The following is a 57191-nucleotide window of genomic DNA, read 5'->3' on the forward strand; positions in this document are numbered from 1 at the left end:
CAGCACGCCATAGGTGAAGACTGCGCCGCCGATCCTGAACGAGCCGCCGAAAAACTGCAGCAGCGGTGCCGTCGCCTCGAGATCCTGGCTGCGGATGGTCTCGTTGCCGGAATAGATGAAGTTGATGGCAGCGTAGATCGACCAGGTGCCGAGCGTCACGATGAAGGGCGGCAGTTTCACCCAGGCGATGAGAATGCCGTTGATCAAGCCGCAAATCGCGCCGACAAGCAGCCCGATGGCAACGGCGACCGGCGCTGGAACACCGTAATGCATGGCAAACTGGCCCATAACAACCGAGCTCAGCACCATGATGGCGCCGACTGACAGGTCGATGCCGGCGGTGAGCACCACCAGTGTCTGCGCGATGCCGACCATGCCGGTTATCGCCACCTGCTGGAGGATCAGGGTGAGGGTGAAGGGAGAAAAGAAGCGTCCGCCGACGACGACTGCGAACAGAACCACCGAGATGAGCAGGATGATCAGCGGCACCATGGCCGGGCTTTTATGCAAGCGGTGCTGGATGCTCTCCAACGTCGAGCGGGAATGCGTCTCGAATGATGCGACGCTGGCGTCGCTAGCGGCCAGGACCGTCTCGAATTCCTGCGGTCCCTTGCTCCTGGTTGTTTCGACGCTCAAGTCGGCCTCCCCGCCTGTGATGTGGAGCGGCCGAAACCGCTCCACATTCCCTATTGTTCTTTTGAAGTTGAGCCGATCAGGGGATCAAATCAACCCCAGCACTTGCTGAGGCCTTGCTTCGTGTCGATGGATTCGATGCCGGCGGCAGGCTTGTCGGTGATCAGCGTGACGCCGGTGTTGTAGAAGTTCAGACCGGGCGACGGCTCAGGCTTCTTGCCGGTGTCGGCAAAGGTCTTGATCGCCTCGATGCCGAGCGAGGCCATGAGCAATGGATATTGCTGTGAAGTGGCGCCGATCACGCCCTCGGCAACGTTCTTGACACCGGGGCAGCCGCCATCGACCGAGACAATCAGGACGTCCTTCTCCTTGCCGACGGCTTTCAGCGCCTGGTAGGCGCCCGCGGCCGCAGGTTCGTTGATGGTGTAGACGACGTTGATATCCGGATCCTTCTGCAGGCAATTCTCCATGGCAGTATGCCCGCCATCCTCATTGCCGCTCGACAGATCGTGACAGACGTTGCGTGCGTCGGTTTCGTCGCCGATCTTCTTGGGATCGCCGAGGTCGATGCCGAAGCCCTTCATGAAGCCTTGATCACGCTGGACGTCGACGGAGGGCTGGCTGGCGATCAGATCCATGTAGGCAATGTGCGCATCCTTGGCCTTGTCGCCCAAGGTAGCCTTTGCCCAGGAGCCGATAAGCTCGCCGGCCTTGAAATTGTCGGTCGCAAACGTCGCATCCGCGGCATCGGCAGGCTCGAGCTGCGTGTCGAGAGCGATCACCAGCACCCCTGCATCGCGCGCCTTCTTCACCGCCGGCACGATGGCCGCAGTGTCGGTGGCGGTGATCAAAATGCCCTTGGCGCCGTCGGCGATGCAGGATTCGATCGCCGCAACCTGGCCCTCATTGTCACCTTCCGCCTTGCCGGCATAGGCTTTCAGATCGACACCGATTTCCTTGGCTTTCGCGGCGGCACCTTCCTTCATCTTCACGAAGAAGGGATTGGTGTCGGTCTTGGTGATCAAGCAGGCGCCGACCCCGGCGGCCGATGCCGTCGACGCAAACGCCATCAGGCTCAGTCCGGCCGCGGCAAACACGGTGGATTTCAACAGTTTTGACGTGGTCACGATTTTCCTCCCATTGAACCATTTAGGATGCCGGCCAACCGGCATCTGCAGCGCGTCCGACGAAATCTCCCAGTGTCGACGCCGATCTCAAGAGACACCAGTCGGCCAGCACTGTCAATAATTAAATCACTCTTATTTATTATTGACAACGCAGGATTGTTCACTCACTCTAGACCAAAAGCATTGAGGGGAAACGACGGGAGGAACAGGGGTGGAGACCGGCATTACAAGGCACGGCTCGCCCGATGCGGCCGAAAGCCGCCTGCACCGCGGCACCAATCAAAGCGGCATGCGGGACCACAATGAGCGGCTGGTGCTGTCGCTGGTGCGCCAGCACGGCAGCCTGGCCAAATCCGACATCGCACGCATGACTGGCCTCTCGGCGCAGACAGTATCAGTCATCATGCGCGAGCTGGAGGAGGACGACCTGCTCGTTCGCCAGGCGCCGTTGCGCGGCAAGATTGGCCAGCCCTCGATACCCATGGCGCTCAATCCCGACGGCGCCTATTTCATCGGCCTGAAGATCGGCCGGCGCAGCGCCGAGCTCGTGCTGATCGATTTCCTCGGCAATGTGCGCTCGATGCTGCAGCATTCGTACCGCTATCCGGCGCCGCGCGAGACGGTGGAATTCGTTACGAGCGGCATGAAGAAGATGCGCGGCGAGCTCACTCCTGCGCAGGACAAGCGCATCGCCGGGCTTGGCATCGCCATGCCGTTCGAATTGTGGAACTGGGCCGATACCGCCGGCGCGCCGCGTGAAATCATGGACGAATGGCGCCATCGCGACATCCGCGCCGACATCCAGGCGCAATGCGAATTTCCGGTCTACCTGCAAAACGATGCCACCTCGGCCTGCGGCGCCGAGCTCGTGTTCGGCCAGGCGGCGGGTGCGGCGCGCGATTTCGTCTATTTCTACATCGGTGCCTTTGCCGGCGGCGGCATCGTGCTGAACGGCCGGCTGTTTGGCGGCCCAACCGGCAATGCCGGCGCGCTGGGCTCAATGCCAGTGCCCGGGCCTGACGGCAAGCCGACGCAGTTGATCGACGTTGCATCGATCGCCACGCTGGAGAAGGCGCTCAACGCACGCGGCGTCGAGGCCTCGCATCTGTGGACATCACCGGGGGACTGGGGCGAGATCGGTGCCGAGCTTGACGACTGGATCGCCAGCGCCTCGCAGGCGCTCGCCTATGCCATCGTTGCGGCGTCGTCCGTCATCGATTTCGAAGCCGCGGTGATCGACGGATGGATGCCGCTCGCCGTGCGCAGGCGGCTTGTCGATGCCGTCATCCAGGCCATCGGCAGGATCGACGGCGAAGGCCTGAGGCTGCCGGCCGTCCGCGAGGGAACGGTCGGCATCCATGCGCGGGCGCTGGGTGGCGCCAGTCTGCCGCTATCGGAGCGCTTCCTCATCGGCTCGACCACGATTTCCCGGAGCTTCTGAGCATGCTGATCGGTATCCCGGCGCTGCTCGGCCCGGAGCTTCTGGCGATGTTGCGCGCCATGGGCCATGGCGACGAGATCGCGCTGGTCGACGGCAACTACCCGGCCGAACAGCAGGCACAGCGGCTGATCCGCGCCGACGGTCATCATCTCGTCCCGGTGCTGGATGCCGTATTGAGCGTGTTGCCTGTCGACGACGCCGTGCCGCAGGCGCTGTTTCGCGCCTCGGCTAAAGGCGATCCCCTGCTCGCCGATCCGGTTCATCATGAGATTGAAGCGATCTGCGCCAGGCATGCGCCGGGCCGCAAGGTGGTTGCGCTTGCCGGCGCCGACTTCTATGCACGGGTCAAGGCCGCCCACGCGATCGTCGCGACGAGCGAGCCGCGGCTTTACGCCAACATCATCATTCGCAAGGGCGTGATCTATCCGCCGGAAAGCAAGACTTCATGATCCTCTGCTGCGGCGAAGCCCTGATCGACATGCTGCCGCGCACCACGACGGAGGGCGAAGCGGCCTTTGCCCCCTATGTCGGCGGTGCCGTCTTCAACTCGGCCATTGCGCTCGGCCGACTCGGCGCGCCGGCCGGCTTCTTCTCCGGCCTGTCGTCGGATCTGTTCGGCGGGCAGTTCAGGGAGGCGCTGGGGGCCAGCAAGGTCAGTTCCACCTATGCGCACACCTCGCCGCGGCCGACCACGCTCGCCTTCGTGCGGCTCACCAACGGCCAGGCGACCTATACATTCTATGACGAGAACACCGCCGGGCGCATGCTGACCATCGAGGACCTGCCGGAGCTCGGCAGCGAGATCGAGGCCATGCTGTTCGGCGCCATCAGCCTGATCTCGGAACCGGCCGGATCGGCCTATGAGGAGTTCATGCGACGTGAGCATGAGCGCCGCGTGATGATGCTCGACCCCAACATCCGGCCAAACTTCATTCCCGACAAGGCCAGGCATCTCAGGCGCATCCGCAACATGATGGCGATGGCCGACATCGTGAAACTGTCGGACGAGGATTTGAACTGGTTCGACGAAGCCGGCTCGCATGAGGACGTCGTCCGCAACTGGCTGGACCGCGGCCCGAAGCTGATCGTCGTCACCCACGGCAGCGAGGGCGCGGTTGGTTACAGCAGCCAGCACCGGGTCACGGTCGTGCCGGACAAGGTCGAGGTGGTCGATACGGTCGGCGCCGGCGACACGTTCAATGCCGGCATCCTTGCCTCCTTGCACGAGCAGGGCCTGCTGTCGAAGACGGCAATCGCCGGCCTGCCGAAAGAAGCCATCCATAAGGCGCTGACGCTCGGCGCCAAGGCCGCGGCGGTGACGGTCTCGCGGGCCGGCGCCAATCCGCCATGGCGGCATGAACTCGCCTGACCGGCTGGCAACCGCCTCACGGACTGCCTGCCGGCGATCACTTTATGTTTCGCCTAACCTGGCGGGCGGGATGCGCAGCCCATATCAAGCATGCCGAAGCCCGGATTTTCCCGCGTTTAAGAGGGCAGATCGGAAACCAGAGGTAACAGGCTGCGACACTTGAGCAATTCAGGGCTTTGCCCTGCGGCTTTCTCGGCCGTGCCAAGTCTGCTACCAGCGGCCGGTTATCTGGCTAAAACCGTTTGAGGCCGACATGCAGTTCATCGATCTTGGCGCACAGCGCGAACGCATCCGCGACAGGCTGAAGGCGGCAATCGACCGCGTCGTCGACGAAGGTCGTTATATTCTTGGACCGCAGGTCACCGAATTCGAAAACAAGCTCGCCGCCTATATCGGCACCAAGCACGTGGTCGCTTGCGCCAACGGCACCGACGCGCTGCTGTTGCCGCTGTTTGCCGCCGGCATCGGCCCGGGCGACGCGGTATTCGTGCCGAGCTTCACCTTCGCCGCCACGGCCGAAGTGGTGGCGCTGACCAAGGCCGAGCCGGTGTTCGTCGATGTCGATGCTGACAGCTACAATATCGACATCGCCAGCCTCGAGGCGGCAATCGCCATGATCAAGGCGGAGGGGCGGCTGAGGCCGAAGGCAATCATTCCCGTCGACCTGTTCGGCCTCGCCGCCGATTACGAAGCAATCATGGCCATCGCCAATCGCGAAGGCCTGATGGTCATCGAGGATGCGGCGCAGGCGACCGGCGGCTCGGCTGACGGCAAGATGTGCGGCTCGTTCGGCACCGTCGGCTCGACCAGCTTCTATCCGGCAAAACCGCTCGGCTGCTACGGCGACGGCGGTGCGATGTTCACCAATGACGATGCGCTGGCCGAACAGCTGCGCTCGTTCGCCTTTCACGGCAAGGGCGAAACGCAATACGACAATGTCCGCGTCGGCATCAATTCACGGCTCGATACACTGCAGGCGGCGATCCTAATCGAGAAGCTGGCCATCCTCGAGGACGAGATGGTGGCGCGGCAAGCGGTCGCTAATCGCTATGCCGAAGGTCTCGGCGATATAGTCAAGACGGCGCGCAATCTGGGCGGCGGCCGCTCGGCCTGGGCGCAATACGCCATCGAAACGCCGAAGCGCGACGGGCTCAAGGCACATCTCGGTGAAAAGGGCATTCCGTCGGTCATCTACTATGTGAAACCGCTGCACAGCCAGATTGCCTATCGCGATTATCCGCGCACGCCGACCGGCCTTGCCGTTTCGGAAGAGCTGCCGAAGCGCATCCTGTGCCTGCCGATGCATCCCTATCTGAGCGAGGCCGACCAGGACCGGATCATCGAAACGATCCGTAACTATATCGGCTCGAATTCGGCGCACGTGGCGGCGGCATAATTCGAAAGTTGCGGAACATGGTCGCGGATTACATCGACGAGTTCATCATGTTCTGCGCCGGGTTGTGGATGGCTGGCATCGGCTTCGGATTTCTCGCGGACCCGTTCCAAGCTCGCCCCGGCCAGCAAGCATGGTGGACCAACTTTGGAACCCATTTTAAATGGATGGGGCCGCTGTTGATCCTCATCGCGATAGTGCTCGCGTTCGCGGCACCTTCCTAGACGCGCTCGCGCCAGCAACAGGCTCGCCATTGACGGCATCGCTGATCAACAACGGACCGTTCACCTCAAACTGGGCCGTCGGTACCGATTTCGGGATGCTTTGCTCTGCGCCGAAGCATAGTCTGCACCTGTCTTCCCTCTAGGCTGGCTATTTCATGAAGAAGATTGGTTTCCTCTCGTTCGGGCACTGGACGCCCTCGCCGCAATCGCAGACGCGGACGGCATCCGATGCGCTTTTGCAGTCCGTCGAGCTGGCCGTCGCCGCCGAGGAGCTGGGTGCGGACGGCGCGTATTTCCGCGTGCATCACTTCGCCCGCCAGCTCGCCTCGCCCTTCCCGCTGCTGGCAGCGGTTGGGGCGAAGACCAGCCGAATCGAGATCGGCACGGCGGTGATCGACATGCGTTACGAGAACCCGCTCTACATGGCCGAGGACGCCGGCGCCGCCGATCTGATCGCCGGAGGGCGTCTGCAGCTAGGCATCAGCCGCGGCTCGCCGGAGCAGGTGATCGACGGATGGCGCTACTTCGGCTACGCCCCGCAAGAGGGCGAGAGCGATGCCGACATGGCTCGCAGACACACCGGAGTGCTGCTCGAAGTGTTGCTGGGCAAAGGCTTTGCCCAGCCCAACCCGCGGCCGATGTTTCCCAACCCGCCTGGCCTGCTTCGCGTCGAGCCACACTCGGAGGGCCTGCGCGAGCGCATCTGGTGGGGCGCCGCCACAAACGCCACCGCAGAATGGGCGGCGAAACTTGGAATGAACCTGCAGAGTTCCACGCTCAAATTCGATGAAGGCGGAAAGCCGTTTCACATCCAGCAAGCCGAACAGATCAGGGCTTTTCGCGAAGCCTGGAAGGCGGCCGACCACACGCGCGAGCCACGGGTGTCGGTGAGCCGCAGCATTTTTGCGCTGGTCGACGATCGCGACCGTGCCTATTTCGGCGGCAACCAGGGCGGAGATCAGTTCGGCTATATCGAGGCAGACAGGCTTGCCGTGTTCGGCCGCTCCTATGCCGCCGAGCCGGACGTCCTGATCGAGCAGCTAAAGGGCGACGAAGCCATCGCTGAGGCCGATACGCTGCTGCTCACAGTCCCCAACCAGCTCGGTGTCGACTACAATGTCCATGCCATCGAGGCGATCCTGACCCATGTCGCTCCGGGCTTGGGCTGGCGCTGACGACTTTGTTGGGAAGCCACGGCGGTCAATACGATGCTCGCGTTCTAGCGATCTCACGGCTGCTTCCCGTCGGCTCGTTTCAGCATCGCAAATGCGCGACTGATCCGTTGCAGGGCCGTGGCGTTGGCCAGCACCGCGTACAGCGCGAACCCCCCCGCCAGAATCCAGGGCGAATCCGCGCCCATGGCAGTCGCGACTCCGTCAGCGGCGAGCAGCACGCAAATGAACACCAGACGTTCCATCCGCTCGAAGAAATCCGGCCAACCATGGTTTTTCACAGGGATTTCCAGCGCCGTCCGCGCCTTGGCATAACTGGTGAGAATCCCGCCGGCGAACGCGAACATTGCGATCGCCCACAGATCGGCGACCCAGCCTATTGCCGCAAAGACGGCCAATTCCTGATAACGGTCGACGATAGCGTCGAAATAGCCACCGGCCTTGGTGCTCATATTTGTCCGGCGGGCGACCGCACCGTCCAGCGCGTCGAAGCTGAAGGCAAACGCCAGGCACAAGCCAAAGGCAAGACTTGAATGGTGATACGCGTAGGCGGCCGAAGACAAAGCCACGAGCACGAGCCCGCTGGCCGTAACCTGGTTCGGCGTCATGCCGATCCCGATCAGCGGAGAGGCGGCCTGCTCCCATAGCGGGTCGATGCGACTTTTCATGAGACCGGCGATCATGGCGGCTCCTCTGATGATGTCGTTTGACGGAGCTTTACCAGCAATTTGCGGGTTTGTTCCACCATCGCCACCGTTTCAGTTGGCCAATGCGGGCCGAGACCGGGCTCAGGAACGTTCTCAACTCGCCGCAAAAGCGATCTCGTTTGGCGAATGTGGCCGGCGGATTAAGATGCTCGCCAAGCTGACGGCGAAACAGAACTTCCGGTCGCAGCGACAGCTGCCCGACAGCATTTCACGGTTTGGGCGATGCCTTTTGACGGGTGTGCAAATCGAGCGGCGGTCTGGCGGCAACACCCGAACGATGTGACTATGATTGCTTGCGACCCGTCGGAAGCCGGCCGAAACTCGATGCATAAATTTCTACCCAAGTTCGCCTACCTGCTCGCGACCTCTGTCGGCGTGGGATTATCTCCAACATGGCCGGGCACGGCCGGCGCAATGGTTGGAGTGGCTGTTGCCGCGGCTCTGATACCCGCATCACCTTGGCTGACGGTGCTTGCCTATGCGGCCCTGTTCGCCGTCGGCGTATGGGCGTCATCGCATGTTATCTCCCATACCGGGACGGAGGACCCGCAGATCGTCGTCATCGATGAGACCTTCGGCGCCGCCGTGACACTTTCCATGCTGCCACTCGACCCACTCTGGTGGGCAACAGGCTTCCTTGCTTTCCGGTTTTTCGACGTCGTCAAGCCTTGGCCCATCCGTATCATGCATGACAAGGTAAGGGGTGGGGCCGGCATCATGCTGGACGATGCTGCCGCGGCTGTCGTCGCTGGGGCGTTGCTGCTCCTGCTGAACGAGTTGATTGATCATTTGCCGTAACGGCGACATTCGGCCTCCAATGCCAAAGGCCAGCACGATGGTCCATGCGAGTTTAGCGACACAAGGGGAGGACCGAAGCGGTTGGCGCGGCCCTACTCGGTGACAACGAGTAGGAAGAGGCATGACGAGACGGGCAAACGGCTGAACATCGCCGGCATTCCCGGCGACGACATCGGCAAGGAAGTCGTGCCGGAAGACCGGAGGCATCCGCCGCTCACTGATGATGTTCGCACGCCTGCGTGCGGAAACCCAAGCCGTCAAGTATTTCGATCAGCATCTGTACAGGATCAGGCACACTGTGCGTTGACCGCCACGCGACAAACCCGTCCGGCCTGACCAAGGCGGCACCGCCGCTTTCAACCCCGAGCGCGGAAGGCCACCGATGGTCCAAATCAATCAGACCCCCATTGGCAAAGGCGTGGCAGGTCAGCGGCATGCGGAGGCGCTGGCTTACGGCGTCAGCGGCCTGACACCATGCGTCGTCGGCGCAGAGGAGAAGAAGGTCGCGATCGCACAAATCGAGACTCGAAATCCGCTGGCCGGCACGCCCGACCGCGAAATGCGGTAAACGCGTGCCAGGGCGGCCCGACAACTCCGTGGATTTTTGGAATGGGTGATCGTCCCGCGTGGCTTCCTGAGCCACGACACCTGCAGCGTAGCGTTGGCCAAATACCACGTCGTAATCCTCGACCATCGCGACTGGGGGAGGCAATCGCTTCGACGGATCGTCGAACCATTTCTGAAGGCGGGCGAGCGCTTGCGCCAACGTAGCCTCGATGACCGGCCGGCGCTCCATGTCATAGCTATCCAGCAAAGAGGGACCGGCATGCCCGCGTGTTACCATCGCAAGCTTCCAGGCAAGGTTATGGGCGTCGTGGATACCTGAATTGCCACCGAAAGCGCCTGTTGGGGGCATCAAATGTGCCGCATCCCCCACAAGAAACGCGCGGCCTCGGCGGAATTGGCGCGCTGTCATCGCGGCCACTTCCCAGGAGCGCGCATCGACAAGCCTAGTCGTGATATCCGACCGGCCCGCACCTCGTATGATCAGTTCCCTGCACCTGGCTTCATCAAAATCCTGGGGTTTCTCGCCCTTTTCGGGAAAGTACTGGAGCGCCAGAAGCCATCGTCCACCCTCCCTGGGCGTGAAGGTCCCGTTGAGGTCCGTCACGAAGCACGACGTGAAACGCTTGCCGCCGATCGTCGGAGGCATGTCCGTGTCAAAGACGACATTTATCCAGTGCTGAAGGCCGCCTGCCCCGCTGCGGCTGATCTCCAGCCTCTCTCGCATCGAGCCGTTCGCACCGTCCGCGACGATCAGATAGTCGGCCGAGATGGCGTCCTTTGCGCCGGTCGCGATATCGCGAATTTCCGCGCGGACGACATTCTCATCCTGTTCGAAAGCCACCAGTTCCGTGCTGAAACGTATGTCTGCACCGTTCCGCTCGGCGTAGCGGCGCAGAATCGGTTCCAGGACGTGCTGATCACACGTCGCCGGTTGCGTGGGGCTGAGGGCACTTGCATCCGGCCACGCCGGTCCGCCCCATTGAATCTCGGGATCGGTGAGATTCCTGGCGCGCGCAATAGCGCCTGCCTGCTGGTCCCCCGTACGATTTGCACGAATCTCCTCCTCGAGCCGAGGCTTCGAAAGATCTCCATGCTGCGCGGGGAAATGCCGGCAAATTTGTACTGGATTGACGTGTCGGGATGGCGCTCGACGAGGACGCACGGAATGTCGTTGTGAGCCAAAAGGGCGGCCGCCGTCAGACCGTTCAGGCCGCCCCCGACGACGAGAACCGTGGTGTTGGTCATCTCGGATCTCCTCTCATTGCTTTGATCACCAAACATTTTGATTGATCAAATCATATGATTGGTCCAAATATGTGTCAAGACACGAAGGAGCGTGGAATGGGACCGGGCCAAGATCGCTTGCAGCACGCCACCGAGGCCTGGCGCCTGATGTTTGATTTCCTGATGCGGTCCGCGCCGGACCGGTTGGCGATCCAGCAGAAATTGGGTCTGACGCCCAACGACTCGCGCGCCCTCTTCACCCTCGATAAAGATGCGGGCAAGCCGATCGGCGCATTGGCCGCTCAATGGCACTGCGACCCTTCGACGGCGACCTGGCTGGTCGACCGGTTGGAGCAGGCGGGGCTCGCCGAACGGGTTCCGTCGCCAAGCGATCGCCGTGTCAAACGTGTCAAGCTTACGGCCAAGGGTGTTGCAACCATTGAGGAATTGACAAGGGAATATCACAAACCCCCTGCGGAGATGCTTGCGCTTACACGCGCGGACCTGGATCAGCTGATCGGCCTGGTCAGAAAGTTACAGGCTGGCAAGTCCGTGGGTTGATTACATCCCGCGCGGCGTTGCTGCTGCTAAAAGAAGATCATTTGGACGTCCCAATGGCTATCAGTCTGGTTGTGCCTCGATCTTAAGCATCACACCTCTTCCAGTCTGCGCACGCGAGCTTTGACCCCATTGCCAATGGCATCTGCGACTTGCGAAGGGAAACCCTTTGGGAGCGATGCACAAACCAGTTCGATTGCCGCTAGCGCCCGTTGGCGCAGCTCGTCAAAGATCGCTGTGACGGGTTTTGGACCAATTCCTGCCTTGGCGGCGGTCTGGATGAAATGGCGCGGCATGACGCTATCGATAAGGTAGTGGCGTGCGTCGCCTATAGCCATCGCCAACTTCATTTTGTTGCGCCTGATCTGTCCCGCATCAAGGCTGGTCTGCGCTGAGATCACATCATATAACGGCGTCATGCGGAACCGGCCGCCGGGAGAAAGAAAGACGCTAAAATTCTTGGCATGTCCATCTGTGGCGCCGAGCAGCCAAAAGGCGACCACGGCCTTCAGAACCGCAGCTTGATCTAGCTCCGGTTGGTCGCTTCCCTTCATCAGACCAAGGATAGCCGGAACCCCAGGCCCGCCATCGGATTCGTATTTCAGCGACGGAGGCACAGACAGAGCCTGGCAGCAGTCTTCCTGGGGCAAGCGCAGGAGACGGTTGTCACTCGTCCATCGGCGATCGAAACGTTCGACTACGAGCACGCGATTGCCTTCGAATTCCTCGATTGCGGCGACGGCGCACGGGAGTCCCAGGGCGGCTGTCATCTTGAGGCAGAAAAATTCGTTTTCAACACTGAAGGAAAGGTCGATGCCATTTGGCAAGCGTCCAATCTGTGGCTTGAGGATGTGCGTTGTAGCAGTCGTCGCCAGCGGCTTGTACCAACGTCCTTTCCAGAACAAGAGCGCAGTCTTTTCCTGAGCGCCAGCGATCGAGATCCGGAAATCTTCATCCTCGCCCAGCCCGAGGGGGGCCGATGCCAGATCGCGGACGAGACGAGCAATTTCGATATCGTCAACGGGTTTGCCGTCGACAATACCGGCGGGGCCCGGCTCGACATCATCCGGCAGGAATTGCAGTGCGCCGACACAATCCCGTCCGACAGCGGCAAGCAAGTCGTAGGCGTCTATCCCTCGGGCATGAACACGCTCAGCCATACGGCGGCGAATGGGGATGCTGTCGGGCAGGAGATTGTCGAACACGGCAATGACGGGTGCACCGATATAGCGATCTTCACGTAGGGGCAGAGATAGCGAGACTGGTAGCGCATGCTCCCAGGCAAGCCAGGACGGATCATACTGAAAATCGATCGCGCCGCTGGATTGTCTATTCAGCCGCCCGACGAGACGGCTGTTCAAGAAGACGTTGAGCGGGAGGTGCCGCCGCGGACGAGCCATCAAAAGACGTCCTCGATCTCGGTCGACTTTGCTCTGGTCCGAGAGCGGACAACCAATTCAAGGTCGAGCGCTGCGAGAATGTCGCAAAGCGTTCCGAGCTGTGTCCCGGGCGCTCCATTCTCGACGGCCGAGATGGTCGCTTGGCGTAGCATCGTGTGCTCCCCGACAGTGGCCTGGTTCAGGCCGAGCTTGCGGCGCCGCCGGCGGATGGCATCTCCGAGTTGCTTAGGCGTTCGGGCGATTTGGTCCACAGCGTACCTCTCCAGCTATGAGATATACGCTCAGAAGATAGATTTCAATATGCGCTAGAGCGAATAAATTGGAAGATGCGCTCCACCGTATAACCCGCCTCCCTCCCGCGTGGCCCTCACAGCCATGCCTCGATTTTCAGCTAGGCTGCTGGCCGCCGGCCAAAGCAATGCGAGAATCCATGCGGGAAGTCCTCCGAACGCCTCTCCATTACGCGCAATGCTCGAGGCAAAATTAGGCCTATTGGGTCGGCAGTGGATCGATTGTTCACACAGATCGTGCGGCACTCACCCAATCGAGGCGTGCGGCAGGTACAAGGCCGTAATTGTAGAAATTGATGCCATCGACGCCCGCCGCCAGCGCCGGTTTCACTTTGGCGGCGAGAATGTCCGGGCCTGCCATTTCCGGATGGAACAGCCGGTAACCGGTCCCAAGGAATTTCTCTGCTCCGAGCGTGGCACGGCCAGTGGCCATCAGATCTGCGACATCGCTGGCCTGCATATCGTAGGCGCACAGGATCGCGCCGTCGCAAGCCTGGCCGAGAGCCGCCAGATCGCAGCCGCCCAACCAGCCGTCCTTCAGGTCAATGATGAGGACACGTGTGCCCGGATCGGCAACGTCGCGCAGCTCGGCAACCAAGCTGGTCACCGGCTCGAACCGCCACAGCAGAAAGTCGTATAATTCTGGCCAGGGCTGGAAGGTATCGAAGCTACCGTTCGGAAAGTCCGGAAAACGCGGTGCCGGAACGGCACGATCACAGGTCTCGACGATCCACCCTCTGACCAGTTTGCGCGCCGCCTCGCCGTCAATGCCGGCACAAGCGGCGCGGGCGAGGCAGGACGGGCAAAAGCACAGCGACAGAAGGAAGTCATCTTCCGCGGTCAGCCCGACACCGTCTTTCTCGTGATGATATTCGTGGGCGAAGCTCATGAATGACGGGCTTTCGAGCTCGATTCTGTCCGGCTTGTAGGTGTGCGTAACGTCGGCGACCAGCGCGCGAACATAGGCGCGCGCATCCGGATGCGAGGGACAAAGGTTGTAATAATTGGGATCGCCGAAGGCATTTCGGGTAACCACCTGCGGATAAAGCATGCCGGCGCGGGTGTTGTGCAGGCACACCGTCCAGCACGAAACACCGAGCCCATTGGCGTCTCGTCTGCGGACGAGCTCGCCAAGCACGTCGCCTCCCTGCGAGATCACGTCCGCCACCTTGGGCTGAATTGCGAGGTCGGCCCATCGCGCGGCGGTTGGCTTGAAGTAGATCGTGCCGTCCTCCGGGAAATAGGCTTTGCGGCGCGGGCTGCGCGGCTGAAGGAAGCGTCCCGCATGATACGAGGCAGCAAGGCTGATCATGTTGAGTCCCGCGCGTTCGACCAGATCGCGTTCGACCATCTCGAAACCGAGATCCTGGACATCCCAGGGGTAGGTCCACATGGAAAGCTGCATAAGATATCCTCAGTTCTCCAGAGTGGCGCAGCAGCTAGACGCCGTGCGTTTTCCCTTTAGGTTTCTACGGGTTCGGCGACTTGCATGAGGCAGTCTCCTGCCTCGCACATTGTATGCAGCCGCCGCGAAAGCACGATGCCGTTTTCGGCAAAATGCAAGGCTTCCTCGGCAAGATCGAGCCTTTCGAGATCGTGATACCAGCCAGCCAATTGTCCGGCGTTCACGCTGTCGCCAACCCTCACGGCGGGTTCAAACCAGCCGCGGCGGGCGGCGTAGAGGCCTTGGCTATGCCGCGAAAGCGAAAGCAGTCGCGTCGGCATCGAATGCATTGACTCCGCGCCAACAACTGGCCCGTCGACCAGGCCTAGTGCAATCAGCAGATTGTCGATCGCGCGAGCGGTGATCGCCATCGTGTCGACCGTGGCGGTGCCGCCGCCCCCGAACTCACCGCTGACGCCGATGGCGCCGGCACGGCGCGCTGCACCCATGGAGGTCGGCGAGGCCTGGCCATTGTCGGCCACGAACCCATAGGGCATGCAGAGCGCCCGCATCAGCTCCACCCCGCGCCTGTGGCGCTCGGGATCGGCATTGCGCTCGACGAGTGCAGTCGGCAGATGTTCCATCGAAGTGCCCCCCGAATGGATGTCGAAGACGATGTCGTGTCGGGGGAACAGGTCTGTCTCGAGAAAGTTGGCGAGCCGGCTTGTCGGCGTGCCCGACGGATCTCCGGGAAAGGCGCGATTGAGATTGCCGCCATCGAGCGGCGAGCAGCGTTTGGCGGCCATCACCGCCGGCACATTGGCCATCGGCAGGATGGTGACGCGGCCCCTGACTCGCGCTGGATCGAGCCGGCGGACCAGCTTTGCCAAGCACAGCTCGCCTTCATATTCATCGCCGTGATTACCGGCCATAAGAAGCAGCGACGGACCCTCACCATTGCGCATGAGGCAGATCGGGACCTTGATTTGGAAATATGGCGAACGGTCTATCGAGAACGGGATGCTCAGATGGCTGAGCGTCTTGCCGTCCCGATCGAAATCGAGCGAATGGCTGATGCCGGTGTGCATGGCGGCGGTTCACACAGCCGCGACGGCGGTGACCTCAATGCGGAGGTCAGGATCAGCGAGACGCGCCTCGACGCAGGCACGCGCCGGCAGACGGGCGGAATCCACCCAGGCATCGTAGATACTGTTCATTGCGTCGAAATCGCCAATCTGCGGCAGGAAGATGTTGACCGCCACGAGCTTCGACTTGCTGCTGCCGGCCTCGACCAGGAGCGCCTCGATCTTGGAGAGTACCTCGCTCGTCTGACCCTCGATGCCGGCCTTGCGATCGTCTGCGACCTGGCCCGCTATGTGCACGAGGCCGCCATAGACGACCGCCTGCGACATGCGGGAGCCGGATTGGAAGTACTTGATCATATCGGATCCTTTCGTTCTTTTTTTGGAAAGCGCGACGATGGTCAGCCGAAATAGGTGGGAAAGGCGTGGCTGACATACCCGGCCGCGTCGACGCCAAAGATCACGCGATAGCGATCAAGGCAGGTGCAGGGATGGGAGATGCCGAATTCAACGGTGTCGCCGACGGCAATGTCGTCGCCCGACGCAATTGTCAGGAAGGCGTGCTGGTCGTTGAGCTTGAAGACCTCGGCACGCGCTATCGGCAGCTGCTTGCCGGCACGAAAGATGGTCAGGACCATTGGAAAGCCCTGGTCGAACGACACGTCGCGCATGCCCATGCCGCAGATCGCAAGGCCGGGCTCCGGCCGCGACAGTACCTCGGCCCATAGGCGCAAAGCCGGACGGAACGAATTTCGTGCGGACGCATTGAAGCCGCCGACTGCAAAACCCTCGCGGGCGTCGAGTGTGCCGAGCGAGCGGTCGTAGACGCCATGGTCGTGGAAGAAGATGGCGCCGCTGCGCAGCACCAGCGTCGCGCTGCTGTCCCTAGAAACGAGAGGCGAAAGCGCTGCGACCACTTTGTCGAAGTAGACCGAGCCGCCTGCCGTGACAATCAGCGGGGTGTCGCCGCCGACGCGGGCGCGGAGCCGCAGGAACATGTCGGCTGTCATTGTCAGCAGGGCGGATATCGCCTCATCGGTGCGGTCAGGATCGGGCTGCGCCGCGGCACCTTCATAGGTTGCGACGCCGGCGATCAGCAGCCGGCCGCCGGCTGCTACAATCGCGTCGGCAATCGCCTCGGCTTCGCCGGTGGTCCGGGCGCCTGCCCTGCCCGCACCAAGTTCGACGAGCACGCGCAATGGCGGCAGCCTCGCATTGGCCCGCCAGGCTTCGGCAAGCGCATTCACGGCGGCGATCGAGTCGGCGAAAACGTAGAACTCAGCGCTTGGCCAGGCGCTGACAAGAACCGCAAGCCGGTTCGCACCACCTGGTCCGCCGACCTCATTGGCGATGATCAGCCGACAGAGTCCGGCTCTGAGCATCACCGTGGCCTGCCTTATGTCGGCGACGGTCGTGCCCCATGCTCCGGCCTCGATCAGGGACCGGGCAAGATCAGGCGCCATCGGGGTCTTGGCATGCGGGGCGATCACGGCGCCCTGCTCTCGCGCATAGCGCAGGAACAGGTCACGATTGGCGATGAAGGCCCCCTCGTCGACGGTCAACACCGGCAACGACATACGCCCATCCGCTGGATGCCAGCGCTCAGATGCGACAAGGCTGCTGTCCAAGCCGAGGGTGCCAGGCGGCACGCCGCGGATACGGTCATCGAGCAGGAAATTTTCTCGGGTCGCCAGCAACAGTACGGGTGAGCTTTCGGTCATCCGATGCTAGTCCTTCCTTTACAGGATGAAGTCCGGATCGATTTCCGATTCCGGCCACACCATGAGAGAGATGCGTGCCAACACCTTACCGCGGACCGATCATCGATGCCCACCATCACCTTTGGGATCTCGGCCTCAGCCGGCACCCCTGGCTCGCCACAACGGCTGGCGAACGCGGCGGTCTGGGGGAGCTTGGCCGCTTGCGGCGAAACTACCTTCCTGAAGATTATTTGCGCGACGCCGGCCGGCACAATGTCGTCGCAACCGTCCATGTCGAAGCCGGCTGGACCGGGGATGAATGCGTCGGCGAAACGCGGTGGCTTGAAACGCTCGACAAGTCGCGCGGCGTGGCCGCCCGTTATGTTGTTCACATACCGCTGGCGAGCCGCCAAGCGCCGGCGCTGGTCGAGGCGCAGGCGGCATTCGACCGTGTCGTCGGTGTGCGCGACATACTGAGCTGGGATCCGGATCCTGCCCGCCGTTTTGCTGCCCGTGACGGCATCATGGACGATCAGGCCTGGCGTGCCGGCCTGTCCCTGCTTGGGCGCCGCCGGCTGGTTTTCGACCTGATGGTGTTTCCGCGCCAGCTCCCCGGTGCGGCGCGCCTCGCAGCGGCCTTTCCGGACCAACTCTTTGTTCTCAACCACTGCGGCAGCCCGATCGATCGCGATGCAGACGGCATGCGGGTGTGGCGCGAAGGGCTGCGGCTTTTGTCGGAGTGCGACAACGCTGCCATCAAGATATCGGATCTGGTCGCCTACGATCATGATTGGACACTCGACAGCCTGAAGCCGGTTGTCATGCATTGCATCGACTGTTTCGGTACGCAGCGAGCGATGTTCGGCAGTGACTTCCCAGTCGCCGGCCTGCATGCGTCATTCGATGCAGTATATGACAGCTTCAAAGCCATTGCAGGAGAGCTTTCCGCGGACGAGCAAACGGCGCTGTTCTTCGGCAACGCAAGGCGTATCTACCGGCTGCACGATATTTCATCGGCGGGCCTGCTCCCTGCCTGAGAGAAGCAGCAGCCCCAGAATCAGCGACCCGAACAGGATACTGCGCCAGCCGGGCGATGCGTTGACGACGGTGATCAGCGCCGTGATCGTGACCAGCAGGATCGCGCCGGGGATAGTACCGGCATAGGTGCCGAGCCCGCCCAGTATCGAGGTGCCGCCGAGCACCACGGCGGCAATCGACGCGAGGAGATAGGGATCTCCTATCCCGACATAGCCTTGGCCGTTCATGCCGAGGACCAACACACCGGCAAGTCCCGAACAGAAGCCGCTGATGCCGTAGACGGCGAGCGTGGTCGAGGCGACGGAAACTCCGGACAGCGCCGCGGCAAGCGGATTGGCGCCCATCGCGAAAATCCGGGCGCCGAGGGATGTCGCATGCATCGTGGTCAGAACGATCACGGAAATGACCACCCACAAAAGCACGCCTGCCGGAATACCGGCTGGCCGCGCATTGCCGAGCCAGCTGACCAGCGGGTTCTCGGCGGTCACGGCGCTGCCGCCGGCGATGATGATCAGGAGGCCCTGCAGGAATGTCGCCATCGCCAGTGTCATGATCATTGGATGAACGCGCAACAGCGCCACGCCCAGCCCGTTTACGAGACCTATCGCGGTCGTCAACGCAAGTACTGCAAGAACGGCTGTGAGCCCGGTCGGATCCGCCTGCAATGAGAGCAGCGGGAGGCTGACGGCACTGACCGTGACGATCGCCGCGACGGAAAGGTCAATGCCGCCGGCAATCACCACGAAGGTCTGGCCCGCCGCGACCAGGCCGATCACCGCGCCCAACTCGACCAAATAGCGCAAATGACCATAAGCGCCGAAGCCACGTGAAGCGAAGCTCGCCGCGATCCACACCGCGGCAACGATAGCGACCGTGAGGAAGGGCCGGCTGCGCAGGATCGTCAACGCCCGCCCGCCGCGCGCGCTCTCTTTCCGTGCTGTCATTGCTGCACCTTGCGGAATTGCGGGATGGCGACCGCCCCGATGATGATGAGGCCTTGGGCGACATACTGAGCAACTGGCGTGAAGCCGAGGAAGAACATGACACTGATCATCAGGCTGAGCAGCAGGCTGCCGGCAAGCGCGCCGCGCATCGTGCCCTGGCCGCCGAGGAAGCCGATTCCGCCGAGCACCGCGGCGGCAATGGAATTCAGCGTGAAGGCTGTGCCTATCACCGGGTCGCCCGAACCCGTTTGCGCGGCGACGAACAGGCCGGCGCCTGTGCAAAGCAGACCGCTGATCGCATAGGCCGCGATCCGCGCGCCGTCGACCGGCACGCCGGAGCGATAGGCGCCGACCGGATTCTCACCGGCGGCATAGAGGCTCAACCCAAGCGGGGTGGCGAGATAGAGTTTCCACAAAAGCACGACGAGCACCAGCAACACGAATGCCGCCGGCGTGTTGCCGGCAAGCAGGTCCGACAGCCACTCCGGAATGGCGCCGCCCGGCCTCGGCAGGATGAGCAACGCAGCACCGCCGATGATGAAGGAGCCGGCGAGCGTCACCACGATGGCCGGCAACCGAAGTTTCACGACGATGAACCCCGTCGCGGCACCGATGCCGATACCGGTCAGCGCCACCACGGCGGTGCCGCCGGCTACGCCCAGCGGCCCGATCATCGTCGTCGCGGCGATTACCGCGCCGAGACTGACCATTGCGCCGATTGCCAAGCTGATGCCGCCGGTGAGCATGAGGATCGCCTGGGCCATCGCGACCAGCGCCAGCGGAAACCAGCTCTGGGTGAATTTGGCGAAGCCGGACGCCGTCAAGAGGCCGGGGAACAACACGCCGTAGGCAACGAGGAACGCCAGAACCACGGCAAACAGGCTGCGCACGCCAACATTTCGGCGCAGCTGAACTCGCCAGTAGAGGGCGCCGGCTTGGCTTGAGGATACAACCGTGCTCATGCCGCAACTTTCTGCTGTTCGGCGCCCATTGCGGCGGAGACGATGACTTCCTCGCTCAGTGCCTCGCGCTCGAGCATGGCCTTGATGCGACCTTCTCGGACCACGGCGACGCGGTCGCAAAGGTGCACCAGTTCGGGTGTGTCGGAACTGAGCAGGACGATCGCCTTGCCGGCGGCAGCGAGATTGCGAAGCATCATGTAGATCTCACGCTTGGTCTCGACATCGACGCCGCGCGTCGGATCGTTGAGGAGAAGCACAAGCGGATCGTGTGGCATCCATTTCGCCAGCGCGACTTTCTGCTGGTTGCCACCTGAGAGTGCCTGCGCCGGGCGATCGAGGTCGCCCTTGATGGCAAGCTGGGCGGCGAGTCCCCTCGCCAAATCGCGCTCGGCACGCCGGCTGCGCAGCTTCAACGCCGGCAGCCTTGCGAAGGCTGGTAGCATCATGTTGGTGATGATGGGATGGATCAAGTGCAGGCCTTCGCGCTTGCGGTCGGCCGGGACATAGGCGAGGCCGAGCGCATTGGCTTTCGGCACGCCGCCCGGCAGACCCGAAGCAGCGTTTACGGTCGCGGATGCCGACCTAGCCGGGATCGCGCCGTAGAGGCCAAGCAGCAGATCTTCCTGCCCCTGCCCGACCAGGCCGCCGATCCCAAGCACCTCGCCTGTCCTGATGTCGAGATCGACGTCGCGCATCAGGCCGGCCGAAAAATTACGAACCGAGATGGCGTTGGCTGGCGATGGCGAAGGCTGCCATCGTGGAAAGAGATCGCCGGGGTCGCGGCCGACCATCAGCCGCACCAGCCCGGCGGCATCAGTTTCTTCCAGCGAGCGGTCCGCCGTGCAGGCGCCGTCCTTCAGTACGGTGACATGCTGGCACAGTGTCATCACTTCGTTCAGCCGGTGTGAGATGTAGAGAATGGCGATGCCCTCGGCCCGAAGCCTTTCCAGCAAGTCCGTGAGGGTTTTTGTCTCGGTTGCCGATAGCGATGAGGTGGGTTCGTCGAGAATGAGCACGCGCGGCCGCCGGTAGAGCGCCTTGGCGATCTCCACCATCTGACGCCGGCCGAGTGACAGATGCCCCACCGGCGTAGACAGCGGTTCGCGAAGGCCGACAAGATCACATGCGGCCCTGGCCCGTGCGGCAAGTTCCGTGTAATCGACCAAGCCGAATCTCTTGGGATAGGCGCCGAGCCCGATATTTTCGGCGATCGAGAGGCTGGCCGTCAGGCTGAGTTCCTGTTGGACAACGGCGATCCCGGCATGCCGCGCATGAGCGGGGCTCATGCGCGATACCGGGCGTCCATCAACCTCGATCGCCCCGCCGTCCGGGCGCAGGGCGCCGGACAAAAGGTTGATCAGCGTCGACTTCCCCGCGCCGTTCTCGCCGAGCAGCGCATGCACGCGGCCCGGCTGCAGAGCGATGGAAACGTTGCGCAGGACGGGGTTGCCGAAGAAGGACTTCGACACCCCCCGCGCGGCGAGAAGCGTAGCCGTGGTTGTCAATGTTGCAACCCTTCAGGCTTATTTCTGGGCCAGCAGCTTCTTGAACAGATCCTCATCGAACGGCGAATAGATGTAACCGTCAGCCGGGAAATCCTTAGCCCGGGCGAGATATTCGTCGACGTTGGAATTGTCGATCACCGGCAGCGGGATCTTGACGAAAGCCGGCACATCCTTGCCGTCCAGCGCCTGTACGGCGGTGTAGGTGGCGAAAGCGCCGAGCCAGTTCGGCTGCATCGTCGCCCAGCTCTTCAAGCCCTTTTCCTTCCACAGTTCGAGGAACTGGCGCGCATTCTCGCCGGTGATCGGCACCTGGTCGCGACCCTGCTTGTCGAGCGCGAGCACGGCACCCGCCGACAGAGCGCCGCCGAGCGACAGGATGCCGTCGATTTCGGGATTGGCGAAAAGCAGACTGGTGACCGCTTCCTGGGCGGGCGCGACATTGTAGGGCGTGTTCGTTTCGGCAAGCACTTTCACATCGGGATGAGCCTTAAGCTCGGCATCGGCGCCTTTGCGCCGGTCGTCACTGACCGAAACGCCGGCTGGGCCATTGAGGATCAGAATTTTGCCCTTGCCTCCGATGGCGTCGATCAGGAACTTGGCCGCCTGATCGCCCCACTGTGAGGAATCGGTGTTGACCTTGGCGGTCACCTGGTCGGTGTCGACGAGGCTGTCGAAATTGATGATCGCGATGCCTTTGGCGCAGGCGTCCGCCAGCACGCGCGCCGGCGCGGTCGACGAGCCAGCGATCAGGATGATGGCATCGACATCGGAATCGATCATCGACTGGATCTGCTGAATCTGGACGTTGGCGTCGCCTTGGGCGTCGGTCACGACGAGCTTGTCGACCAAGCCTTGCTTCTTCAAAGTTTCGACTTCGGCTTCGATCGTGCCCTGTGTCTGCTTCATCCAGGTCGGAACTGAATAGATGTTGGCCCAGCCGATCGTATACGGCGCCTTGCGGTCGCCCTTGATGCATTTAGCGGCGGCGTTGGCCTGCGAACCGGCGCCAACGCTGAGGAGAAGACCGAGGCAAAGGGCGCTGGCGGATGCGAAAAACGATGATTTGGTCATGATTGTTCCCTTCTGAGGTTATGCCTGGACGTGCGGGGTCGAGACGAGAAAACCCGCCGGTTGCCGCATCTCGGAAACCGCCCTTTTTCTCGTCAGGACTCTCTGCGCCTGGCTCTTTATTGTCCGATATTCCAGACAAGAGGCCTGTATATCGGACAGATGGGATGCTAGACTGAGCCTTGACATCTTTCAAGCGTCTTGAGACGAGGGCCGAAATGATTTTGCGCGGGGTGCGGCCCACATGAGCGATGGCGTCACTGGTTTGATCGAAAGGGAAGTCCGCGCCGAGCCGCGCAATGGCGAACGGCGCCGCGGGATTGACCGCGTCATCACGCTGCTTGAAGCGCTTCTGCGGCAGCGCGCGCCGATGCGCGTCGGCGATATCGCCAAGATGATCGGCGCGCCGCGTTCGACCACTTATGAGATCGTCAACAGCCTGCTGGAAGCCGAAATGCTCGAGAACGTCGGGACGGAAGGCTATGTCTATTTCGGAAAGGCGATGCATCTGTTCGGCTGGGCCTACTCACATCATAATGCCCATTATCGACGCATCATCGAAACCCTGGACAGACTAGGCGCGGAGACGGGCGAGACCGTCCAACTGTGTGGCCTGCGCGGGAACAAATACGTCGTCCTTGATTGCCGGGACTCGCCCGGCCCGTTCCGGATTTCAAGCGATGTCGGAGTCGAGGTGCCGATCCCGTGGACGGCGTCCGGAAGGCTGCTGCTCGGCCATATGAGCGCGCAGGAAATACAGGACTTCATTCCGCCTGGCGACTACAAGCTTCCCGACGGCCGCGTCATTGCGCCAGCCGAGTTCTTCGGCGATGTGGCTCTGGCGCGCCAGCAAGGTTTCAGCGAGACCGCCGCTCTGGCTGACCGCTTCACCTGGTGCATGGCCGCGCCCATCCGCGATGGCGACGGGGCCATCAACAAGACGCTTTGTTTCGTGTTGCCCGTCGACACGCCGGAAGCCAGGCGCAGCGAATTGCTTGCCCTGCTATGCGAGCGCGCCCGTGGATTGTCGCTGGCGGGAAGCTAGTAAAAATCGGCGCGCGAAGGTTCGGGATAGGCTCCGCTCGTTCAGCCGCAGCAGCGAGGCCGGAACCGGTATTCCGGTGGGTATGGCAAAGGCGGCAGCGCGCTCCCGCGACCACCTTTGCCCACAGTCCGCAGCGTGCCAGCACCGCAGAGTGCACGCGATGATACCGGTGCCTGGGACACCTCGTCCGGCCCGGCCACAACGCACTTACCGTCTTCATTGAGCGTCGTTGATTGCTTAGACAACGGGACGTTCCAATTCCGCCGGATCATCCATCGGCGGGAGCGGCGGCAATGGAAAGCAAAGCTCGCCTATTACCTGAACGCCCACGCCAAGCACACTTATCTGTTCGAGGTCGGACGTGCTGGATGTAGAGCCGGTTGGCGCCTGCATCAGGAAGGGACCCAGAAACGAGACGGCGTTTTGCATCGTCGTGCGGGCTTCGGCGGTCCACGAGCCGCTGAATTCCACGTTACGAACCAGAAGCAGGCCCTGAGGCAGGCAATGCGCATAGGTCTCGTCGGTCGAAGCCTTGATCATGTCGCCGCGCTTCATTCCCGGTACGTACCAATCCTCCTCGTCGACGAGGTCGGGATGCCACCATCTCGTGCCGGCGATCCGCCGGGTGATGGTGAGCATGCAATACTCGAAATGCACATGCAGTTCACTGTCCGAGGTAGTTACCTCCGTTACGACCGGGTTTTTAATGAGATCGTGAAGCTGGATTGTGGCCAATCGGTTCACGAGCGAGGTGTCCAACTGCATTTGCGTGCTGGAAGCATTTGGCTGCTCTCTGGGCGGCGAGACGTGATCTGCCTCGGCTGTGAAGTGTCGCCGGGCAGCGCGAATTCGACTGAATGTTGGCAGGGTAGCGGCCAGCGCCCGGGCGTGGAGCGGCGAAGCGGTGAGGCCACCCAGATGGTTCGCGCTGAACTGGCTCAGATTGACCGCGGTGCTTGCTGCATCCTGGATACCGAGAAACTCGACTGGCTGGGTAGCGTAGTCCGTGAGATGTGGCTGCATGCGCAGCTTTCTGACCGCTTCAACCCTTGGCACAACAGCTAATTCGGCGGCAAATGCCTTGCGCCGTTCGACCGCCTCGGAAACTGCGGTGAGGTTCGACACCACCTCTTTTGTCAACACTCGCATCTTCCATAAGTGGGGATTTGCCTTAATGGCGCCGGGTGTCTCGGTCGTGGTTGCGGTAGTGCGGGATATCCTTTGATCGAAGACATGCCAGGCCGTGCAGCTGGGCTCGGCGAAATCTGTCGGCTCGCAGCTGAATGGCAGCGCATCGGGATTGTCCCCGATATCTTTTCGTGCCTCGGCAACCATCGCGGCGATGCGCGCATAGGAAGGAGCATCAACCGGAACCCCCGGTTGCGCCCATGGGATCATCGCCAAATAGGCAGACTTGGCGGTAAGACTGCCGACAGACGAGGCGGAAACGGAGGAGGCATCGGACCGTTTCAGCCATAGCGGGTAGTCGTACTGGTCTTCCAGCCACTCCGACAGCCGCAGCGGATTGGTCACGCCATTTTGCACGATGCCATCGGCTAGCGCCTGCCCCGGATGAATGGCAAGCGCCAACGACGGGTCATTGTTGGGGTTGTAGGTCGCGATTAACGTGTCCACCACTTGCTGGCCAAGGATCGCGAGCTGATCGCTGTTCGTGCTCACAGGGACACCTCAGCCTTGCGGAGCAGCGGGCGCGTCAGCCGGTATCGCAGGCGCTCCGGCATTGGCGGCTGTCGCAGGGTTGGCCACGACTTCGGCGCTGAGTGCAGGGTCGTCCTTGCGCGGTGCGGCCGGCTGTATCTGGCCTACCCAGCCGACGATCTGCGAACCGAAAAGTTCAAGCGTTCCACCGTGTTCATTGCTGCTGAAGGAAAAACCCTGAGATGCATCGTGCTGGTTGCTGAATGCGCCGCTGCTGTCCGAATTGGAATGTTGGACCGATCCGCCGATACCGCACCAACCAACCTTGCCGCCATAGGAGGTGGAGCTGCTTTCCGTGTGTCCGCTAGCGCTGTCGACGGCGCTCTGGAATGCGCTGCCCATGCTGCCCCAGGAATTAGCGGTAATCTTCACGTTTCGAACAATCAGAAAACCCTTCGGGATCATCGGGAGCAGCTTGGGCACGTCGCCGATCTGACCTTCGATGGTCCCGTCGCTGATCGCATTCTTCTTCTGACCGGCGAGATACCAGCCGTCCATGTGGAAAAGGTCGCCAAGCAGCCATGGCCGTTCGATGCTGGCCATGAACCACTCGAATGTGACAGTTGCCGAAGAACTGCTGTCCTGATGCGACTGCCAGGAGGACTGGTCGGCATTCCAACCGTCGTTGTGGCTGGTCTCGCTGTGCGATGCATTGGCTGAGGCGCCGAAACCCAGAACGCTGTAGCCGACGCTGCCCGATGTTGATGACGACTCGTTGTTGTAGAAACTGTGTCCGAAGCTGTGTTGGCCGCCGCCACCGCTCGCCTGGTACTGTTTCGATGTGGCGGTGATTTTCATCACCCCGAAGTCATGGTTGGTGTGATCCCACCAGGAGACCGGATCGATATACGACCACGGCACCTTGATTGCCACGGCGCCACCGAGACCAACGCTATACTCGTCGTACATCTTGCGGGCCTTGGCAATCAGGGCGGCCGCGGCGCTGCCGCCGACGGACTGAAGGGTTGCAATCGCGTCGTCGATCTGTTGCCCGCCCATATCCTTGAAGTCGTTATAGGCTTGGTCGACGGCGTTCTGGTATCTGGCGCTGGTGACCGGCCATGCCTGTCCCTGGATAGGATCGGACACGGCTTGGGAGTAAGCGAGCGCGAACTCGCTGCGTGCATCTGCCAGCACCTTCTGGTTGTGTCTGTAGGCGGTGTGGCGCGGCGTATAGCCGGTAAAATTGCCGTCGGCATCCATCAGATACAATGTCTTCTGGGCATCGGCGATGCGTTTCTTGATATCGGTCGAGGGCTCAGGGATCGGTTCCGCCTGCATGCCGGCCAGGGCTGTGAAATACTCGATACTGACGGTTCGCTGGGGCCACGACACCGCAACCCCCTTGTTGGTGACCATCAACATGTCGTCAACCCGTTGAGCCGTGTTGAAGGCGCTGCTGATCGCCAATTGCAGCCTGGGATCTGGTGCCGGCATTGCCGCCAGCTGACCGGCCGGCGTCGCGGGCGTTCCGGCAGAAGGGGGAGCGGGTGGTGCTGAGAAAGCGCCCGTGGTGGAAACCGCGCCGTAGGCGCTGCCGCCGGCGGGCGTCCAGGGATTGGCATACATCTTCGGGTCGATCGGCTGGCCGACTGGAAGGTGCATGTAGACTGCCGAGCCAGACGGCGTGCCGTCGGGATTCACAAGCTGGGCCGCAACGGCGGTGTGTATCTGGTTCAGCGCGTCAAGCAGTGCTTGCGTGATGCCGCCGGTGACCTGAAGATCGTTACCAGGCATGAGAACTCTCCTTGTTTGTTGCGGCGTTGGACCATGGATCGTCACGCGGACGGGGAAAGACCAACGTCAGATTGCGGATGTGCAAGGCCCGCGCTCCGTCGATCCGGGAGCCCTGGCCCAAGAGCAAGTTACGTCTCGTTCAGACATCGGCCGAGCAGACAATCACCAGGTCAGGAATGCCCTTGCCGGGCCCAGCCGCCTCCTTGGCTGCCGAGCATCTCCCAGCCGAAGTCTGCGGCTGTGCCTTCCGGGCACGCGTCACTAGGGCGATGGCTTCCCGCGGACCTGTGCCTGTGACAAAACCCGTGAGTGTCTGAGCCGGCTAGGCATCGACAAGGTAATCGTGATACAGCGAGTGGATACTCCGGCCATTGTCGCGGGCCTGCAGAATTCTCTCCCATAGTCCGAGATGAACCTCGCCGGGAGCGCCTTGGTGGACCACTCCGTTGAGGAACCGGATATGCCGGCGAATGTTGTCGTCGAAAGAGAGGCCTGCCGTGCGAATGTCATCATCGCCAAGCCCCTCGTCGAAGCTTCCGCCTTGCAGCTCGTCCCTGACATGACCGGACACCGCTGACAGGAAGACTTCGAAGCTGACGCCTTCCGGCAGCCCGCCTGCGGTCTGCTGGACGTTGTAGAAGTCTCTGCTGATGTAGTCGTCCTGATTGTTCTCGTCGAGAACGTGGTTCATAATCTGCCAGGTCCGGTCGCCAGCTTCGTCGGCCGAACCCTCGAAAAGATTTAATATCCGGTATGCTCTATCCTGCCATGTAGACATGTTTTGATCCTCATCGGGCTGCTTGCATGCGCGGTTTCGCGAGCGGGGTAGCCCCTCGAGGGGCCGGACGAAGCGGTTGTTTGTTTTCGACGGATTGAGTTTCTCTGACCGCAGCTTACGGATGGCTTACAGATCGAAATTTTTTGGATTCATTCGCTCTGGAAGAAACCACACGCAAGTGGATTGCATCGAAAGCCCGGTTCCGCCGGTCTATCACCCGCTCGCAGCGCGAGTAGTCTTGAACGCCGCTGGGGACACGCAGGTACGCTGCCCAAGCGCAGAGTCTATCGCTCCGGTCTCTCAGTGTTTCCGATCCCGGATTGCTGGTTAGACAAAACCGCCCCGCACACGATCGACCTGGGATTGCCCGTGAAGTTATCGGGCCGTGCAAAGAAGAGGTTCGGAGCACGCTGGCAAGACGCAGCTCACGGATGGCTTACGGGTTTGGGCGTTCAAGATCTCAGATACGGACGCACCAGCGTGCGGATCACGTGTGAGGATTTGTATTCCCCGTTCGCTCCAACCGCCCTTTCGTAGCGCGAGAAGTCGTCTACAGCTGCGGCAGGATCACTGCTGGACAGACGTTCCCTGATGAGGGCTTGGTACACTCTTTCCGAATCTGGGTAGTACTCGAGTGCTCTCAGATAGGCTTCTCGCGCCCGGAAACCTTCTCCGGCATTCTCCCAATGTCTTCCGACGTTGATCGCCAGGTCGATATAGCCGTCCCGAACCTTGTCGGCCACCGGTATCGCCCAAGACGGAAGAGAACCCGGTGACAGTGGCGGGCCGGGGAATCTCGCCAGAAGCTGTTCCTTTTCGGGGGCTGTCGTATCCCCTTTCCTGGAAAGACCGCGGTTGAGACGGGCTTCCCAATCAGCAAGGTCGACCCACACCTTATCCGGGGGCAGACTGATCCGCCCCTCCCTCTGGACGATGAAGTCGCCCTTGCCGAGCGTCTTGCGCAGGCGGTGAAGGGCTTGCTCGCACGCCGGTTTGGCTTGATCCCCGTCGAGATCGGGCCAAAGCCAGTCATGAATGCTTTCGAGGGGACAGGTCTGGTCGCGCGCCAGGGCGAGAACCCGCAGGATATCGAGGGCACGCGTCGGCGATTTCGATCCGAGATCGAATTGAGTTCCGTCGAGCTCGATCCTGAAGCCGCCCAGTACAAAGATCTTCAGTGGCCATGGCCATTTAGCAGGCCGTCTCATTGGCGGGACGAGACGCCGCGTCTGAATGACCGAATGGCAGAGATCCGCTTCAATTCCGCGGTCAAGTGCATCCGCCAGCAGTTCGGCGAGGAGATCGGGCAGGTTGAGTAGGATTGCAGACGGGTTGACGGCCCTCAGGGCTGCCATGAACTCCGTCAGTTTCTCTTCATAAGCGGCTCCGCCCCTCCATTTCTCTTCAAAAGCGGCAGCGGCAAGAATGCAAATCTTCACCCGTTCCCGCGGGCCGCCGTCCAGCCGATCGACGACATCTGCCAACAGCGAGGCGGCCTCAGCCGGTCTTCTGTCGGCGAGAAGAACCTGGAATTTGGTGACATAATGCGGCCAGCGCTCGACCATCGGCTCGTTCGCCTCTTCGATCGCGGTCATGAACGTGTCGCAATCCCTGTAGGCTTCGACGAAGCTGCCTTGCCGCGCATGCATGGCGGCTCGGCAATCTGCGACTACGGCCACCTGAGTTGTGAAGCGGCTGTCCGCGATTTCGCCGAGCCTTGTCACGAGATCTGCGAAGCCGGCGAAATCATTGCGCAGCTTGAGCAGCAGCTGGAGATGGTAGAGACCGCTGAACTCGACGCTTTTCAGGGCTTCCCTCTCGCCCATCTCGATTGCCTTGCGAAGGGCGTCTTCGGCCGAGGCATATGGAAACCCGCGCCTCGAGAATGAAAAATACCTGCCGCTGGCGGCGCCGAAAGAGACCAACCACATGCCAAGCACCCAAGGCGTCACCTTCGGGTCGTTCAATTCGGAAGCGACGCTGTCGACCGCCTGTTCGAAGATGTCCTGCCGCCCTGACCAGACCGCATGATCAACAAGGGCTTCACTGGCAAGCAATCTCAGGTCAACCGGAACTTCACCAGTCGGATTCGACAGCTGTTGCAGGAGCTCGTAGGCGATCTTCACTCCTGCCTGTGCGGTCTCTTCGTCGGCCTCGCCGTAGTCAACCGCGCGCAACATGCCGACACCAACCAGCATCCGCTCTCTCGGGACAAGATCGGGTTGCCTCCCGCGAAGGATGGCGGCTGCCCTTCGCGTCCACCCGTCCAGGCCCCCGTGCGTCCGCCAGCTGCTTGTCTTTACGAGCACGGCGCGGATTACGGTCAGCCACTGCCCCCGCAAATCGCCGTCCTTCTCGAACGCCTCCCAAGCCCGTGAGAACCATCGCTCGGCTGCGGCGTCGTCAGGAACGTGAGCGGCCCCGATCCAGTGGAGAAGCCAGCCTTCCAGTTCTTCAGCAGGAAATCTGGTGCCCCATTCGATCAAGGTAGCCCTGCGGCCTTGGGACAGCATCGCCTCGGCGTGCTCGATGACCAACTCGCGGGCAAGCGGCCAGGCTTCTGCTTGGAGAGCCATCGATACGGCAGCGTCGACCAATCCTGCGTCGCGCAGGACCCGAGCTGCCCTTTCGCGCAAACTTGCCTGCTCTTCCGGCGGCAGCCGCGCTTCGAAGAGCCTGGACAGGTAGTCGCGCAGGAGGTCGTGGAACTGGAATCCTCCGCCTCTGAGGCCTGTTCGGGTGACCAACAGCTGCATTTGAAAGAGCCGCTCCAGCACCGGGCCGCCGACTCTGGGTCCGAGCAAGGCGTCGGCAAGACCGGAATTGATTTCGGGAAGCAGATTAAGCTTCAACAGGGTGTTCTGGTCGTCGCCTGGAACGTTCTGCAGGAACAGTCTGCCGACCACCTCCTGGAAATTTCCCTGCCCCAGAGGCATGGCGCTCATCAACTGTGGGGTACTTGATTTCTGGTTGGCGATCATGACCAGGCCGACCGCCCACCCCTTGGCGGCGGCGACCTCGATCCCCTTCTCATGGCCTGGTTCCCTGAGACCGACGAGGCAGCGTGCTTCGTCCTCCGAGAATTCCAGTGCCGTCTGGCCGATGACCGGCAGCTTGCCTGCGAGCGCGAGTTCGGCCACGCCCCCACCAGGCAGTGTACGCGATATGCAGATGCACCGGACCGTGTTGGGCAATTCCCGCAGCAGGACAGCCAGAATTTCGCGGAATTCTGGTGTATCGGCACGGTGAATATCGTCGAGGACGATGACCGTGTCCGGCACCATCTGCGCCAAGTAAGCGCGGAAGAACAGACGCGCGAATGCAGCAGCATCCTCCGCATATTCGGTTCCGAAAACAGGAAGGCTGAGTTCCCGCGCCCCAGGCGACATCGCCAGATAGTAGAACAGCCGGCCGATATCCTGGTCCTCGTCATCGACGCGATACCAGACATGCGGAGCCCGCTTTTCCTGGAGGTAATCGATGACTGCGGTGGTCTTCCCGTATCCGCCAGGGGCAGCAATCCAGCACATGCCGGATTCCAGGCACCTGTCGACCAGTGCAGCAATGCGCGGCCGCCGCGAGATTCCCGCGGGTCTTGGCATTGAAAGTTTTGCTATCGTGCCGCCGTGCACCGCCGCATCCAGATCCACCAGGCTGCACTCTTATAGCAGATGATGGGCCGGGTGCGCGTCATTTCAGCATGTAAGCCAAACGTAAGCGCGGCTCGGTCACTGTCGGCATCGTTCCAACTCAAGGAGGAAACCATGCCGACCGCAACCGTTCAAACCATCTATTGTGTCCAGCCCGCCACCGGAACCGACTTCGCGGCCAACCAGGCGCTAGTCGACGCCATCATGGGCCTGACGCCGCAATTCATCCAGAACGACTTCGCCGGCAGCCTGCTGCAAGGGATCAAGTCACTGCCAAGCGTTCTTGGAGCGATCGACGCCATACGGGCCGATCCGGACAACCTGTTCATCACCACCGGGACTGAAGGCAATGTCGATGACGCTGTCTGGCCCTCTCCCGGAGCCACCAGGGAAGTCAATGCGGACCAGTCGTTCGAACCTGGCCTCGTGCTGCCGTTCGAGTATAGCCAGAATCTCTCTCTTTGGGATGAAGACGGCCCTCTTAATGGCAACGATCCACTCGGCTCCGTCACCATGGACAAGGAAGAACAAGGCATGGGTCCAATCGCCAAGATCGCCCGCTCAGCGATTGAGGGTTCGGCCTACTACGTCATTTACCGGATTGACTGACCGCGCGACAGGCATCGGGTGATGTCCACGGTCGCCGACAACACCTCAGCGAGCAGAAAGCAGCGGGCCGTGACCACCCCGTAAGCCATTCGTAAGCTCGGGCAGGTGAGCATTCCGTCTCGCAACAAGTTGATGGAGCAATGACCATGCGTCCCTACTCACTGAACATAAGCCGCATCAAATGTCATTCGACGAACGATTATACAGGTTCTGACGACCTTGTTGGAGTGATGGGTCCTGTTCGCTTCCCGATTGGATCCTTCACTCCGGGAAACGACTACAATCTCGACATCAAACAGATCGTTCCAGCCGGTGAATTCTACCTTAATATTATCGAGACCGACCTTTCAGGCGATGACGAGATAGGGATGATCGACCTGTCCGCGATCATGGATTTCCAAACCGTGAAAAACGTGCAGGGCGCGGATGCCAGTTACGACATCACCATCCTCGTCCAATCCGTATCAGACTAGCTCTAGCATGCGCGATCCGCACTCGAAGCAGGATCGCGCCTGCTCCGCCTTGGATGTCTGGTGCCTCCGGCGAGGGTGGCCTCTCCGCGCCAGGAACTGCTCCGAACTCAAGCTCGGCGAGCGATCCGGTTCCGATCGAGCTTCTTGACATGCATGGATCGGTTCCGGTCGGACCGTTCTTTGAAGACCTTGCAGAGAAGGTCATGGACATCAAAGACGTCTGGGAGCTGTTCCCGGGGCGGAGCGCCCGGCCCTGTAATTTTGGTTCCGAAACGGGAACTCGACAGATGGCTTGGGGTAGCGCCTCCCGACGACGCTTGAGCCTTCCTGCTAGGAATGTGGGGAGGACGCCGCCAACTAGCCCCTTAGACTGCACTCTGGCGGCCAGATAGAATCATGCAGATTATACTCTGCTGAACTGGCTTATTTAAGAGTAATGCCAATAGGCCCATCAGGAGATTGAAATGCTTACTCAAGTAACCGTACCTTACTCTCCCGGCTACGACTATGGAAAAGGTGTCGATCTTGCGACGGGTAGTCCGATGGGTCATGTCGTCGATGGCGCATTTTCCGGCGTCGACGATGCAATGGGGTCCATATCTTCATTCGACATACGCCGTATTCACACCACCGCCGAACTCGAAAAGTCGCTGAGCATCAATGTCGAAGCGAGCGGCGGGTGCGGGTGCTTCTCCGCGTCCGGAAGGTTTGACTTCGCCCAAAGTTCCAAGATCCAGAGCAGTTCCCTGTTCCTGCTCATCTCCGCCAAAGTAACGCTGCCCTTTCACGGCATCGACGAACCAAAGCTGAGCGGCTCGGCGGCGGCGATATCGAGCAATCCCGAGCTCTTCCAATCACGCTACGGGAACATGTTCGTGAACGGGGTAGGACGCGGCGGGATGTTCCTGGCCGTCCTGCAGATGGATACAGCCAGTTCCGAGGAGGCCCAAGCCGTTTCGATGGAGTTGTCGGGGTCCTACGGGCTGTTTTCTGCCGACGCCAAGATGAAAATGGCAGAGGCATTTCCATGAAGACGTGCGCACGACCGTCTACCACGAAGGCGGCCCGATCAATCTGATCATGGGGGACGTAACGGATCCCAGCCAGATGTATGGGCTTCTCCAGCAATGGCTGAACGCATTCCAGACCGATCCGAACGCCAATGCCGTTCCTTATTTCGTCACCCTAGCTCCAATCTCCATCGCAGATGGACCGATCCCGCCGAACGCAGCGCAGGTCCGGCAAGCCCAGGATGTTCTGGTTGAGTGCGCGAAGGAGCGCAGCAGCCGGCTAGACCAGATGAACCTGATGGACTTCATTACGCTCAATCCAGGCAAGTTCACCTTCACGGCACCGACAACCCTGCAGATGGTTCAGGAGGCATTCCGTGGTTTCCAAGTCGATATAGACATCATCGCGCAAGCCGCCGCCGCGGCGATCAACGATCCTAAAACAGCGTGCCTGCCGGTTGATTTCGCCGCGAAGCAGACGCCGGCCCGGCGTTTCCCGCAAGGGCTGACGCCCGATCCATTTCCGGAAGGCGCGAAGGGGCTGAAAAGCGTTTATGCAGACAAGGGAAAAATGATGGTCAGCCGCGACGCGTTGTTGAGCGGGATGCGAGAACTAGAGCCAGACGGCCCCGCCAAGACCGGGTTTGATATTGGCGTCGCGATGCCCGGAGCAGACACGCTATGGGGCCCGGGAAAGCAGCTTTTCATGGATGGCCTTGATGCTGACGAGCGCGTTGGCTGCGAGGATTCAGCGTTCTTCATTGTCGCCCGGAATGCGCAACTCGGCCTCGCGACCGTCGGCGCGAAGATCGCGGAGAAGACCTCGACGGATGCCTTTAAGGCTGCCCGCACTGCAGAGCCGCCCGGCATGTACACTCTGGGCTTCGACATCGCCTCGGGCCTCTTCGGCGACGCGAGGCTCGGCGCGCGCGGCCACACCGCACGGGGCCCCGGATCCCTGGGGATCAGGGCAGCCCTCGACCCGAGAGGTCAGCGCGGCTTTGATGCAGCGATGACGCTGTACTCGGTTGCCTGACGACGGGAGCGTCTGATCAACAGGCCAGAGAGCACATTCTCGTTTCACTGCTCAAGCCTGTCAGGCACCGAAAACCACCAGATCGGCCAGCTTGAAGATGCGAGCGCAGGCTTGATTGGAACGGCTGGAGACTCGGCGCCCGTCGGTTCAATGCGTCAAATTTTCGTCTGGACGGGCTGCTGAGCCCAATGGGATCATTTCTGGTTCGGTGAGCGGGATGTGCAGAAACGCACCATCCCGTGATTTTGCCAACTCGCGCCGGGCGTTCGTTAGGGCCGGTCGGTTCGCCAACCGAGCCGCGACTCGATGCGGCGCGCACTGATCTTGACCATCGTAATCAAATCCGGGTTCTTTTGCTTCAGCTTCACATCCGGGACGACGATCGAGATCGTGGCACGGCAGGCTCCTTGGTTGTCACGGATGGGAGCCGCAATGCAGGCAACTGAAAAGTCAGATTCACCAGCCTGGATCGACAGGCCCTGCTCCAGTGCTGTGGCGGCCGCCCGAGCGAGCACATCCTCGTCCGTCTCGGCGCGTCCGGTCGGAGATGCGATCGCGGATCGAGCGAAAATGGCGCGGCGTTCGGCTTCCGGCAAATGGCCGACGAGCAGCCGACCCGACGCGGTCCAGTTCAGCGGCGTCCGGGTCCCGACGCGAGATGTAACCTGGAAATGATCTTTGCCCTCTTCCATCGCAAGCACGACCATATGGTCACCGTCACGGCCGCATAGCTGGATCGTCTCTTTCGAACTCTGAGCCAGTTCGTGCATCTCCTGCGTTGCCACGTTGAGCAGGTCCAATGTGCGAGCGTAGGTCAGGCCGTACTGATAGAGCCGCGGACCCAGCCAGAGCAGGCCGCCGTCCTTGCGGTCCAGCAGTTCCTTTTCGACCAGATCGTCGACGATGACGTAGATCGTCGACAGGGGGGCGCCGATGTCGTGCGCAATCTCATATGCAGTTGCTGGCCGCCCCTGCTTTTGCAGATAGTCGAGTATCTGCAGCGCACGGTCGATACCGCTGGTGCGCGAGCGGCGGGGTTCCCGCGGGTCTTCGGCGGGGTTCAGGTGCAGGTCGGGCGCTATCGTGGGCATGGCATTCTCGGTTTTGCGGGCACTGTAAGGCAGCCGGGGCATTTACCACAGCCAGCCTCAATCCGGCCAGTTGAGGATCGCAGCCTCGCGGGCCATGAGACGCTCGTTCCATGGTGTGGCGATGATCGCATTCGACTTGCGCGCGCCATCAAGCTCCTCGGCAAGCCGTGCCGCCACAATGAATTCTTCGTCGGGATGCAAATTGCATGGATCGAGGAAGAAATAGCCGTGCTCGACTTCATGATCGCGGACGACCACCGGCGGATTGCCAGCTGCCAGCCGGTCGGCCAGATCCCAGGCTGTAATGCGCGATTCGGCGGCATTCACCCACACCTTCAAGCGATCGAGCGGATTGCTGGTCGGGTCGGGTACGATAGCGGCGGTGACGCCAGGCCGCCCCTCGAGTGCTTGCGCCCAGCAGTCGAGCGCTCGGCGTTCGCGAGCGCGAATACCCTCATGGTCACGCGTTTTCCAGGCCTGGAGAGCAGCGAGCGCACCGACGATGCCTTCCTTGCCGACCTTCATGCCGCGCCCGATGCCCCGGTTCTGCAAGTAGACGTCGCGCACCCGCGCCTTCGTGCCTGCGACGATACCGGATGTCGGGCCGCCCAGGAATTTGTGACCCGAATACAGCACCAGATCGGCTCCGCTGGCGAGAAAGCCCGCCAGATCGTATTCGGGCGCTGCGTCGACGATGACCGGGACCCCGCGTGCACGGGCGGTTTCGACGAACATCTTCAGCGGGATTTGCCCATACTCGACGACATGGTGCGACACGACGTAGATTGCTGCAGCAGTGCGCTCGGTGATAGCGCCTGAGAGCTGATACGCCGAGGCGCTGGTCGCCTGACCGACCGGCACGACCTTGGCGCCGGCGAGACGGATCGCCTGTTCGATCGGTGCGCCGTAGCTGACCATGTGGCCGGACTGGATGACGATCTCGTCTTTCAGTCCAGCGGTATCCGGCAGCCGTTCGATCGCGGCAAGGTCCGGGCCCGTCATGCTGGCCGCCACGGCCAGGCTGATTGCCGCGGAACAGGAGGCGGTGATGAAACCGGCCTCCGCGCCCGTCAATTCGGCGATCACGGCGCTGGCCTTGCGATGCAGATCGGCCATTTCGACAAACTCGGTGAGAATGCCGGACACAGCCTCGACAGCCGTGGGAACGACAATGGAGGCGCCGAGCGAGGTCATCGTGCCTGAGACGTTGATGACGGGCCTGAGGCCCAACTGGCTGCGGATATCTTCGACAGGCATGGTCTTGTGCTCCGACTATTCGATGCGACTAATCAACGGCGATGACGGCTTCAATTTCGACGCTGATCCCTCCCGGCAGTGATCCGTGACCGACCGCAGAGCGGGCATGGGTGCCGCGCTCGCCGAAAACGTCAATGAGCAGGTCCGAGCAGCCGTTGATCACTGCGGGGTGATCGGCGAAATCCGGCGTGGCGTTTACCATGCCGAACAGCTTTACCACACGTCGCACGCGGCACAGATCGCCGAGCGCTGCGTGCATGACGGCAATGAGGTTGACACCGGTCAGCCGCGCATGGGCATAGGCCTGATCCACGGTCACGTCGGCACCGACCTTGCCCGTATAGACCCGGCCGTCGGCCTCACTCGGCCCCTGGCCGGACAGGAACAGCAGCTTGCCCTCCTGCACGTGTGTGACAAAATTGGCGATCGGCGGCGGCGCCTCGGGCAGCGTTATTCCAAGCGCCAAAAGCCGGTCGTAGGGCGTGCTTTCCGGTCGCTTCATGAGCTCGGAAAAAGTCATACACAAACTCCAATCAGATCGTTTTTTGGTTGTGCCGGATGCAGGCCACGTGATGCCCGCCGCCGATATCGTCGACGGGCGGAATGATCCCGGCGCAGGCAGCAATTGCGTCCGGACAGCGGGTGCGGAAGACGCAGCCGGAAGGCGGGTCAATCGGGCTTGGAATGTCACCACGCAAGGCGACGTGAGTGCGTCGGCGGGTCGGGTCGGGCACGGGTGCTGTCGCCAGCAATGCCTTGGTGTATGGGTGCCGCGGCGCGGCGTAGAGAAGACGGCTCGGACCACGCTCCATGACGCGGCCGAGATACATCACCACCACTTCGTCGCAAAGGTATTCGACCACCGAGAGGTCATGCGCGATGAACAGCAGCGTCAGGCCGAGCCGCTTTTGCAACTCACCGAGCAAGTTGAGCACCTGCGCCTGCACCGACACGTCAAGCGCCGAGACCGGCTCGTCGGCGACGACGAATTCCGGCTCGACGGCGAGCGCGCGTGCAATGCCGATGCGCTGGCGCTGGCCGCCGGAGAATTCGTGCGGGTAGCGCGTGGCGTGATCAGGCGACAGGCCGACCAGGGTCAGCAGTTCGGCGACCCTGTCGGCACGTCGCTTGCCTCGCGGAAAGCCGCGCGCGTCGAGTGCCTCGCCGATGATGGCGGCGATGCGCATGCGCGGGTTGAGGCTGGAGAATGGATCCTGGAACACGATCTGCAGCTTTTGCCGATAGCCGCGCATTTCACGTGCGGACAGCGAAAACAGATCGACGCCGTCGAACAGCGCTTTGCCTCTGGTCGGCTCCACCAGCCTGAGGATGGCGCGCCCGGCGGTGGTCTTGCCGGAGCCGGACTCGCCGACCAGCCCGACCGTCGAGCCGCGTCCGACATCGAAGCTGACATCCTCGACAGCATGAACGATGCGGCCATTGCGGGCGGGAAAGTGCTTTGTCAGACCCTGCACGCTGAGCAATGGCGCAGTCGCCGCACGACTTGGTATCACCCCGGCGCTCACAGCTCTGCACTCCTGATGCAACGGGAAGCGCCGTGCAGTCCTGCCGGCATCAATGGCGGCGGTGCCGCGCGACAGGGCGCAATGGCGAAGTCACAGCGCGGCTCGAAGGCGCAACCCGGCGGCAATGCGGTGATCGGCGGCACGCTGCCGGGAATGGAATAGAGCGCCCGGCGCTTGCCGTCGTCACCGATGTCGCGCGCGGCATTGGGCGTGCAGGCCAGCAGCCCTCTCGTGTAGGGATGGCGCTGGTGCGCAAACAGGTGGTTGACCGGTGCCTGCTCGACGACACGGCCGCCGTACATGACGACGACATCATGGGCGATCTCGGCGACGACACCGAGATTGTGGGTGATGAAAAGGATCGACATGCCCATCTCGACCTGCAGGCGACGCAAGAGATCGAGGATCTGCGCCTGGATGGTGACGTCGAGGGCCGTAGTCGGCTCGTCGGCGATCAGCAGCGACGGACTGCAGGCGAGTGCCATGGCGATCATGACGCGCTGGCGCATGCCGCCGGACATCTGGTGCGGATAGTCGTCGAGCCGCGAGACGGCGTCCGGAATCTCGACATGCTTCAGCATGGCGAGCGCACGGCTGCGCGCTTGCTCCCGGGTCACCGGCTCGTGCAGCGCGATCATTTCGCCGATCTGATCGCCGACCGTTAAGAGCGGGTTGAGGCTGGTCATCGGCTCTTGGAAAATCATCGCGATTTCCCGACCGCGGACCTTGCGGAATTCCTTCTGGGTAAATCCGGCGAGGTCGTGGACACGCTCCTGCCGATCGCGGAACAATATCTGGCCGCCGGCGATCCTTCCGGGCCGTGACAGCAGGCCCATGATCGACAGGCTGGTCACCGACTTGCCGGAACCGGATTCTCCGACCACGGCCAGAGTCTTGCCGTGCTTCAGCTCGAAGGTGACGCCATCGACCGCCTTGGCGGTAAGACGGCGGGTCTGAAACCAGGTCCGCAAGTCCCGAACCGACAGGATGACGTCGCTGGCGATCGCGCCGCTCATGATTTCCACCCGCAATGCGGACAGACGTGCACACTGCCCGCAGAACCTTCCGGCGGCAGGTGGCGGTGGGCAATGATCGCCTCGGCACCGAGGATAGCGTGGCGAGGCTCGAACAGCCGGTGCAGCGTACTTGTCGCCCCTTGCGAATCCTTCACGGTGAGCTCGGCGTCGGCGAGGTCGAACAAAGTGAATTCTGCCGGCCTGCCCTTTTCCAGCAGTCCGTCGGCGGGCAACCGGATGGCGCGGCGCGGCGCCGTCGTCGAGGCCGTCACCACATCGTCGAATGCCATGCCGAGCGACAACAGCTTCGACATGGTGGTTGCCATATCCCACACCGCGCCGTCGAGCGAGCGGTTGTGCAGATCGGTCGAGATCGTCTTCGGCGGCAGACCGCGCTCGAGCGCCGCCTTGGCGACATCGAAGGAGAACGAGGCGCCGCCGTGGCCGACATCAAGCACAATGCCGCGCTGCGCCGCATCCTCGGCGAGCCGATAAAGATCGTCGTCCTCGATGATCGAGCCGCCGGCCTTGCCATTGAAGCAATGAGTGACGATGTCGCCTTCGCTCAGCAGGCCGAGAACATCGTCATAGAGTGGCGGCGGCTCACCAACGTGCACCATCAGCGGCAGCTTGAGGATGCGGCTGAGCTTCTTCGCCAGCCGGACCGGCGTCAGGTCCCAGCCGCCGGTAATGACGTGGCTGGCACGCACCTTCAGTCCGACGATGACGTCGCGGTTGGCCTCGACGGTTGCAATGGTGCGGTCGATGTCGATCGAGCGCATGTCGGTCAGCTCGCTGACACGGTTGCAGGCGACGAGACCGATCGAACCTATGTTCAGGAACGCGTATATATTCTCTCGCGCCGGCTCTATAATGAACTCGCGAAAGCCGTGGAAATTGGCTTCGCCGGCTGAGCCGGCATCGACCATCGTGGTGACGCCTCGGGCGGCGCCACATTGCTGCGGCCGCAGCGAAATGTCGGTGCCGCCGTACCAGACATGCACGTGAAGATCGGTCCAGCCGGGCGACAGGAACGCGCCATTGGCGTCAAGCATCGTCACATCCTCGCCGGCGGCAATGGTCGAACCGGTTTCGGCGATACGGCCATCCTTGCCGATCAGCACGTCGATCGTCTGGCCAAACTCGCCGCCGAAGCCGACTGGTTTTGCGCCCCGGATCAACAGCGGCCTTTCGGTTTGGGAAGAGCGATTGCTGAACATCAGATGTCCTTTGCGAGACGAGGGTCGAGAAGATCGCGCAAGCCGTCGCCGACGAGCTGCAGCGACAGCACGGTGATGACGATGGCGCCGCCCGGAAACATCATGATCCAGCCGGCCTGATCCATGTATTGACGGCCGGTGGCGATCATTGTGCCCCAGGTCGGGATGTCGGGCGATATGCCAACGCCGAGGAAGGACAGACCGGCCTCGGCCAGGATGGCGTTGGCGAAGATGAAGGTTGCCTGCACCAGCAATGGAGAGGTGACGTTGCGCAGTACGTGCCGCACCAGGATAATCGGCGTCGGCACGCCGAGTGCGCGGGCCGCCTCGACATAGGGCAGTTCGCGAATGACCAGCGTCGAGGCGCGCACGACGCGTGCGAGCCGCGGCGCATAAACCACGCCGAGGGCGACCACGACATTGACGGCGGTGGCGCCAAGTGCCGCCACGAGTGCAATTGCGAGCAATATGTCGGGAAAAGCCATCATGGCGTCGATCAACCGCGACACCGGCGCGTCGAGCCTTCTGAAGAAGCCGGAAGTCAGTCCCAAAACGACACCGATGATCGAGGCGAAGATCACGACAGCAAAGCCGACCGCCAGCGAAGTGCGCGCGGCGTAGAGCGTGCGGGTAAAGATATCGCGCCCGAGATCGTCGGTGCCGAACAGGTGGTCGAGGCTCGGCGGATGCAGCCGACTGGCAATGGAGAGCTTAGTCGGTGCGTAGGGGGCGATGACCGGCGCGAGGATCGCGGCGAGCACGATGGCGATCAGTACGGCGATGCCCACCGCCGCCGTCGGCCGCGTCATCAGCCGCGAAAGCATATTTGGCTCCGCCTGGAGCGGCACCGAGATAGCGGCCATCAGTAGCGAACCCTCGGATCGACAGCCAGATAGAGCATGTCGATGGCGAAATTGACCAGGACGTACAGCCCGGCAATGACCAGCAGCGCGCCTTGGATAACCGGATAGTCGCGCCGTAACACCGCCGAGACGACCAAGCTGCCGACGCCGGGCAGGCCGAACACCGTCTCGGTCACCACCGCACCGGAAATGAGCAGTGCCGCGGTCAGGCCGATGACGGTGAGGATGGGGATCAAGGCATTTCTGAAGGCATGCTTCAGCACCACACGCCATTCGCTCATGCCTTTGGATCGGGCGGTCCGCACATAGTCGTCATTGAGCACGTCGAGCATCGAGGCACGCGTGAAGCGGGTGATCAGTGCCGAGCTTATGAGACCGAGCGCCAGCGCCGGCAGCACCAGATGGTCAAGCCGGTCGGCAAACGAAGCTCCCGTCCCGCCATAGCCAGATGTGTCAAACCAGCCGAGCTTCACGGCGAAGAACTGAATGAACACAAGGCCGAGCCAGAAGCTCGGCACGCTGGCTGCGAACATGGCAATGGTGGTTGCTGCCTGGTCGAAGATAGAGCCGCGCTTATAGGCCGACAGGATTCCGACCGGCAGCGCGATGAGCGTTGCGATTACCAGGGAGAAGACGGTGAGAAAAAACGTCGGTTCGGCGCGTTGGGCGAGCGCGGTCGTGACCGGCTCGCCGAGGAAGATCGACTGGCCGAAGTCGCCTTGGACGACATCGAGAACGTAGCGCCCGAACTGTTCGAGGATGGAACCGTCGAGCCCGAGCTTGGACCGCAGCGCGGTTATATCGGCGGCGGTGGCGTCTGGACCCAGCATAACTGCCGCCGGATCGCCGGGCGTCACCCGTACGATGACGAACACGATGGTGACGACCAGCGCCATGACGACGATCATGCCGAGAAGTCTGTTGAGGATTGAGTGCAGCATCGGCGTTATAGCATCCCTGAGCAACCATCGAACGGTTTGCTGGGCGCCGGCTTTGTCGGCCGGCACCCGGTCGCCTGTCGTTGAGTGGAGGCGGAAAGCAGGACCGTCTCAGTTGCCTTCCAGATAAGCGTTCCAGAAATAGGGCCATGGCGCCGGCGTCACGGCTTTCAGCTTGGGGGCCTGGGCGGCCAAGGCGTTGAAGTCGCCGACCTTGAACGCTGGAACCTCGTCGTAGATCGCCTTCTGGACATCTGCGAACAGCGCGACGCGCTTGGCCGGATCGGCTTCGGCGTTGAACGCCTCAAGCACCTGGTGCTTGCGATCCGAAACCCACCAACCCGGAGAGGAGTCCGACATTATGCCGGTCAGCGACGGCTCGGGCAGGAACGGACTGTGGCTAATGTAGATGTCCCACAGCGCCGGGTCGGTGCGGTTCTTGGTCAGCGTCGCCCATTCGACCACGTCGAGCTGGACCTGGAAGCCGGCGGCTTTCAGATACTCGGCCGCGACCTGCGCCAGCTTGTAGTGGAACTCGTATTGGCGGCTGGTGAGGATGCGCAAAGGCTTGCCGTCATAGCCGGCTTCCTTCAGCAGCGCCGCAGCCGCCTCAGTGTCGCCATCGGGCTTGTAGGGCTCGGTGCCGGCGTCCGTGTGCCAGGCAAAGCCTTCGGGATACATGTCGCCGTCGGCTGCGAAGAACTCCTTCGATCCGAATGCGGCGAGCAGCATGTCGTTCGGCGCCAGCGCTGCTTGTATCGCCTTGCGGATGCGAATGTCGGAATTCAGCCCCTGCTTGGTATTGAGGACGAATACCGGCCAACCGAACGGCTTCAAGATGACCGGCTGGGTCTTGCCACCCGAGATCTTGTCAAAGGACTCGACCGGCAGCGAGTCAACATAGGCGAACTGGCCGGAGACAGCGCCTTCGACGCGCGTGTTCGCATCGGGAACCGGCACGAAACGGATTTCGTCGAGATACTGTTTTCTGGCGCCACCATAGCCGTTGGGTTCGCCGTCGCGCGACTTGTAGCCGTCGAACCGGGCAAGCTGGATGTACTGGTCCGGCTTGCGTTCCTTCAACATATAGGGGCCGGTACCGACGAAGCTGGTCAGCGGCTCCTGTCCCACGTTTTCGGACGGGATGATGATTGCGGCCGCATTGTTGAGTGAGAGCAGCGACAGAAGTGGCGCGAACGGCTTTTTCAGGGTGAGCTTGACGGTGTGGTCGTCAACGGCGTCGACCGTGGCGATGACTTCGGCTGCCTGCTTGCCGCGCGTGGCAATCTTCATCCAACGCTGCAGCGAAGCGACCACGTCGGCCGAATTCATATCGCTGCCGTCGTGGAACTTAACGCCGGTTCTGAGCGCGATGGTGTAGGTACGGCCATCCGGTGAAATCTGTGGCATTTCGGCGGCCAACAGCGGCGTGATGCCCCAGTCCTTGTCGAAGGTATAGAGCGTCTCGTAGATGTGCTGCGTGACAATGCCAACCAGATCGGCGGTCGAGGCCATCGGATCCAGTGTCGGCGGCTCCCCAATGGTCGCCACATCAATCACTCCACCTCTAGCGGGCTCGGCCCAGGCAGCGCCTGTCGCCGGCAGCATAAGCGCGGCGAGTGAAGCGACGATTTGCAAGAAACGCTTCATCTTGGTTCCCTTCGCTCTGTTCCATAGTAATGGAATTTATATCCTAGTTACGGACGAAGTAAACGCATCCGAATATGATGTCGTCAAGCTTTTTTCGCCCAGAGGACGTCGCGCGGCTGGAGTCGCTGATGATCCTCGTGCGCCAAGGCGTGGCCTCGCCGTAAGGCCTGCATCACGCGATCGCCCAGGCGCCTAGGCCGCGTGGTGGGATATCGGTGGCGGCGCGCTGAACCTGCTGTCTGCCGCCAGCGCACTGCTAAGCAGTCCTGAGCTCGCGCGATCGAACTCAGGTCCATGGAACACCGCCTCACCCGACGACGACTTTACGACCGCGCTGATCCTCGCCGGTTGGTCGCCTGGCAAGTAGCAGGCGACATGGCCACGTCAGTCCATACGATCAAGCTGGCATTAGCGGCTTGACGCGATCGACAATGGCGGCGACCGCTTCCTTCGGGCTCTTGCGACCGAGGACGGCGAGCTGAACCTCCTCGAGAAACGTCGACTGAGCGCGAGCGGCTTCGGGAAAAGCCGGAAAGGCCGGTCGCGCCTTGGCAAGGGCGGCTGCCTCGACCGTCGCCTGTGGCAGCGCCCCGGCGAACGACGGCTCGGCATAGGTCGAAGCGCGGACGGGGCCATTGCCGTTGCGCGCCATGTCGAGTGTGGCGGCCTTGCTCGCTACGAAGCGGATGTAGCTCCAGGAGAGCCTCTTGTCCGCCGAATTGGCGGGAATGGCCATTGCCCAGGATTCGACGACTGGGTGCATTTCCTGACCGGTGCCGAGGGTCTTGGAGCCGGGAAACTCGATCGGCTTGATCTTTCCCGGCGCAGTCGACTGTTCCTTGCTGTTGAGCTGCGCGTAGCGGGCGAAAGGCAGCACCGCGAAGGCAGCGCGTCCCTGCTGCATCCACGTCGCCATGTCGTCGTTGCGCGTTGTGGCGTAGCTGCGGGGAAGCGCCCCGGCCTTGAAGAGGTCGGCGAGCACGGACAGGCCCTTTTCCATCGCCTCCGGATCGGGAACCACCTTGAACTGCTTGTCGATGAAATCACCGCCGAACGCGCGGGCGAACATGACCGGGAAGACGGCGAGGTCGCTCGCAAGGATCATGCCGACGGCCGGCGTACCAGACTTGGAGGTGAAGGTCAGCTTCTTCGCCTGCTCGACCAGCTCCTCCAATGTGTTCGGTGGCGCCGAAATGCCGGCCTCCTGAAGCAGCTCCTCGTTGTAGAAAAGCCCCTGCGTGGCATGGCGCACGGGGATGCCGACGAGCTTGCCGCCGACGGTCATCGATTGGCGCAGGCCCTCGGCGATATCGTCGAAATCGTCGATCGGCTCGGCTTTCTTGAGGTCGTCGAGCGGCTCGAACAGCGAGGCGATCTGCGACGTCATGCGGTTGTCGATGACATAGCCGACGTTGAAATCGGTCTCGCTCAGGCTCGCCTCCCGGAATAACCGGTCCTGGAGCGGATTGCTGTCAAGCGTAGTCCAGGAGATCTGGGCGTGGTTCTTGTCCTCCCAGGGCTTGATGACATTGCCGGCGGCGCCGGTCGTCAGGTTGGCTTGGTGGACGCGATGGCAAAGCACGTTCAGCGTCTTTACCTGGGCATGGGCCAACCGACCCAATGCGCCCGTCGCGCCGGCGGCCATCGCGGTCGTCAGCAGGGCTCTGCGTGTCATGTGCAAAGGCATTGTCTTCCTCCCTTTCTCGGTGACGTCGTCACCCCTTGGTCGCGCCGGCGGTCAATCCGGCGACCAGAAACCGGTTCATCAGGACCACGAAGACGAGAACCGGCAGCAATTGGACGGTAGAGGCCGCAAAGAGCACGCCCCAGTCGACGCCGTCGATCGAACTGATCATCTCCGAAAGGACCAGAGGCGCGGTCTTGGCGTGGTTGGCGGTGAAGATATAGGCGAACAGAAACTCGTTCCACGCGAAGACGACTACGAAGACGGCGACGGCGAGCATGCCGGGCGCTACGAGCGGCAAGATGATCTTGACAAGGATCGTCAGCGGCCGCGCGCCATCGAGGACAGCCGCCTCGTCGAGTTCGCGCGGTACCTGATCGATGAACGTGCGCATCAAGAGCGTGCCGAGCGAGACAAAGAACGTCGCGTAGAGCAGGATCAGCACCAGATGGGTGTCGTTGAGCCCGAGCCGATTGACGACCGGGAACAGTGGCAGCGTCACGACGATCGGCGGGATCAGCCGCGATCCGATCAGAAACATCACCGATCCTTCCAGGAAACGGACGCCCCGATAGCGTGAGTAGGCAAAACCGGCGAGCATACTTGCCATGACGGCAAGCGCCGTCGCCCCGGTGGTGATGATCAGGCTGTTGACGAGCCCGTCGAAAAAGGCCGGCCAGCGCTGCCACAGCGAGGCGTAGTGCTCCAAGGTCGGTTCGAAGAAGAGCTCCGGTGGAACCGCGAAAATCTCGCGACCGGGTTTGAACGACGAGAGCACGATGAAGCCGATCGGAAACAGTGACCAGACGACGATTGCCGCAACAGCGAGCATCTTTCCGGCACCGATGGCGAGACGCCTAGAACGCATTGGCCAGGGATTCCTTGCGCAGCCGCCATACATAGCCAGTCGCAAGCAGCAGCGAGATGACGACCATCATCCACGCCGTCGCGGCCGCCGTGCCGAACGAGTTGTAGCGGAAGCCTTCCTGATAAAGATAAACGGAAACGACCTCGGTCGTGCGTGCCGGGCCGCCCTGGGTCAGGAGCCAGACCTCGGAAAAGAGGCGGAAGGCGAAGATGTAGCGGAAGAGCAGCGCGATGAGCATCGCTGGCGCCAGGAGCGGCAGCGTGATGTTGCGGAAGAGCTGGAACGCATTGGCCCCGTCGGTGCGCCCAGCCTCGTAGAGCTCCTTCGGAACCGCGAGTCGTGCCGCATAGAGGATGATGAATGTGAATGGCAGGTGCAGCCAGATCGTGAGCAGGCCGACGAGGACGAGGCCGTGGGAAGGGATGAACGTCCAGTCGAGCGTCGGCAGACCGGTGTATCGCAGCATTAGCGTGATTGGGCCGACGTCCGGATCGAACAGGAAGCGCCACATTGCGACCGCCGTCACCTCGCTGATGGCGTAGGGAGCGAGCACCACGACGAGCATGACGCGCTGGAGGGGAAGCCCGGAAGCGAAAAGCAGGGCCAGGCCAAGGCCGAGCAGCAGTTCGATGTGAACCGCCACGGCGACGACGAGGACGGTGTTCCAGACCGAACACCAAAAATAGGGATCGGTGAGGACGCGGATGTAGTTATCGAACCCAACGAAGGTTGCCGATTGGCCGAATGACGAGGCTTCGAAACTCAGCCACAGGACGAAGATGGCGGGGAGCACGATGATCCCAAGCACCAGGAGGTGTACGGGCGTCGCATAGAGGTAGGCAGGCGAAAACGCGAAGCGCCGCCTCTTGGTCTCGCCAGCCGCTTCCGCCGTCCCCTCCCCCCTGTGGCCGACGGATGCCTCGGAACCAAATGCCATTGCTCCTCCCTGAGCGGTTGCGCGTCAGCCGTCCCTGGCGGCAAGTGGAACGGTGCCCTCCACCGTTGTCCTGTACATCACCCGGCGATATCCGGGATAATCGTTGATGGCGGTGTGCAGGACATGGGGATTGTTCCACATACCGAGCGTCTTCGGTTCCCAACGCAGCCTGCAGTTGAACTCGGGCCGGACAGCCCGCGCCATCAGGAAGTCGATCATCGGCTTGCTTTCTTCCTCCGTCATCCCCTTGAAATTGGTCATCACGCTGCTGACGAAGACATAGCGCCGGCCAGTCTCGGGGTGGCGACAGATCACAGGATGCTCGACGACGGCATTCTCGATCGCCTCGACATCGGCCTTGACGCCGAGCCGGCTGTGGGCCGCGTTGATGGCGAAGACCCCGCGGCCGCTATGGACGCCCGTCAGGCCTTGCAGGATCTCGACCAGCCGCGGCGAAAGCGAGTCATATGCCTTCTCGAGGCTGGAGAAGCAGGTGTCGCCGCCAACCGGCGGCACCTCCTCACCGTAGAGGATCGTAATGCCCGGCGGCTTCGGTAGCCAGGCGAGGTCCATGTGCCAGTCCTCGCCGATCACCTTGCCCGTGTCGTCCGGCTCGCGCACGAAGCGCACGATATCGTTAAAGCCGTCGATCGGCGTGTGCACCGGATTGCCGCTAAATGGTCCGAACCGGCGGGCGACCTTGTGGACGCCGGCGGCGTCAAGCTCCTGATCGCGCACGGCGAGCGCATGATACTTGTAGAGCGCGCGGCGAACGTCCTGGAAGGCATCCTCGCTCGCGCTCGCCAGATCGATCCCACGAATTTCTGCACCGAGCGCTCCAGTGAAGGGGCTGACCTCGAAACGAGTGAATGCGTCATCGCGCAGCACGTGATCCTCCCTAATACGCGCCTCGTCGCCATCATGGGCTGACTTACCTGCAAGTAAGTAACTTGAAAGCCAAAGGCTGTCAACTCACCCTCGCTTTGATCCACTGGATGTCTAGCCTCGACCCGAGCCCTTCCCCGCATCATGCCAAGCGGCGCGGATGATCGCGGCGAGCGCTGCGAAGGTCCTGGCGACCTCGTCGAAGCTTCCGGTGTCCTGCGTCATTGGTGGACAGGACAGAAGGGTAATGCGCAGCATGTGCACGAGCTCGTCGCTGAGTGTGTGGGAGGAAAGCTCTCCGTCCTTCACCGCCTGGTCTACCGCATGACGCAGGCTCTGATCATAGACCCGGTTGACGCGCTCCAGGGCACGTTCCGCTGGTTCGCCGAGAACCGGGAGGTCGTGGCGAAGGCGCGAAAGCGGGCTCCACATATTGCGGGCTCCCTTCTCAGCATTGAAACGTTCGTAGAAACGGCGCAGATCCTCGAGCTGCATATCGAGACGGTCGAAGAACCGGATATCGGGGGTCGTCCAGAAGCGCTTGATGCGGGCCTCGGCGTTGGCGGCGAAGTCTGCGATCAATTCCTCCATCAGCTGACGCTTGTTGCCGAAGTGATGATGGATGTTGGCGCGCGTCGTGCCGATTGCCGTCGCTATATCGCCGAAGCTGAAACCATCGTGGCCGCGTAGGACATAGAACTCGGCCGCGACCTCTTTGATTCTGGTCCGCGTAGAGTGCGCCTCGTCACCGGGAGATCCTGAAATGTTGGCTCTCATATCCCTTCCGAAATTCATGCCGCTCGCTGCCGCGACGATCACTATGCCGGAACGAGCCGCAACCGCCCACCGACCGGCACCAGACGCGATCAGCGTTGCTATCACAAATTGCCATGCGATGTACCCGTCGTACTAGAGTCTCTTTCTACGCACTGGCGGAACTAATTTGGGCCAGGTGCAGACATTCGCGGTGGGGCGGGTGAGTAGATACGGGAACGCGTATATCGACCTTCAACCTGGTTCGCGCCCTTGACTGATATTACGGGTCAAAAGGGCAATGACCTTGCTGGGGCCACGCCACAAACTCAGGCAGTGGATAGCGGCTGCGCATCGGCTGCGCCGATCACTTCTCTCATCGTCACGATGGTGCGAAACGCCTTCACGTTCGAATCGGCGTGGAAGACTTCCCGCGTGAAGACATCGTACGCCTCCATCCCTGGCAATTGCAGGAGGAGCACGAAATCGGTTTCACCGGTGACATACCAAGCCTGACGAACCTCCGAGCGCCCGCGAAGCTTGCCGATGAAGGCGTCCAACTCGACAGCGCTCTCCCGTTCCAGGGAAACGAGCACATGGATGGTTAGCGGCAGGCCCACGGCCCCCGGGCGAACGACGGCAATGTCTGCTGCGATCACGCCATCCTTCCGCAGCCGGAGCAGGCGGCGCAGAACCGCGCTCTGGGAAAGCCCGACCTGCTCGGCGAGACGCCGCGCCGGGATCTGGTTGTCGCGCTGAACCAGCGACAGCAGCACATAGTCGAAGCGATCGAGGACGGCAGTTTTCGTCATGAGGACAGGCATGTATGACGAAATCAGGCAGGCGAGCAACGATAATAGGCGCCAACCGGCGTGGTTTCCGGGATAGAACTTCGCCTCATGGCCATAGACACACAGCCGGGCCTTGACCCTGATCAGATCGCGGCGCTGTTACAGCGCCTGTCGCCATTTTATGCACCGACACCGTTGCTCGACCTGCCAAACCTCGCTGCGAGCCTGGATGTGGCCCAGGTGCTTGCCAAGAACGAGGGACACCGTGCCCTGGGCAGCTTCAAGTCCCTCGGCGGCACTTATGCTGGTCTGTGTGCTCTGGCCCGGGCTACCGGGATGGATATCGACGAATTGCTCGATCCAGAGCGGGCCAGGACGCCGTTGCCGGCGTTAATCACGGCCAGCGCCGGCAATCACGGACTTGCCGTTGCCGCGGCGGCGAAGTTTGCCGGTGGGACGGCAAAAATATACCTCCACACGGGCGTTCCTGCGGCGCGGGTCAGGCGTATCGAATCACAAGGCGCCGAAATCGTGTGGGTCGACGGCACCTACGACGATGCCGTCGATCGGGCCTCCGCGGCGGCCCGGGCCGGAGAAGGCATTCTGGTGGCCGACACCTCTAGCGACCCGGACGACCTAGCTGTAGCAGATGTCGTCGCTGGCTATGGCGTGCTTGCTGCGGAAATTCGTCGCCAGGTCAACGAGATCGGCCATCTGAGGCCAACCCACCTCTTCGTGCAGGCCGGTGTCGGCGGACTTGCCGCCGCCCTGACGACTGGGCTGAAGGACTGGTTGATGCCTCCAGCCATGATCGTCGTAGTAGAACCAGAGGCCGCAGCCTGCGTCGCGGCCGGGCTGTCGCAAGCACGGTCCGTGCGGATATCCGGCGATCTCAAGACGTCGGCAGACATGCTCGCCTGTGGCGAAGCAGCCGCATCGGCGCTCGACGTACTCCGCCAAGGCAACGCTCGGGTCATAACCGTGTCCGAAGCGGCGCTTGCCGACGCGAAGAGCCGACTTCGCGAGGCAAACGGTCCAGGCACAACCCCGTCGGGTGCGGCCGGCCTCGCCGGCCTCGCCACCGCCGTCGCGACTTCCGGCCCATCGCGGGAGCTTGCGCTCGACGAATCGAGCCGGGTGCTGATCATCGTGACCGAGGCCGAACTGGAGAAGGACGCATGACGATGGCGCCAAACCCCGGACCATTGAACAAAAGAGCGGCTGGGCCGCGGACTGCTCGAGATGCCCACGCTTCAGACTCAACGCAGAACGGGTCCATGAAGCTCATCTACCAGACCCACTCCCCCTACGCGCGCAAGGTTCTGGTCTTTGCCCACGAGGCCGGGCTTGCCGGACGTCTGCGCGTCATTCATCACGAGACGAGCCCCATCAATCGCAACGATGATGTGTTTGCGATCAATCCGCTTGGCAAGGTGCCCGCTCTCGTTCTCGACGACGGCTATGCGATCTTCGATTCGAGCGTAATCTGCAGCTATCTCGACAGTCTCGAAAGCAGTCCTCGGCTCATCCCCGAAACAGGGCGAGCAAAATGGTCCGCCTTGCGCCTCCAGGCGCTCGCCGGCGGCATGTGCGACGCAGGCATTTCCATCCGCTGGGAAAACGAGCGCCGCCCTGAACATCTGCGTTATCCTGCCTTGGGCGCAGGCATGACGATGAAGCTCATCGAATCCTATAACTTCGTGGAACGCGAGGTCGAATTCGACGCACCGCTCCATGTCGGCCACATCGCGCTCGCCACTTGTCTAAGCTGGCTGGAATTCCGGGGACTGCCCGACTTCTTGCAGGGAAGGCCACGACTGACACGATGGTATAGATCCTTCGTGGAACGCCCTTCAATGCGTGCCACACCCTACGACGGCGACACGCGTGATTGATATCGATCGCTAGGCTTTCGAAATCCAGTATGTGTCGGTCACCAGCCAAGCGTTCTCGAGGCCATTTGCTGGTCGGCCTGGATGATATTGCGCGAGACGGGTGACCTTGCCTCGGGCAGCCTTGAGGGCGGCCATCAAGGCCTTTTCTTCGTCACTGCGCCTAGCTCCGCTGCAGGGGTAAAACCCGCATGGCACAAGTGACCGTACGGGAAACGTATCGCCGACCCTTTCCAGAAGCATCATGAAACCTCGTCGGTCCTCACCTGTGAACGGCAGTGCCATCCGGCCAGCGTCGGACAAATTTGAAAGCCACCGTTCCGGCACGTGCGTCACGCCGGCAAAAGCGACCACGACATCGAGGTTTGGCAGATCAACTGCCTGCGTTGCATCACCTGATATCACTTCTACATGGGCATAATGAGCAAGATTGCTTTGCGCACGCCGAGCCAGTTCTTCGTCGATCTCATATGCAATCACGCGTCCTTCAGAACCCGTTAGTTCAGCGAGGATGGCGGTGAAATAGCCGACACCGGCGCCCACCTGAAGGACAGTCTGGCCGGGAGTGATGTTCAGATGGTCGAAAACCAATGCCCAAAGCGACGGCAAGCCGCTGTTCAGTCCGCGTTTTTCGTCAAGCAAGACCAGAACGTCGTGGTAAATCTCATGAAGTGCGGCTGAAGGGCTGGTATGGACCGCCCCGATTTGCAATCTCGAATGGATACGCCAAGGCCCGTTGCCAAGGTAGTGTTCGCGCGGAACCTTTGCGAAGGCCTCGATGACCGCAGGGTTGTGCAAGACAGGTGATGAGACACGCAGATCTTCGGCAAACCACCGGCGCGCTTCACTAGCATCGATTCTTGTCGGCATGGAATATCGGCTCCGGATCGCACGTACTCAATCATGCTCTCAGAAAACCGAACGACGGCAAAGGGGCGCTATCCCCGCATTGAAGGGCAATGCCCGCTATCCGTTTGCCATAGAGCGCAGCTTTGCCGAGTGCCCTGCCCTCTTTGCCTGTGGACCCGCCCGTTTCGGCGCCTGGCGTCTGACCGAATTTGGCGCACGGGTGCCCGGAACGACGCCAGGACATCAACTCGCGCGGCGGATTGATACTCATTCTCGTGACATAGGGGGATTTTATAGCAAAGCGCGGACACCGGCGGCAACCTCGGCCAAGTCGTCATTGAGCTGGTGGTTGCGGCCGTCGAGCCGATGCAGGAGCGCGCTGGGTATCGCTGCTGATAGAGATCAATATGCGCAAAAGCGCAAGTTCGTCCCTGCTGCCGTGATGGCTTTTTCGTGGGCGAGAACCATCAAAATTTCTGGCATTGTTCCGAAGGCCGACCGCGAGGCTGTAAGGCGTGGCGATATGGAAGACACGCAACGCTCCGCCCGACGATCACATCCTCCGGCTGGCCAGCAGCCTTGTGAGCCAGTTCGGATCCATTTCCGGCACGGAGGATAAAAGCCGCTCGGTATAGGGGCCGTGCGGCGGCGTGAGAATTTCGCTCTTTAATGCCCGCTCAACGACTTTACCTTGGTGCACCCCAATTTCGTCGGCGATCGCCCGCACGGTGGCAATGTCATGGGTGATGAAAATGCAGCTCATGCCGAGTTCGCGCTGAAGCCGCATTAAGAGCTTGAGGATTTCCTCTTGCACAATCTGGTCGAGCGCGGACGTGATTTCGTCGCAGATGATGAGTTCCGGATCGGCGGCCAACGCCCGGGCGCAAACGCGCTGCTTCTGACCCCCCCGACAGTTCGGCCGGCAGACGATCCAGGTAAGTTTCGCTCATCTCGACCATGTGCATGCGTTCGCCGATCCCCCGATCCCACAACCAAGCCGTACTACTGCGCGGCAAGGTGATTGGCGGTTCGGAGCCTGTTGCCGGACCTTAACCCGGAGACTTAACCGCCCTTGTACACCCTAAGTTAAACGCAGTTTACCAAACAGACGAGGACAGTAGGCAAACCCGCCCCTAGGGTAAGAGGTCGTTCTGTCGATTTATCCGGGAGATACTATTGTCAGTCGTGTGGAAACAGAAGCAAACTTGCGATTCTCCATGCAGACACTATTGCAGTTCATGTGCTCTCATCCCATAGGGGGACGTTGTCGAAGAATGAGTGGGGGAACAACAATTTTCTCGGTGTTACCGCAAAAATCTATAAACCCCATTCGGTGATATGCCGGCAGGAGGACGACAACAGTGAGATATTCATTGTAAAATCGGGCTGGGGCATACTTTATCAGGCACTGCCGGACGGAGAGCGGCAGATCATAGACACTCCCCTCAAAGGGGATGTCGTCGGTTTCCGTGGCTTGGACGGACCCCGTCTTGCGTCGCTGGCGTCCATAACCGAACTAGCTGTTTATGAAATTTCCAGTAAGGAACTGGTCGAGGCCATCCTGTCGGACGGCCGAATCGGGAAGAAGATCGCCTGTTCGCTGGCGCGCCTGAACGCCATCCTTGCCGAACATCTGACAAATACCGGGCGACGGAACGCGATGAGGCGTACCGCCCATTTCCTGCTGGAGTTGGAAGAGAGGCTCTCCATGGTTGAGCTGTCGGTTGATGGAAGATATGAGTGTCCTCTTGCCCAGCATGAACTGGCCGACATCCTCGGAATGACCACGGTTCACGTCAACCGAACGTTAAGGGAGCTGCGCAAGGCCGATCTCGTCTCTTTCAAGTCAGGCCATGTAGAGGTGATCAACCGCAAGAAGCTGGTCGAAACAGCCGGATTCGACAGCGAGTATCTCAGGTAGCGGCTATATCTCTTTGAACGCCAGCGCATGGACACCAAAATGAAGACGGTCGTTCCGTCGCCGGAACAGTTCGAGACGACATTCACGGAGGGCTGGTCGTGCGCGGGACGCCTGACGTCTCGACGACAGCGGTATGCGGCTCGAGGCGGTCGACGGTTGGGCTGAGCGGAACGCAACCCAGCTCGTGCCGAGCAAAGCAAAGTGTGCGAAGGGAGATCATCATGACCCGACGGCAACACTTGTGAATCGGCGTGCAAAATTCGACGCCGATTTTGCACGCCGATTCACAGGCCGAAGCCTCCCAGACCGAGGACCGGGCGGTATGGGCTGCGAGAGGCTTGGCGGCGAAACACGCTGGCGTCATTGCCGTGGTCGCGCGATGCTAACCCTGCATTAGGCGAATACGGCGAGCCGACGACATTGTTCGTCAGCCGCGACGCGCCTGATATGGAATGAGCTTCCTTCGGAGACAAGAGCTACGGCGGCAGTAGCTTTCCCTCCTCTTTGGCGGCCTCAAGGAACGCTCTGCGAACCACATCGGGCTTCACCTGATCGATCATTGCATCCATGCAGAGTTGCACCGCGCTATGCCACTTAGGGCCGCGCTTGCTCCACTTCAGGAGCTGCTCAGCGGCCCTTCGACGTTGCTGCATTGGTAGATGACGCCGGGACGGCCGGTCTTTACGGGAATCGACGGTGAAAACCAATGGAGCGACATTTGTACATAAGCCTTATCTAAACTAAGAGTTCCGTCAGCCACGCCCCGGTTCGAGCCAAGGATCGGAAAACCGGCTATGGCCCAGCCCCGCGCAGCCCCTTCTGGCTGGCCATATCGGGGTAGGGACGCAGCGTAGACATCTATTTTAGGATGCATTGCCAACTCAGAGATGATCATTGCGGTGATGCGAGCCGCTTGGCTAAAGCCGTCGTGGCAACGCTGATGCAGCGGGGCCGGTGATGACGGTTGTAGTCTCGCGTCTCGGCCGCGGTGCGTTTCTCAGAGCCCCTTAGAGACTGCCCCAGCCATAGACCGTTGCGGCCGGGTCAGACGGCCTCGCGGTTGAGATGAACTGCAATTGAATTGCGCTCCACCAAGCGGGCCGCAAGGACACGGTGCTCGAAAGGTAACGTGGCCTCCGCCAACCTCTTCAAGAGAAGCTCCGCTGCCGCCGCTCCAATCAAATGTGCCGGCTGCGCGATGGCTGTGATACCCTGGGTCACGAACTGCATCCAGTCGAGATCGTCGAAGCAGAGCAGCGAAACGTCTCCTGGAATCGCAAGCTTCAATGCGGAAATGGCCTCCAGAACCCCTGTCGACATCACACCATCGGCCGTAAACAGAGCGGACGGTGCATTGCGCATTGTCAGCAGATCGAGCGCCTCCTTGCGGGCTGCCTCGCTAGAATAGACCGCCACGCGACGGATCAACTGCGGATCCGGCGTAATGCCCGCGGCGCGATGGGCTTCGAGATAACCCAATAGTCTCTGCCAGCTTGGATGATGGTAGCGAAGATCAGCGCTGGAGAGATCAACGTTTGCCACAAACGAGCCAACATCGTCGCGTTGGCCCGGCCCGAGTTCCGCCAATATTCCGATGCGGCTGTGTCCGGCCGCTATCATCGCCGCGATGCTGCTATGCGTTACAGAAACGTTGTCGACCACGACTGAATCGGTTTCCAGGCCCGCCACCATGCGGTCGAACTGCACGACGGGACAGCGAGCCGCGACTGCTTCACGAAGATGATCCGGCTCGTCCACGAAGGTCGATGAGACAATTAAACCGTCGACCTGCTTTTCCAGCAGCAGTTGCACCGCCTCTTGCTCGAGTTCGGCATTTTCATCACTGTTCGTAACGATAACCCCGAAGCCGCCACGGCGCGCGACATCCCCTATTCCGCGCAGCACGCTGGCGTAGAATGGGCTTTCGATGTCGCCAACCACAACGCCGATAGTCTGCGTTTTACCGGTGATCAGACCTTTGGCAAGGCGATTGGGGCGGTAGCCCAGCTCAGCTGCTGCGGCCCGCACCTTCTCCTGAACCTCGGGGCTGCTGTAGCCGTAGTCACCAAGAACACGCCCGGCCGTGGCGGAACTCACCCCGGCCCGGCGAGCGACCTCTATGATAGTTGCGTTTTTGGGTAATCTTTGAGTCACTCGGCAAACCTACCGCCCATGCGCGCGTTGTGCCGGCGACCTAGCGGCAGTTAAGCCCGCCCCGCAAGGCCGAACACCGGAACAGCCGCCGTTGCGCACACCATTGCAATCACAGCACCTCGGACAAAAAGCGCCCAAGACGCGGGCTTTGCGGGTTATCAAATAGGTCCTCTGGTCGGCCTGCCTCGACAATTCGCCCCTCGTCCATGAATACGACCTGGTTCGCGACCTTGCGGGCGAAATTCATCTCGTG

56 protein-coding genes and 1 pseudogene (2 of these 57 running past the window's edge) are annotated in these 57191 nt (G+C 61.6%); 18 read left to right on the forward strand and 39 right to left on the reverse strand.

Features of this window, described 5'->3' with window-relative positions:
• Both NKH43_RS04670 and NKH43_RS04675 read right to left on the reverse strand, forming a co-directional pair.
• Positions 1–636 carry the 5' portion of an ABC transporter permease gene (locus NKH43_RS04670; protein ID WP_023718452.1) on the reverse strand. It extends 447 nt beyond the left edge of the window, so the window shows 636 of its 1083 coding nt (coding positions 1–636); the start codon lies at positions 634–636; the stop codon falls past the left edge of the window.
• 89 nt (positions 637–725) lie between these two features.
• Positions 726–1742 carry a sugar ABC transporter substrate-binding protein gene (locus NKH43_RS04675; RefSeq protein ID WP_023718453.1) on the reverse strand — a complete coding sequence of 339 codons (1017 nt, stop codon included), beginning with the start codon at positions 1740–1742 and terminating at the stop codon, positions 726–728.
• 229 nt (positions 1743–1971) lie between these two features.
• On the opposite strand from NKH43_RS04675, the gene NKH43_RS04680 reads away from it, so the two are divergent.
• The 6 genes from NKH43_RS04680 (at position 1972) to NKH43_RS04705 (ending at position 7362) form a co-directional block, all read left to right on the forward strand.
• Entirely contained in the window at positions 1972–3201 is a 1230-nt protein-coding gene (locus tag NKH43_RS04680) for an ROK family transcriptional regulator (RefSeq protein WP_352494808.1), read from the forward strand.
• Positions 3202–3203: 2 nt separating this feature from the next.
• Positions 3204–3650, forward strand: a complete 447-nt coding sequence (locus NKH43_RS04685; protein WP_023718455.1) for an RbsD/FucU family protein — start codon at positions 3204–3206, stop codon at positions 3648–3650.
• On the forward strand, positions 3647–4570 hold the full coding sequence (locus NKH43_RS04690) for a carbohydrate kinase family protein (RefSeq protein ID WP_352483656.1): 924 nt from the start codon (positions 3647–3649) through the stop codon (positions 4568–4570). Before NKH43_RS04685 ends, NKH43_RS04690 begins: the two co-directional genes overlap by 4 nt.
• 253 nt (positions 4571–4823) lie before the next feature.
• Positions 4824–5966 carry a DegT/DnrJ/EryC1/StrS family aminotransferase gene (locus NKH43_RS04695; protein WP_023718457.1) on the forward strand — a complete coding sequence of 381 codons (1143 nt, stop codon included), beginning with the start codon at positions 4824–4826 and terminating at the stop codon, positions 5964–5966.
• A 17-nt stretch (positions 5967–5983) separates the two neighbouring features.
• The gene (locus NKH43_RS04700; RefSeq protein WP_023718458.1) at positions 5984–6187 is read left to right on the forward strand and encodes a hypothetical protein; all 204 of its coding nucleotides are present in this window, start codon (positions 5984–5986) and stop codon (positions 6185–6187) included.
• 155 nt (positions 6188–6342) lie between these two features.
• Positions 6343–7362, forward strand: coding sequence for an LLM class flavin-dependent oxidoreductase (locus NKH43_RS04705; protein ID WP_352856819.1), 1020 nt, complete (start codon positions 6343–6345; stop codon positions 7360–7362).
• A gap of 53 nt (positions 7363–7415) precedes the next feature.
• Here the strand turns inward: NKH43_RS04705 and NKH43_RS04710 are convergent, their stop codons facing one another.
• Complete coding sequence (locus NKH43_RS04710) at positions 7416–8042, reverse strand: CDP-alcohol phosphatidyltransferase family protein (protein WP_352856821.1); 627 nt, start codon at positions 8040–8042, stop codon at positions 7416–7418.
• Between NKH43_RS04710 and NKH43_RS04715 the strand changes: the two genes are divergently transcribed.
• Both NKH43_RS04715 and NKH43_RS04720 read left to right on the forward strand, forming a co-directional pair.
• Positions 8041–8349: a hypothetical protein gene (locus NKH43_RS04715; RefSeq protein WP_031193800.1), complete on the forward strand. Its 309-nt coding sequence runs from the start codon at positions 8041–8043 to the stop codon at positions 8347–8349. The two genes, NKH43_RS04710 and NKH43_RS04715, sit on opposite strands and share 2 nt — an antisense overlap.
• A gap of 41 nt (positions 8350–8390) precedes the next feature.
• Positions 8391–8864, forward strand: coding sequence for a phosphatidylglycerophosphatase A family protein (locus NKH43_RS04720; protein WP_031193801.1), 474 nt, complete (start codon positions 8391–8393; stop codon positions 8862–8864).
• A gap of 214 nt (positions 8865–9078) precedes the next feature.
• Here the strand turns inward: NKH43_RS04720 and NKH43_RS04725 are convergent, their stop codons facing one another.
• Both NKH43_RS04725 and NKH43_RS04730 read right to left on the reverse strand, forming a co-directional pair.
• Entirely contained in the window at positions 9079–10593 is a 1515-nt protein-coding gene (locus NKH43_RS04725; RefSeq protein ID WP_352856823.1) for an FAD-dependent monooxygenase, read from the reverse strand.
• Positions 10539–10712, reverse strand: a pseudogene (locus NKH43_RS04730) (FAD-dependent oxidoreductase); the annotation flags it as partial. The gene NKH43_RS04725 and the pseudogene NKH43_RS04730, both read right to left, overlap by 55 nt.
• 60 nt (positions 10713–10772) lie before the next feature.
• Here NKH43_RS04730 and NKH43_RS04735 point away from each other — a divergent pair.
• Positions 10773–11216 (forward strand): MarR family winged helix-turn-helix transcriptional regulator, encoded by a 444-nt coding sequence (locus tag NKH43_RS04735; protein WP_031193803.1) that lies wholly within the window; start codon positions 10773–10775, stop codon positions 11214–11216.
• An 89-nt stretch (positions 11217–11305) separates the two neighbouring features.
• On the opposite strand, the gene NKH43_RS04740 is transcribed toward NKH43_RS04735, so the two are convergent.
• From NKH43_RS04740 to NKH43_RS04765, 6 genes are all read right to left on the reverse strand, one after another.
• The gene (locus tag NKH43_RS04740; RefSeq protein WP_023718463.1) at positions 11306–12613 is read right to left on the reverse strand and encodes a type II toxin-antitoxin system HipA family toxin; all 1308 of its coding nucleotides are present in this window, start codon (positions 12611–12613) and stop codon (positions 11306–11308) included.
• Entirely contained in the window at positions 12613–12864 is a 252-nt protein-coding gene (locus NKH43_RS04745) for a helix-turn-helix domain-containing protein (protein WP_023718464.1), read from the reverse strand. The genes NKH43_RS04740 and NKH43_RS04745 overlap by 1 nt, the downstream gene beginning before the upstream one ends.
• Positions 12865–13129: 265 nt before the next feature.
• Complete coding sequence (locus NKH43_RS04750) at positions 13130–14308, reverse strand: hypothetical protein (protein ID WP_023718465.1); 1179 nt, start codon at positions 14306–14308, stop codon at positions 13130–13132.
• Positions 14309–14364: 56 nt separating this feature from the next.
• Entirely contained in the window at positions 14365–15375 is a 1011-nt protein-coding gene (locus NKH43_RS04755; protein ID WP_023718466.1) for a succinylglutamate desuccinylase/aspartoacylase family protein, read from the reverse strand.
• 9 nt (positions 15376–15384) lie between these two features.
• A complete protein-coding gene (locus tag NKH43_RS04760) occupies positions 15385–15729 on the reverse strand; it encodes a RidA family protein (RefSeq protein WP_023718467.1) in 345 nt (114 codons plus the stop codon).
• A gap of 41 nt (positions 15730–15770) precedes the next feature.
• A complete protein-coding gene (locus NKH43_RS04765) occupies positions 15771–17090 on the reverse strand; it encodes an alanine racemase (RefSeq protein ID WP_352494804.1) in 1320 nt (439 codons plus the stop codon).
• A 74-nt stretch (positions 17091–17164) separates the two neighbouring features.
• On the opposite strand from NKH43_RS04765, the gene NKH43_RS04770 reads away from it, so the two are divergent.
• Positions 17165–18106, forward strand: coding sequence for an amidohydrolase family protein (locus tag NKH43_RS04770; protein ID WP_352856825.1), 942 nt, complete (start codon positions 17165–17167; stop codon positions 18104–18106).
• On the opposite strand, the gene NKH43_RS04775 is transcribed toward NKH43_RS04770, so the two are convergent.
• From NKH43_RS04775 to NKH43_RS04790, 4 genes are read right to left on the reverse strand one after another with little or no spacing between them, the layout of a single operon-like run.
• The gene (locus tag NKH43_RS04775; RefSeq protein ID WP_156948048.1) at positions 18080–19051 is read right to left on the reverse strand and encodes an ABC transporter permease; all 972 of its coding nucleotides are present in this window, start codon (positions 19049–19051) and stop codon (positions 18080–18082) included. The two genes, NKH43_RS04770 and NKH43_RS04775, sit on opposite strands and share 27 nt — an antisense overlap.
• Positions 19048–20013 carry an ABC transporter permease gene (locus NKH43_RS04780; protein ID WP_023718471.1) on the reverse strand — a complete coding sequence of 322 codons (966 nt, stop codon included), beginning with the start codon at positions 20011–20013 and terminating at the stop codon, positions 19048–19050. The genes NKH43_RS04775 and NKH43_RS04780 overlap by 4 nt, the downstream gene beginning before the upstream one ends.
• Positions 20010–21518: a sugar ABC transporter ATP-binding protein gene (locus NKH43_RS04785; protein ID WP_023718472.1), complete on the reverse strand. Its 1509-nt coding sequence runs from the start codon at positions 21516–21518 to the stop codon at positions 20010–20012. Before NKH43_RS04785 ends, NKH43_RS04780 begins: the two co-directional genes overlap by 4 nt.
• Positions 21519–21536: 18 nt before the next feature.
• On the reverse strand, positions 21537–22589 hold the full coding sequence (locus NKH43_RS04790; RefSeq protein WP_031193806.1) for a substrate-binding domain-containing protein: 1053 nt from the start codon (positions 22587–22589) through the stop codon (positions 21537–21539).
• 241 nt (positions 22590–22830) lie between these two features.
• On the opposite strand from NKH43_RS04790, the gene NKH43_RS04795 reads away from it, so the two are divergent.
• Positions 22831–23631 (forward strand): IclR family transcriptional regulator, encoded by an 801-nt coding sequence (locus NKH43_RS04795; protein ID WP_352483665.1) that lies wholly within the window; start codon positions 22831–22833, stop codon positions 23629–23631.
• A 237-nt stretch (positions 23632–23868) separates the two neighbouring features.
• Here the strand turns inward: NKH43_RS04795 and NKH43_RS04800 are convergent, their stop codons facing one another.
• From NKH43_RS04800 to NKH43_RS04815, 4 genes are all read right to left on the reverse strand, one after another.
• Positions 23869–25311, reverse strand: coding sequence for a hypothetical protein (locus NKH43_RS04800; protein ID WP_023718476.1), 1443 nt, complete (start codon positions 25309–25311; stop codon positions 23869–23871).
• Positions 25312–25320: 9 nt separating this feature from the next.
• Positions 25321–27132, reverse strand: coding sequence for a hypothetical protein (locus NKH43_RS04805; protein WP_352856827.1), 1812 nt, complete (start codon positions 27130–27132; stop codon positions 25321–25323).
• 277 nt (positions 27133–27409) lie between these two features.
• Positions 27410–27778, reverse strand: a complete 369-nt coding sequence (locus NKH43_RS04810) for a hypothetical protein (RefSeq protein WP_156948050.1) — start codon at positions 27776–27778, stop codon at positions 27410–27412.
• Positions 27779–28317: 539 nt separating this feature from the next.
• Positions 28318–31395, reverse strand: a complete 3078-nt coding sequence (locus tag NKH43_RS04815; RefSeq protein WP_352856829.1) for an AfsR/SARP family transcriptional regulator — start codon at positions 31393–31395, stop codon at positions 28318–28320.
• Between the two features lie 234 nt (positions 31396–31629).
• Here NKH43_RS04815 and NKH43_RS04820 point away from each other — a divergent pair, with 234 nt between their 5' ends.
• The 4 genes from NKH43_RS04820 to NKH43_RS04835 all read left to right on the forward strand — a co-directional run bounded on the left by NKH43_RS04820 (position 31630) and on the right by NKH43_RS04835 (position 34643).
• Positions 31630–32124 carry a hypothetical protein gene (locus tag NKH43_RS04820; protein ID WP_031193811.1) on the forward strand — a complete coding sequence of 165 codons (495 nt, stop codon included), beginning with the start codon at positions 31630–31632 and terminating at the stop codon, positions 32122–32124.
• A 140-nt stretch (positions 32125–32264) separates the two neighbouring features.
• Positions 32265–32597 carry a hypothetical protein gene (locus NKH43_RS04825; protein WP_023718481.1) on the forward strand — a complete coding sequence of 111 codons (333 nt, stop codon included), beginning with the start codon at positions 32265–32267 and terminating at the stop codon, positions 32595–32597.
• Between the two features lie 464 nt (positions 32598–33061).
• The gene (locus tag NKH43_RS04830; protein ID WP_156948052.1) at positions 33062–33628 is read left to right on the forward strand and encodes a hypothetical protein; all 567 of its coding nucleotides are present in this window, start codon (positions 33062–33064) and stop codon (positions 33626–33628) included.
• 4 nt (positions 33629–33632) lie between these two features.
• Complete coding sequence (locus tag NKH43_RS04835; RefSeq protein WP_023718483.1) at positions 33633–34643, forward strand: hypothetical protein; 1011 nt, start codon at positions 33633–33635, stop codon at positions 34641–34643.
• A 269-nt stretch (positions 34644–34912) separates the two neighbouring features.
• Here the strand turns inward: NKH43_RS04835 and NKH43_RS04840 are convergent, their stop codons facing one another.
• From NKH43_RS04840 to NKH43_RS04910, 15 genes are all read right to left on the reverse strand, one after another.
• On the reverse strand, positions 34913–35734 hold the full coding sequence (locus NKH43_RS04840) for an IclR family transcriptional regulator (protein ID WP_023718484.1): 822 nt from the start codon (positions 35732–35734) through the stop codon (positions 34913–34915).
• 57 nt (positions 35735–35791) lie between these two features.
• Positions 35792–36991, reverse strand: coding sequence for an aminotransferase class V-fold PLP-dependent enzyme (locus NKH43_RS04845; protein ID WP_352856831.1), 1200 nt, complete (start codon positions 36989–36991; stop codon positions 35792–35794).
• A 28-nt stretch (positions 36992–37019) separates the two neighbouring features.
• On the reverse strand, positions 37020–37511 hold the full coding sequence (locus tag NKH43_RS04850) for a RidA family protein (protein WP_023718486.1): 492 nt from the start codon (positions 37509–37511) through the stop codon (positions 37020–37022).
• Positions 37512–37524: 13 nt separating this feature from the next.
• Complete coding sequence (locus NKH43_RS04855) at positions 37525–38517, reverse strand: ABC transporter ATP-binding protein (RefSeq protein WP_352483667.1); 993 nt, start codon at positions 38515–38517, stop codon at positions 37525–37527.
• Positions 38514–39533: an ABC transporter ATP-binding protein gene (locus NKH43_RS04860; RefSeq protein ID WP_502906454.1), complete on the reverse strand. Its 1020-nt coding sequence runs from the start codon at positions 39531–39533 to the stop codon at positions 38514–38516. Before NKH43_RS04860 ends, NKH43_RS04855 begins: the two co-directional genes overlap by 4 nt.
• The gene (locus NKH43_RS04865; RefSeq protein WP_023718489.1) at positions 39530–40753 is read right to left on the reverse strand and encodes an amidohydrolase/deacetylase family metallohydrolase; all 1224 of its coding nucleotides are present in this window, start codon (positions 40751–40753) and stop codon (positions 39530–39532) included. Before NKH43_RS04865 ends, NKH43_RS04860 begins: the two co-directional genes overlap by 4 nt.
• Positions 40753–41616, reverse strand: a complete 864-nt coding sequence (locus tag NKH43_RS04870; protein ID WP_023718490.1) for an ABC transporter permease — start codon at positions 41614–41616, stop codon at positions 40753–40755. The genes NKH43_RS04865 and NKH43_RS04870 overlap by 1 nt, the downstream gene beginning before the upstream one ends.
• Positions 41616–42557, reverse strand: a complete 942-nt coding sequence (locus NKH43_RS04875) for an ABC transporter permease (protein WP_352856834.1) — start codon at positions 42555–42557, stop codon at positions 41616–41618. Before NKH43_RS04875 ends, NKH43_RS04870 begins: the two co-directional genes overlap by 1 nt.
• Before the next feature lie 108 nt (positions 42558–42665).
• Positions 42666–44204 carry an ABC transporter substrate-binding protein gene (locus tag NKH43_RS04880; protein WP_023718492.1) on the reverse strand — a complete coding sequence of 513 codons (1539 nt, stop codon included), beginning with the start codon at positions 44202–44204 and terminating at the stop codon, positions 42666–42668.
• A 397-nt stretch (positions 44205–44601) separates the two neighbouring features.
• Positions 44602–45891 (reverse strand): ABC transporter substrate-binding protein, encoded by a 1290-nt coding sequence (locus NKH43_RS04885; RefSeq protein WP_352856836.1) that lies wholly within the window; start codon positions 45889–45891, stop codon positions 44602–44604.
• Between the two features lie 28 nt (positions 45892–45919).
• Complete coding sequence (locus NKH43_RS04890) at positions 45920–46756, reverse strand: carbohydrate ABC transporter permease (RefSeq protein ID WP_023718495.1); 837 nt, start codon at positions 46754–46756, stop codon at positions 45920–45922.
• A complete protein-coding gene (locus NKH43_RS04895; RefSeq protein WP_023718496.1) occupies positions 46746–47693 on the reverse strand; it encodes a carbohydrate ABC transporter permease in 948 nt (315 codons plus the stop codon). Before NKH43_RS04895 ends, NKH43_RS04890 begins: the two co-directional genes overlap by 11 nt.
• A gap of 24 nt (positions 47694–47717) precedes the next feature.
• Positions 47718–48581, reverse strand: a complete 864-nt coding sequence (locus tag NKH43_RS04900) for a TauD/TfdA dioxygenase family protein (RefSeq protein ID WP_023718497.1) — start codon at positions 48579–48581, stop codon at positions 47718–47720.
• A gap of 111 nt (positions 48582–48692) precedes the next feature.
• Positions 48693–49355 (reverse strand): TetR/AcrR family transcriptional regulator, encoded by a 663-nt coding sequence (locus tag NKH43_RS04905; RefSeq protein WP_198030474.1) that lies wholly within the window; start codon positions 49353–49355, stop codon positions 48693–48695.
• Between the two features lie 305 nt (positions 49356–49660).
• The gene (locus NKH43_RS04910; protein WP_352856838.1) at positions 49661–50143 is read right to left on the reverse strand and encodes an Lrp/AsnC family transcriptional regulator; all 483 of its coding nucleotides are present in this window, start codon (positions 50141–50143) and stop codon (positions 49661–49663) included.
• A gap of 87 nt (positions 50144–50230) precedes the next feature.
• Here NKH43_RS04910 and NKH43_RS04915 point away from each other — a divergent pair, with 87 nt between their 5' ends.
• Both NKH43_RS04915 and NKH43_RS04920 read left to right on the forward strand, forming a co-directional pair.
• Positions 50231–51304, forward strand: a complete 1074-nt coding sequence (locus NKH43_RS04915; RefSeq protein ID WP_031193821.1) for a pyridoxal-phosphate dependent enzyme — start codon at positions 50231–50233, stop codon at positions 51302–51304.
• Between the two features lie 95 nt (positions 51305–51399).
• Entirely contained in the window at positions 51400–52017 is a 618-nt protein-coding gene (locus NKH43_RS04920) for a glutathione S-transferase family protein (protein WP_352483668.1), read from the forward strand.
• A gap of 9 nt (positions 52018–52026) precedes the next feature.
• Here the strand turns inward: NKH43_RS04920 and NKH43_RS04925 are convergent, their stop codons facing one another.
• Together NKH43_RS04925 and NKH43_RS04930 are read right to left on the reverse strand one after the other, a co-directional pair.
• Complete coding sequence (locus tag NKH43_RS04925; RefSeq protein ID WP_352496637.1) at positions 52027–52884, reverse strand: protein-L-isoaspartate O-methyltransferase family protein; 858 nt, start codon at positions 52882–52884, stop codon at positions 52027–52029.
• Positions 52885–53416: 532 nt separating this feature from the next.
• Positions 53417–53737 (reverse strand): ABC transporter ATP-binding protein, encoded by a 321-nt coding sequence (locus NKH43_RS04930; protein WP_023718503.1) that lies wholly within the window; start codon positions 53735–53737, stop codon positions 53417–53419.
• A 390-nt stretch (positions 53738–54127) separates the two neighbouring features.
• On the opposite strand from NKH43_RS04930, the gene NKH43_RS04935 reads away from it, so the two are divergent.
• The gene (locus NKH43_RS04935; RefSeq protein WP_352483670.1) at positions 54128–54784 is read left to right on the forward strand and encodes a Crp/Fnr family transcriptional regulator; all 657 of its coding nucleotides are present in this window, start codon (positions 54128–54130) and stop codon (positions 54782–54784) included.
• Between the two features lie 476 nt (positions 54785–55260).
• Here the strand turns inward: NKH43_RS04935 and NKH43_RS04940 are convergent, their stop codons facing one another.
• The 3 genes from NKH43_RS04940 to NKH43_RS04950 all read right to left on the reverse strand — a co-directional run.
• Entirely contained in the window at positions 55261–55437 is a 177-nt protein-coding gene (locus NKH43_RS04940) for a DUF982 domain-containing protein (protein ID WP_023718504.1), read from the reverse strand.
• A gap of 391 nt (positions 55438–55828) precedes the next feature.
• Positions 55829–56938 (reverse strand): LacI family DNA-binding transcriptional regulator, encoded by a 1110-nt coding sequence (locus NKH43_RS04945; protein ID WP_023718505.1) that lies wholly within the window; start codon positions 56936–56938, stop codon positions 55829–55831.
• A 109-nt stretch (positions 56939–57047) separates the two neighbouring features.
• Positions 57048–57191, reverse strand: the 3' portion of a protein-coding gene (locus NKH43_RS04950) for an amino acid ABC transporter permease/ATP-binding protein (RefSeq protein ID WP_023718506.1). It continues 1386 nt past the right edge of the window; 144 of the gene's 1530 nt are visible here — the last part of the coding sequence; its start codon lies off the right edge, out of view; it ends in the stop codon at positions 57048–57050.

The sequence above is a fragment of the Mesorhizobium sp. M1163 genome, assembly GCF_040318415.1.
Taxonomy (GTDB): Bacteria; Pseudomonadota; Alphaproteobacteria; order Rhizobiales; family Rhizobiaceae; genus Mesorhizobium.

Bases quoted from the DNA above. Each gene is read 5' to 3' on its own strand.
- NKH43_RS04685 (WP_023718455.1), top strand. From the start codon at position 3,204: ATGCTGATCGGTATCCCGGCGCTGCTCGGCCCGGAGCTTCTGGCGATG.
- NKH43_RS04690 (WP_352483656.1), top strand. From the start codon at position 3,647: ATGATCCTCTGCTGCGGCGAAGCCCTGATCGACATGCTGCCGCGCACC.
- NKH43_RS04695 (WP_023718457.1), top strand. From the start codon at position 4,824: ATGCAGTTCATCGATCTTGGCGCACAGCGCGAACGCATCCGCGACAGG.
- NKH43_RS04700 (WP_023718458.1), top strand. From the start codon at position 5,984: ATGGTCGCGGATTACATCGACGAGTTCATCATGTTCTGCGCCGGGTTG.
- NKH43_RS04705 (WP_352856819.1), top strand. From the start codon at position 6,343: ATGAAGAAGATTGGTTTCCTCTCGTTCGGGCACTGGACGCCCTCGCCG.
- NKH43_RS04715 (WP_031193800.1), top strand. From the start codon at position 8,041: ATGGCGGCTCCTCTGATGATGTCGTTTGACGGAGCTTTACCAGCAATT.
- NKH43_RS04710 (WP_352856821.1), bottom strand. From the start codon at position 8,042: ATGATCGCCGGTCTCATGAAAAGTCGCATCGACCCGCTATGGGAGCAG.
- NKH43_RS04720 (WP_031193801.1), top strand. From the start codon at position 8,391: ATGCATAAATTTCTACCCAAGTTCGCCTACCTGCTCGCGACCTCTGTC.
- NKH43_RS04735 (WP_031193803.1), top strand. From the start codon at position 10,773: ATGGGACCGGGCCAAGATCGCTTGCAGCACGCCACCGAGGCCTGGCGC.
- NKH43_RS04740 (WP_023718463.1), bottom strand. From the start codon at position 12,613: ATGGCTCGTCCGCGGCGGCACCTCCCGCTCAACGTCTTCTTGAACAGC.
- NKH43_RS04750 (WP_023718465.1), bottom strand. From the start codon at position 14,308: ATGCAGCTTTCCATGTGGACCTACCCCTGGGATGTCCAGGATCTCGGT.
- NKH43_RS04755 (WP_023718466.1), bottom strand. From the start codon at position 15,375: ATGCACACCGGCATCAGCCATTCGCTCGATTTCGATCGGGACGGCAAG.
- NKH43_RS04760 (WP_023718467.1), bottom strand. From the start codon at position 15,729: ATGATCAAGTACTTCCAATCCGGCTCCCGCATGTCGCAGGCGGTCGTC.
- NKH43_RS04765 (WP_352494804.1), bottom strand. From the start codon at position 17,090: ATGACCGAAAGCTCACCCGTACTGTTGCTGGCGACCCGAGAAAATTTC.
- NKH43_RS04775 (WP_156948048.1), bottom strand. From the start codon at position 19,051: ATGACAGCACGGAAAGAGAGCGCGCGCGGCGGGCGGGCGTTGACGATC.
- NKH43_RS04780 (WP_023718471.1), bottom strand. From the start codon at position 20,013: ATGAGCACGGTTGTATCCTCAAGCCAAGCCGGCGCCCTCTACTGGCGA.
- NKH43_RS04790 (WP_031193806.1), bottom strand. From the start codon at position 22,589: ATGACCAAATCATCGTTTTTCGCATCCGCCAGCGCCCTTTGCCTCGGT.
- NKH43_RS04795 (WP_352483665.1), top strand. From the start codon at position 22,831: ATGAGCGATGGCGTCACTGGTTTGATCGAAAGGGAAGTCCGCGCCGAG.
- NKH43_RS04810 (WP_156948050.1), bottom strand. From the start codon at position 27,778: ATGAACCACGTTCTCGACGAGAACAATCAGGACGACTACATCAGCAGA.
- NKH43_RS04815 (WP_352856829.1), bottom strand. From the start codon at position 31,395: ATGTGCTGGATTGCTGCCCCTGGCGGATACGGGAAGACCACCGCAGTC.
- NKH43_RS04820 (WP_031193811.1), top strand. From the start codon at position 31,630: ATGCCGACCGCAACCGTTCAAACCATCTATTGTGTCCAGCCCGCCACC.
- NKH43_RS04825 (WP_023718481.1), top strand. From the start codon at position 32,265: ATGACCATGCGTCCCTACTCACTGAACATAAGCCGCATCAAATGTCAT.
- NKH43_RS04830 (WP_156948052.1), top strand. From the start codon at position 33,062: ATGCTTACTCAAGTAACCGTACCTTACTCTCCCGGCTACGACTATGGA.
- NKH43_RS04840 (WP_023718484.1), bottom strand. From the start codon at position 35,734: ATGCCCACGATAGCGCCCGACCTGCACCTGAACCCCGCCGAAGACCCG.
- NKH43_RS04845 (WP_352856831.1), bottom strand. From the start codon at position 36,991: ATGCCTGTCGAAGATATCCGCAGCCAGTTGGGCCTCAGGCCCGTCATC.
- NKH43_RS04850 (WP_023718486.1), bottom strand. From the start codon at position 37,511: ATGACTTTTTCCGAGCTCATGAAGCGACCGGAAAGCACGCCCTACGAC.
- NKH43_RS04860 (WP_502906454.1), bottom strand. From the start codon at position 39,533: ATGAGCGGCGCGATCGCCAGCGACGTCATCCTGTCGGTTCGGGACTTG.
- NKH43_RS04865 (WP_023718489.1), bottom strand. From the start codon at position 40,753: ATGTTCAGCAATCGCTCTTCCCAAACCGAAAGGCCGCTGTTGATCCGG.
- NKH43_RS04870 (WP_023718490.1), bottom strand. From the start codon at position 41,616: ATGGCCGCTATCTCGGTGCCGCTCCAGGCGGAGCCAAATATGCTTTCG.
- NKH43_RS04875 (WP_352856834.1), bottom strand. From the start codon at position 42,557: ATGCTGCACTCAATCCTCAACAGACTTCTCGGCATGATCGTCGTCATG.
- NKH43_RS04880 (WP_023718492.1), bottom strand. From the start codon at position 44,204: ATGAAGCGTTTCTTGCAAATCGTCGCTTCACTCGCCGCGCTTATGCTG.
- NKH43_RS04885 (WP_352856836.1), bottom strand. From the start codon at position 45,891: ATGCCTTTGCACATGACACGCAGAGCCCTGCTGACGACCGCGATGGCC.
- NKH43_RS04890 (WP_023718495.1), bottom strand. From the start codon at position 46,756: ATGCGTTCTAGGCGTCTCGCCATCGGTGCCGGAAAGATGCTCGCTGTT.
- NKH43_RS04895 (WP_023718496.1), bottom strand. From the start codon at position 47,693: ATGGCATTTGGTTCCGAGGCATCCGTCGGCCACAGGGGGGAGGGGACG.
- NKH43_RS04905 (WP_198030474.1), bottom strand. From the start codon at position 49,355: ATGAGAGCCAACATTTCAGGATCTCCCGGTGACGAGGCGCACTCTACG.
- NKH43_RS04910 (WP_352856838.1), bottom strand. From the start codon at position 50,143: ATGACGAAAACTGCCGTCCTCGATCGCTTCGACTATGTGCTGCTGTCG.
- NKH43_RS04915 (WP_031193821.1), top strand. From the start codon at position 50,231: ATGGCCATAGACACACAGCCGGGCCTTGACCCTGATCAGATCGCGGCG.
- NKH43_RS04920 (WP_352483668.1), top strand. From the start codon at position 51,400: ATGAAGCTCATCTACCAGACCCACTCCCCCTACGCGCGCAAGGTTCTG.
- NKH43_RS04925 (WP_352496637.1), bottom strand. From the start codon at position 52,884: ATGCCGACAAGAATCGATGCTAGTGAAGCGCGCCGGTGGTTTGCCGAA.
- NKH43_RS04940 (WP_023718504.1), bottom strand. From the start codon at position 55,437: ATGCAGCAACGTCGAAGGGCCGCTGAGCAGCTCCTGAAGTGGAGCAAG.